Origin of the sequence: Larkinella soli (genome assembly GCF_003703975.1) — a bacterium.
GTDB lineage: Bacteria > Bacteroidota > Bacteroidia > Cytophagales > Spirosomataceae > Larkinella > Larkinella soli.
In genome coordinates this window covers 401033-445889 of sequence record NZ_QTJY01000004.1, presented here as the reverse complement: position 1 = coordinate 445889, position 44857 = coordinate 401033, and the positions used below count along the sequence as shown (strand labels likewise).

The 44857-nt window shown below is 58.1% G+C and carries 37 protein-coding genes (1 of these 37 only partly in view); 18 read left to right on the top strand and 19 right to left on the bottom strand.

Features of this window, described 5'->3' with window-relative positions:
- Positions 1-34: 34 nt before the first annotated feature.
- From DX909_RS13685 to DX909_RS13675, 3 genes are all read right to left on the bottom strand, one after another.
- Positions 35-2434, bottom strand: coding sequence for a carboxypeptidase regulatory-like domain-containing protein (locus DX909_RS13685; protein ID WP_164851278.1), 2400 nt, complete (start codon positions 2432-2434; stop codon positions 35-37).
- 250 nt (positions 2435-2684) lie between these two features.
- Positions 2685-2990 carry a CPBP family glutamic-type intramembrane protease gene (locus DX909_RS30095; RefSeq protein WP_128545735.1) on the bottom strand — a complete coding sequence of 102 codons (306 nt, stop codon included), beginning with the start codon at positions 2988-2990 and terminating at the stop codon, positions 2685-2687.
- A 363-nt stretch (positions 2991-3353) separates the two neighbouring features.
- Entirely contained in the window at positions 3354-3842 is a 489-nt protein-coding gene (locus DX909_RS13675; RefSeq protein ID WP_128545734.1) for a CPBP family glutamic-type intramembrane protease, read from the bottom strand.
- Positions 3843-4372: 530 nt separating this feature from the next.
- On the opposite strand from DX909_RS13675, the gene DX909_RS13670 reads away from it, so the two are divergent.
- Entirely contained in the window at positions 4373-4582 is a 210-nt protein-coding gene (locus DX909_RS13670) for a helix-turn-helix domain-containing protein (RefSeq protein ID WP_164851277.1), read from the top strand.
- 91 nt (positions 4583-4673) lie between these two features.
- Here DX909_RS13670 and DX909_RS13665 read toward each other — a convergent pair whose 3' ends face one another.
- Together DX909_RS13665 and DX909_RS13660 are read right to left on the bottom strand one after the other, a co-directional pair.
- Positions 4674-5390 carry a hypothetical protein gene (locus tag DX909_RS13665; protein WP_128545732.1) on the bottom strand — a complete coding sequence of 239 codons (717 nt, stop codon included), beginning with the start codon at positions 5388-5390 and terminating at the stop codon, positions 4674-4676.
- A gap of 89 nt (positions 5391-5479) precedes the next feature.
- Positions 5480-7372: a YfbK domain-containing protein gene (locus DX909_RS13660; RefSeq protein ID WP_128545731.1), complete on the bottom strand. Its 1893-nt coding sequence runs from the start codon at positions 7370-7372 to the stop codon at positions 5480-5482.
- A gap of 112 nt (positions 7373-7484) precedes the next feature.
- Between DX909_RS13660 and DX909_RS13655 the strand changes: the two genes are divergently transcribed.
- From DX909_RS13655 to DX909_RS13645, 3 genes are all read left to right on the top strand, one after another.
- Complete coding sequence (locus tag DX909_RS13655; protein WP_128545730.1) at positions 7485-8063, top strand: RNA polymerase sigma factor; 579 nt, start codon at positions 7485-7487, stop codon at positions 8061-8063.
- Positions 8056-9255: a TonB family protein gene (locus DX909_RS13650; RefSeq protein WP_128545729.1), complete on the top strand. Its 1200-nt coding sequence runs from the start codon at positions 8056-8058 to the stop codon at positions 9253-9255. The genes DX909_RS13655 and DX909_RS13650 overlap by 8 nt, the downstream gene beginning before the upstream one ends.
- 144 nt (positions 9256-9399) lie before the next feature.
- Entirely contained in the window at positions 9400-10041 is a 642-nt protein-coding gene (locus DX909_RS13645; protein WP_128545728.1) for a porin family protein, read from the top strand.
- Between the two features lie 42 nt (positions 10042-10083).
- On the opposite strand, the gene DX909_RS13640 is transcribed toward DX909_RS13645, so the two are convergent.
- From DX909_RS13640 to DX909_RS13610, 7 genes are all read right to left on the bottom strand, one after another.
- The gene (locus DX909_RS13640) at positions 10084-11580 is read right to left on the bottom strand and encodes a M20/M25/M40 family metallo-hydrolase (protein ID WP_128545727.1); all 1497 of its coding nucleotides are present in this window, start codon (positions 11578-11580) and stop codon (positions 10084-10086) included.
- 5 nt (positions 11581-11585) lie between these two features.
- Positions 11586-13751, bottom strand: a complete 2166-nt coding sequence (locus DX909_RS13635) for a 3-hydroxyacyl-CoA dehydrogenase NAD-binding domain-containing protein (protein ID WP_128545726.1) — start codon at positions 13749-13751, stop codon at positions 11586-11588.
- 12 nt (positions 13752-13763) lie between these two features.
- Positions 13764-14972 (bottom strand): acetyl-CoA C-acetyltransferase, encoded by a 1209-nt coding sequence (locus DX909_RS13630; RefSeq protein WP_128545725.1) that lies wholly within the window; start codon positions 14970-14972, stop codon positions 13764-13766.
- 71 nt (positions 14973-15043) lie between these two features.
- A complete protein-coding gene (locus tag DX909_RS13625; RefSeq protein WP_128545724.1) occupies positions 15044-16966 on the bottom strand; it encodes a polysaccharide biosynthesis protein in 1923 nt (640 codons plus the stop codon).
- A gap of 94 nt (positions 16967-17060) precedes the next feature.
- Positions 17061-17972 carry a TIGR01777 family oxidoreductase gene (locus tag DX909_RS13620; protein ID WP_128545723.1) on the bottom strand — a complete coding sequence of 304 codons (912 nt, stop codon included), beginning with the start codon at positions 17970-17972 and terminating at the stop codon, positions 17061-17063.
- 74 nt (positions 17973-18046) lie between these two features.
- Positions 18047-18310: a hypothetical protein gene (locus tag DX909_RS13615; RefSeq protein WP_128545722.1), complete on the bottom strand. Its 264-nt coding sequence runs from the start codon at positions 18308-18310 to the stop codon at positions 18047-18049.
- A gap of 111 nt (positions 18311-18421) precedes the next feature.
- Complete coding sequence (locus DX909_RS13610) at positions 18422-22201, bottom strand: CotH kinase family protein (RefSeq protein ID WP_128545721.1); 3780 nt, start codon at positions 22199-22201, stop codon at positions 18422-18424.
- Between the two features lie 366 nt (positions 22202-22567).
- Between DX909_RS13610 and uvrB the strand changes: the two genes are divergently transcribed.
- Together uvrB and DX909_RS13600 are read left to right on the top strand one after the other, a co-directional pair.
- A complete protein-coding gene (gene uvrB / locus DX909_RS13605; protein ID WP_128545720.1) occupies positions 22568-24592 on the top strand; it encodes an excinuclease ABC subunit UvrB in 2025 nt (674 codons plus the stop codon).
- A gap of 51 nt (positions 24593-24643) precedes the next feature.
- Positions 24644-25171 carry a DUF2911 domain-containing protein gene (locus DX909_RS13600; protein WP_128545719.1) on the top strand — a complete coding sequence of 176 codons (528 nt, stop codon included), beginning with the start codon at positions 24644-24646 and terminating at the stop codon, positions 25169-25171.
- Between the two features lie 50 nt (positions 25172-25221).
- On the opposite strand, the gene DX909_RS13595 is transcribed toward DX909_RS13600, so the two are convergent.
- Both DX909_RS13595 and DX909_RS13590 read right to left on the bottom strand, forming a co-directional pair.
- Complete coding sequence (locus DX909_RS13595) at positions 25222-25701, bottom strand: group I truncated hemoglobin (RefSeq protein ID WP_128545718.1); 480 nt, start codon at positions 25699-25701, stop codon at positions 25222-25224.
- 46 nt (positions 25702-25747) lie between these two features.
- The gene (locus DX909_RS13590; protein ID WP_128545717.1) at positions 25748-26170 is read right to left on the bottom strand and encodes a heavy-metal-associated domain-containing protein; all 423 of its coding nucleotides are present in this window, start codon (positions 26168-26170) and stop codon (positions 25748-25750) included.
- A gap of 132 nt (positions 26171-26302) precedes the next feature.
- Between DX909_RS13590 and DX909_RS13585 the strand changes: the two genes are divergently transcribed.
- The 6 genes from DX909_RS13585 to DX909_RS13560 all read left to right on the top strand — a co-directional run bounded on the left by DX909_RS13585 (position 26303) and on the right by DX909_RS13560 (position 33608).
- Positions 26303-28279 (top strand): M1 family metallopeptidase, encoded by a 1977-nt coding sequence (locus tag DX909_RS13585; RefSeq protein WP_128545716.1) that lies wholly within the window; start codon positions 26303-26305, stop codon positions 28277-28279.
- A gap of 7 nt (positions 28280-28286) precedes the next feature.
- A complete protein-coding gene (locus DX909_RS13580) occupies positions 28287-29195 on the top strand; it encodes a hypothetical protein (protein WP_128545715.1) in 909 nt (302 codons plus the stop codon).
- Between the two features lie 61 nt (positions 29196-29256).
- A complete protein-coding gene (locus tag DX909_RS13575; protein WP_128545714.1) occupies positions 29257-30522 on the top strand; it encodes an MFS transporter in 1266 nt (421 codons plus the stop codon).
- 8 nt (positions 30523-30530) lie between these two features.
- Positions 30531-31775 carry an MFS transporter gene (locus DX909_RS13570; RefSeq protein ID WP_128545713.1) on the top strand — a complete coding sequence of 415 codons (1245 nt, stop codon included), beginning with the start codon at positions 30531-30533 and terminating at the stop codon, positions 31773-31775.
- A 12-nt stretch (positions 31776-31787) separates the two neighbouring features.
- A complete protein-coding gene (locus tag DX909_RS13565) occupies positions 31788-33026 on the top strand; it encodes an MFS transporter (RefSeq protein ID WP_128545712.1) in 1239 nt (412 codons plus the stop codon).
- Between the two features lie 156 nt (positions 33027-33182).
- A complete protein-coding gene (locus tag DX909_RS13560; protein WP_128545711.1) occupies positions 33183-33608 on the top strand; it encodes a hypothetical protein in 426 nt (141 codons plus the stop codon).
- 46 nt (positions 33609-33654) lie between these two features.
- On the opposite strand, the gene DX909_RS13555 is transcribed toward DX909_RS13560, so the two are convergent.
- The 3 genes from DX909_RS13555 to DX909_RS13545 all read right to left on the bottom strand — a co-directional run bounded on the left by DX909_RS13555 (position 33655) and on the right by DX909_RS13545 (position 35655).
- Positions 33655-34428, bottom strand: coding sequence for a hypothetical protein (locus tag DX909_RS13555; protein WP_128545710.1), 774 nt, complete (start codon positions 34426-34428; stop codon positions 33655-33657).
- A gap of 109 nt (positions 34429-34537) precedes the next feature.
- Positions 34538-35080, bottom strand: coding sequence for an RNA polymerase sigma-70 factor (locus tag DX909_RS13550; protein WP_128545709.1), 543 nt, complete (start codon positions 35078-35080; stop codon positions 34538-34540).
- Positions 35081-35154: 74 nt separating this feature from the next.
- Positions 35155-35655: a DUF2127 domain-containing protein gene (locus tag DX909_RS13545; protein WP_128545708.1), complete on the bottom strand. Its 501-nt coding sequence runs from the start codon at positions 35653-35655 to the stop codon at positions 35155-35157.
- 145 nt (positions 35656-35800) lie between these two features.
- Between DX909_RS13545 and DX909_RS13540 the strand changes: the two genes are divergently transcribed.
- The 3 genes from DX909_RS13540 (at position 35801) to DX909_RS13530 (ending at position 39689) form a co-directional block, all read left to right on the top strand.
- Complete coding sequence (locus DX909_RS13540) at positions 35801-36097, top strand: SCP2 sterol-binding domain-containing protein (protein ID WP_128545707.1); 297 nt, start codon at positions 35801-35803, stop codon at positions 36095-36097.
- A gap of 117 nt (positions 36098-36214) precedes the next feature.
- Positions 36215-37648 (top strand): Gfo/Idh/MocA family protein, encoded by a 1434-nt coding sequence (locus tag DX909_RS13535; protein ID WP_128545706.1) that lies wholly within the window; start codon positions 36215-36217, stop codon positions 37646-37648.
- Between the two features lie 88 nt (positions 37649-37736).
- A complete protein-coding gene (locus DX909_RS13530) occupies positions 37737-39689 on the top strand; it encodes a sensor histidine kinase (protein WP_128545705.1) in 1953 nt (650 codons plus the stop codon).
- Between the two features lie 6 nt (positions 39690-39695).
- On the opposite strand, the gene DX909_RS13525 is transcribed toward DX909_RS13530, so the two are convergent.
- Both DX909_RS13525 and DX909_RS13520 read right to left on the bottom strand, forming a co-directional pair.
- Positions 39696-41051, bottom strand: a complete 1356-nt coding sequence (locus DX909_RS13525; RefSeq protein ID WP_128545704.1) for an NAD-dependent succinate-semialdehyde dehydrogenase — start codon at positions 41049-41051, stop codon at positions 39696-39698.
- Between the two features lie 105 nt (positions 41052-41156).
- Positions 41157-41591 carry a MarR family winged helix-turn-helix transcriptional regulator gene (locus DX909_RS13520; protein WP_229311040.1) on the bottom strand — a complete coding sequence of 145 codons (435 nt, stop codon included), beginning with the start codon at positions 41589-41591 and terminating at the stop codon, positions 41157-41159.
- Between the two features lie 354 nt (positions 41592-41945).
- Between DX909_RS13520 and DX909_RS13515 the strand changes: the two genes are divergently transcribed.
- The 3 genes in view from DX909_RS13515 to DX909_RS13505 are tightly spaced (at most 24 nt apart) and all read left to right on the top strand, a layout consistent with a single transcriptional unit that may run on beyond the window.
- The gene (locus DX909_RS13515) at positions 41946-43007 is read left to right on the top strand and encodes an HlyD family secretion protein (protein WP_229311039.1); all 1062 of its coding nucleotides are present in this window, start codon (positions 41946-41948) and stop codon (positions 43005-43007) included.
- Between the two features lie 24 nt (positions 43008-43031).
- A complete protein-coding gene (locus DX909_RS13510; protein ID WP_128545701.1) occupies positions 43032-44606 on the top strand; it encodes a DHA2 family efflux MFS transporter permease subunit in 1575 nt (524 codons plus the stop codon).
- 19 nt (positions 44607-44625) lie between these two features.
- Positions 44626-44857, top strand: partial view of a TolC family protein gene (locus DX909_RS13505; protein ID WP_128545700.1) — the beginning only. Its footprint extends 1067 nt past the window's final position; the window shows 232 of its 1299 coding nt (coding positions 1-232); the start codon lies at positions 44626-44628; its stop codon lies beyond the right edge, outside the window.

The window sequence follows — 44857 nt, the reverse complement described above, 5'->3', positions numbered from 1 at the left end:
AGACTTCCCGGCGGCTTCTGATTTTTATGAACCGTTACCGGATCGTAAGTACTTTAAACTCGGTCCGGCGGTTACGCTGGTGTTCGGCTTCCGTACAGTTCACGTTATCGGCGCAGTTGTTGGTCAGCAGTGATTCACCATAGCCGGCGGCAATCATCCTCTTTCGGGAAATGCCTTTGGAAGCCAGATAGCTCACGACCGAATTGGCCCGGCGTGCCGACAAATACCGGTTGTAGGCGGCATCCCCCCGGCTGTCGGTATGTGACCGGATTTCGACCGTCAGTGAAAGGTATTTCTGCAGGGTAGCGACCAGCCGGTCGAGTTCGCGGTAGGCATCCGGCCTTATGGTCCACTGGTCCAGATCATGATAAATATTATCCAGCCGGACGATATCCCCCACCCGCAGCATTTTCAAATCGGCCGAAAGCACCCGGGCGCTCGATTTCCGGGAGAGCTTCCTGATCCGGTTCGTGTTGGTGCCGTAACGGTCTTTGTAGGCACTAAGGGTATAATCGCAACCTTCCGTTAGTTCAAAATCATACCGTCCGTCGCTGCCCGTAATGACTTCCTGTGAAGCGCCGTCGCAGTCGTTTTTCAGCTTCACCGTCACGCCTTCGATGGGCCGCCGATCTCTTTCACTCAAAACGGTGCCCCGGATGCGGGACTTTCTGGAATCAATCATTCCCCAGCCGTCATCGACCGGAGCAGACTCAGCCTGAACCGTATCGATGACTTTCGGCGGAGGGCGAAGCGCAATTTCAAGCCGTGTCGGCCGGTCGTCGGTAAGCAGAGTCGTTGAAAATCCCACGGTGGCGGTCGTATAGCCGTCTTTCGAAGCCCGGAACGTGAAATCATTGCTGATCTCCAGGCACAACTGGGCCTGTCCGTCTGTTCGGGTAATGATCGTCCGGTCTTTGCGGCCTTCTCCCCTGGCGCGCACATCGACCACCACACTGTCGAGCGGCAGCTTCGAGTGGTCGTCATAGATACGGACGGTCAGATTCCGGCAGCCTGAAAGGGCGCTTTCCCGGACAAACCGGAAGAGGTCGTCGTTTCCCGCCTGCCGGTTCGTGCTGAAATAACCGCCGGTCCGGCTGCCGTCCGTGATGATAGCGAAGTCATCCTGGCCGGAGTTGATGGGTGCATCGAGATGTTCGACGGAACCGGTAGCCAGGCCGTTGATGAGCGGAGCGAAATAAATATCCAGCCCCCCGAGGCCACCCCGTCCGTCGGAAGCGAAATACAGGCTGCCGTTCTCGTCGATAAATGGAAACAGTTCATTGCCCTTCGTGTTGATCCGGCTTCCGAGGTTGGCGGCTTTCGACCAGGTCCCATTCTCGAACCGCGACACGTAGAGGTCGGTGCCGCCGAATCCGCCGGGCATGTCGGAGGCAAAAAACAGCAGCCGATCGTCGCGGCTCAGGGCCGGGTGGCCGACGGAATAGTCGTTGCTGTTAAGGGGCAGTTCCCGGATGTCGGTCCAGCCGCCGTTCTGCTGCACCGCGGTGTAAAGCTTAAGATTCGTGACGCCCTCGGCGCTTTGCCGCACCCGCCGGCCGTCGTAGTTATTGCGGGTGAAGATAATGCGGTATCCGTCGCTGAAGAAAGCCGCCGGTCCTTCGTGATAACGGGTGTTGAGGTCCCGGCTGAACGGTTGGGGCGACCGGGCGGTTCCGGCCCACAGGCTCCCGGAAATGCTGACACTGCCGCCATAATTGCCGACGGTCCGGGTATCGTTCGGCGAAAGCCGCGTGGAAGGACCCGTCCGGGCTGTTTCTGCCGCCCGCCCCCGTTCACGCACCGGCTTTTCGACGGAGCCGTCGGGCCGGATCACCCGGCTTATTTTCAGTTGGTGCCGGTCTTCGACATAATACAAATCGAGGTAGCCGCTTCCTCCCCCGCGCCCGGAGGTTTCAAGGGTGGCGCTGCCTTTCTTGCCGGAGACAAACACCAGGCCGTCCCGATAATACTGGGGGCTGAACTCGGCGTTGGAAGTGTTGAGGGCCAGCACCTCCAGCCGGTAGCGCACCGGCGGCTTCCGGGCACCGGGAACGGGCTGAGCCGTCGGCGGTGCGGGGTTCCGCCCGGAGGCTTCTTTCTTCAGGCGGTCGTACTTTTCGTGGATGGATTGAGCTTCCTGATATTTTCCATTTGCGGCCAGCGTCTGAGAAAAATTAAGATAAACTTCCGGTCGTCCGGCGCCGGGTTCGTGCTTCGAGAGCAGTTCCCGGTAGGCCTGCTCCGCCTGCTGCAAATTTCCGCTCATTTTATAGGCATAGGCCCGGTCGGCCAGGGCCGGCATTTGCTGGTCGGCCGGAAGACTACCGGACAAAGCCTGGGTGTATAATTCAATGGCCCGGGCATAGGCTTTGAGCCTCAGCTGCCGGTCGGCCTGAAGGAGCAGCGTATCGGTCTGCGCCCGGCAGAGACCCATTCCAAAACCGTATATTGCAGCTACAAGCAAATATTTGTAAACGTATTTCATGAGATAAGACACAAAATGACGAAACCGGTCAGGGGCAATTGCCGGTCAGGGTCATTCCCTGCTCCCTCCAAAACATCATATATTGTGCCAGTGAAAGCCGTTTAGCCGAAAGTGGAGAAATAAATTTGCTTGCTCCTGCAAATATATGTTCTGAATGCAAGGCTTTTACTGGTTTGCCTGGGTAAGTCGGCGGATAGGGCTATCTGTCCGAACCTGTTAAATAGACCAGGGTGACAAACAGGTTGTAAATGCTATGAATGAGCGTTACACTCCCGAAAGGACACCATTTTCTTCTTTCTGAGAACTCGTATGAAAAATTGAAAACGTAACCTAAAAACAGGGAGAGAATCATGTGCTTCAGCGAATAAGCATGATTTACGGAAAACAGAAGTGAAGCGACTATAAACTTTAATTTGACATTGAAATTTCTGAGTAACCACAGCACAAAGGTTTGAAATACCAATGTCTCCAGGAGGGGAGCAGCCACCCCCGTAACCAGTATCATTTCGACGGTTCTATATCTTACGATCGAATATTTTGAAAACGGATCGCTATCGTCGAATGATAGTCAGGATTACCCCTAAAGTAATGGAGATGAATATAGTACTAACAGAGGCAAGTGAGAGATAACCGAAATAATTCAGCTTTAGCAGGAATTTTAAACACCTGATTTTGAACACAATTCAATAGTTACCAGTCGGCTTCTTTGAATCTTATAAAACGTCCGGCGCATTCTTTATGCGCCGGACTTGAATTTCATTTAGTGAAGCATAGTATGCATTAGCTTCGAACCGAAACTCTGTCCGTATGTGGAATACGCTTTCTGGTTAAATATATTACTTTAATGCTTATGATATCAATATCAGATTTAAAGTAAACAGGAAATTCCCGACATAAACAGGTTAAAAATTGAGTGAATTATTGTTACGAGGCCATAAGCAAAATAACCTTTCTTTTTTGCAACTAAGTAGCACATGGCCAAAATAAAACCTAATAAAAAAGATTTACCGATATAGATCATACTATAGGAATGCAGGACTGCAAAAAGAATACTGGCAAAGAGAACTGAAGTAAACGCCCTCTTACGCACTTTGAGCGATAATATAACCTCCATTGGGATTAACTGTAATAGTAAAGTTTCAATAAGGGGAACAATCAGTGACCCAATTAATAGCTTTTCCAGGAATGCACGTGAATGGAGTGAGGGTTGATTCACTTCAAAGTGAAGAGTAAACATCTCGACAAGAATAAATTGCAGAAGAGCAATTATTAAAGCAACAACCAACATGGCACCCAATCCATACAAAATTAGTTTTGCCCTTGAAAAAGATAGTAAAATTTTATAAAATACTCTCATTTTAATCTTCCTTTTAATTGGGAACGGAATAAACTTTTCCCGTTCCCAATCAGATTAGCTTCTTTTAATACCCATAGTGCCGATAAGCAGCACTATAAGCTCCTGGGGCAGCACTAGGCTGGTAATTTTTAGCCCACTCGATATACGAATCAAGGAATCTTTCAGCTCCATATTGTATTAAAAATTCGCCTACTTTCCGCCAAGGGCTTCCACCGTCTATAGTGGTCATGTCGGCAAGAGTCAGCTCTTTACATCCAGAAATTTCAAAATTAAAAGTTTGCATTGCCTTTTAACGATTTAAGTTTCTCAGCGTTCTCCGTCATCCACACTCCCCGGGCTGGTGAATGACAGGTGCCGATTACTGCAAACATAAAACAGTGTCTGAAAAAGCCTTACCACCCTCAGTTGCAGAATTGCCACTCGGAGTGGCAATTCTCATGCAAACGTTCCGGACGCCTGTCTGAAAACCGTTTGGGCCGATGCGTGACTTTTGGGGAAATCCCGCGTCTTATGACAAAAATTTCCTGTCTATGGAACCGGATATCGACATTGCCGTCCTTCTGCGGAAAATCCGTACCCGGCATGGGTACAGCCTGGAAAGCGTCGCAACAGCCCTTGGAAAAAGCACGGAAGGCTACCGGAAATACGAGGCCGGCAAAACCGACCCTACCTTCAATACCCTGAAGCAGTTAGCCGGCTTTTACGGGGTCTCGGTCCTTCAATTGCTCGCTTTCGATTGAGACCGGGTGCCGATCGGCCCGACCGGAACCGCTGAAAACAGAAAAGCCGCCGGTACAACACCCCGGCGGCTTTTTCATCTGTTCTTTGTACTCAGTTCTGCAAGGTGGCCACTGCTTTGATGCGGTTATAATACAGGGTTGTCAGCCCCTCGAAGCCGGAATCCGTTCCGACAATCAGCCAGGCTTCCCCGCTGTCGTTCGTCTTCAGCGTTACCGGCTGCGACTGGTTGCTCCGCTGAATCAGCTTATACTGCGTCACGTTTTCTCCCGCGCCGACCGTACCCAGTACCGGCACCTGCGCGCTGCCCGTCGCCTGGTTGCCCTTGTCGATGTTCAGGCGGTATTCGGTTCCCTCCTTCACTTTCTTCGGCTCGGTCGTCGTGACGCCGGCTTTCAGATAAACGCTGCCGCCCGGCGAGCCGCCGATGCCCACGCTGTTGTCACCGTATTGCGAAGCGAGTTCGACGTCGACCAGCACCCTGTAGGTCTGGTTCGGCTTCAGACCGCTCACCTTCTTTTTAATGAACATGAACATGTCGTCGCTGCGGTTGTGGCCCGAGACCATCAGCGATTTTTTGCTGACGTCCAGCGGGGCGGGCAGGGCGGTATGCGCCGTTTTAAACTCCATGATGCTGTCCTGCGAGGTAGCATAGTCGGTATAATCGGCCGACCAGCCGTCGAGGTTAGCGCGAAAATCGGTGTCGGTCAGTGTAATCCGGTTATCCGGCGTCACATCGGAATCCGTGTCCTGACAGGCTGCGCCGACGAACAGGCACAAGGCGGCCACAGCCCATTTTACTTGTTTCATAATGGTCGTTTTATGTTGAAATGCGAACGATGGTGTGGTAGCTACCGAAAGCATGACCCTGATGAAACGGACACGGTTGGAACCCTGATCTACTTTTCACCGGATTTTTTGGCGACCTCCGCTCCTTCCGACAGCGACCGGGCCCGCTTCACCAGTTGGATAAATTCCTTCCGATATCCTTCCGGATCTCGGCCCAGCGCCTGGCGGGCCAGCGCTTCCACCTGCGTATAGGTCGCTTCACCCCTGAAGTCCGACTCCCGCAGCAGCAGGCCGAACTCAGCCACCGAAGCCGCAAACCGGAAGTCGACGGACGTCTTCTCCCAGGGCCGCGGCTGAAACCCGACCACGTGGCTCATCAGCCGGCTGGTTTCGCTGTCGGGCAGTTTGTAGCGCAGCTTCAGGGTCAGCAGCTCGTTCTGCGTCGCACCGGATGACAACACCGGCGGCCGCTGGTATTTCAGTGAATCGGTTTTAGCCAGATAGGCGCTTTCCACGCCGACCGGCACGATTTCATACAGGGCCGTCACGGTATGTCCGGAACCCATTTCCCCCGCATCCTTCCGGTCGTCGTGGAAATCCTCATTGTTGAGCATCCGGTTTTCGTAGCCGATCAGGCGGTATGCGCGCACCCGCGCCGGGTTGAACTCCAGTTGCAGCTTCACATCCTTCGCCACCGTAAACAGCGTGCCGCCGAACTCCTTGCCGAATACTTTCGAGGCTTCCTGCCGGTTGTCGATGTAGGCATAATTGCCGTTGCCTTTGTCGGCCAGCGTCTCCAGCTTGTTATCCTTGTAATTCCCCATTCCGAAACCGAACACACTCAGGAAAACGCCCGTCTTCCGCTGTTCCTCGATCAGCCGCTGGAGATCGGCATCGCTCGAAACGCCTACGTTGAAATCGCCGTCGGTCGCCAGGATGACGCGGTTGTTGCCCTCCTTTCGGAAATGCTCCTGCGCGATGCGATAGGCCAGCCGGATGCCTTCCCCGCCGGCGGTGGAGCCGCCCGCCTTAAGCCGGCTGACGGCGTCTTTGATCTTCTGCCGCTCATGACCCGGCGTCGACGGCAGCACGACCCCGGCGGCCCCGGCATACACCACCATCGCCACGCGGTCCTGCGGGCGAAGCTGATCGATCAGCAGATCCAGGGTGGTTTTCACCAGCGGCAGTCTGTTCTCCGCTTCCATGGAGCCGGAGACGTCGATCAGAAACACTAGGTTCGACGCGGGCAGGTGATCGCTCGGGATGGTGCGGGCCTGAAGGCCGATGCGGAGCAGCTTCAGCCCCGGATTCCAGGGCGAATCGGTTAGTTCGCTCGTAACCGCTACAGGGTCGTTGCCTTTGGGCCGGGCGTCGTCATATTCGAAGTAGTTGACCATTTCCTCGATCCGGACGGCGTCTTTGGGCGGCAGTTCTCCCCCATTCAGATACCGGCGGATATTGCCGTAGGAGGCCCGGTCGACATCTACCGAAAACGTCGTCACCGGCTGGCTCTGCGCGTTTCGGAAACCGGTTTCATTGACGGCACTGTAATCTTCCGTGTTAAAAGCCGGGGCCATCTGCACCGTGGACATGATCGGAACCGCATACGGGGCCGGGGCGCCGGCCATCCGGGCGCCCGTTCCCAGCCGCTTCGTCTGTTCGTACACCTGAACGAGTTTTTCGCCCAGGGTCCGACCGTTCGGGATCAGGGGATTGGACCGCAGCCGCACCCGGACCTCGGCCTGGGTTTCGATCTTCACCTCCTCATCGAGATAGCCGAACCCGCTGAAAACAAGGGTTTGCGGGCCGGAAGGTACCGTCAGGGTAAACCGCCCGGCCGTATCGGTGGCCGTACGGGTCAGGGTGCCTTTCAGCGCGACATGAACACCGGCGAGGGGTTGCCGGCCCGTCGAGTCGGAAACGAAGCCGCTGACGGTTCGCGTGGGCCGCATGGTCGCCGTCGACAGCAGGCCGAGAAACAGAAAGAAAAAAATGGTGCGCATGAGGTTATGGAATGGAAGTGACTTTTTTATCCATTGGATGCAGGCCCCGTCCGGATTCCATAAAGCCGCACGCATTTTTTTGTAGTTTAGCGAGGCAGCCGCGCATAAACGTATGTTTTTCAAACGATTCCGCAAACCTAAACCCGTCACCGACGCCGAATACGTGGCGGAATACAAGGCCACGGGCGACCTGGAACTGTTGGGGGAATTGTATGAACGGTATATGGATCTGGTCTACGCGGTCTGTTTCAATTTTCTGAAGGATGAGGACGAGAGCAAGGATGCCGTGATGCAGTTGTTCGAACAGCTGATTACCGACCTGCGGCAGTATGAGGTCCGGAACTTCAAAAGCTGGCTGCATTCGACGGCCCGGAATTATTGCCTGATGCTCCTGCGGAAGCGGAAAATGGTGACTTCCGGGAATGAAACCGAAACGGAAGGGATCGCCCTGCCGCCGGCGGTCTGGCCGGAAACCGACGACTTCGACCTGGAAACCCGGCTGAGCCGGATGGACGACTGCCTGAAAACCCTGTCCGATGAACAGCGGACGAGCATTTCGCTGTTTTACCTGAACCAGAAAACCTATGCCGACATTGCCGCTCTGACCGGCTACGATCCCAAACAGGTGAAAACCTACCTTCAGAACGGCCGTCGAAACCTGAAAATCTGCATGGAAAAGCGTCATGAATGACCCGAACCGACATAGCGACTCCCTGACCGCCGATGACCTGCGCCGGTATCGGGCCGGAGAACTCTCCCCGGCCGAACAACACCGGGTCGAACGGCTGCTGCTGGAAAACCCGCTGTATGCCGACGCGCTCGAAGGGCTTGACCAGATGGAGCGGCAGGCGGTTTCGCCGGATAGGGTCAGGGATGATCTGCGCCAACGATTGAAAAACCGGGTGGAACGCACTCCGACCAGACGCCTGCCCCTATGGCTCCCGGCTGCGGCCGCTTCCGTGGTGCTGGCCCTGAGCATCGGGCTGTATCTGCGTTTACAGACACAACCTGAAAAAGCGGCCGGCCAGAACCTGCGGCTTTCCGAACGCCCGAACCCCACGACCGCGCCGGCCCCTGATCCGGCCGTTCCGTCTCGCCCCACCCTCCCCGACGACCGGGTGATGGCCCGTCGGACCCCTTCGAAACCTCAGCCGGAACGCCCCGGCCGACACCGCGACGAAGCAGCCTCCGAGGCTCCGTTTCCGCCCGCCACCGCACCGCTGCCGGCCCTGCCTGCTCCGGCTTCGGCCGCTCCGGAAAGTACCGGGCCGAGGCTGGTGTCGATCAGCGGACGGGTGGTCGGGCCGGACCTGAAGCCGCTGGCGGGAGCGGTCGTCTCCAGCCGTGACGGCCGGCGAATTGTGACGACCGATACGGCAGGACGGTTTCAGTTCAACCTCGTCCCGGCGACCGATACGCTGCAATTCCGGTATTTGGGGTATCAAAGTGAAAGCCGACCGGCGGGGCAGGTGCCGGCGGGCGATATCCGGCTGCTGCCGGATCTGAAGGGGTTGCAGGAGTCTCTTGCGGGGGTCGCCCGGACCAGGGTGCAGCAGTTACAGGTGGCCATTCCGGCCAGAACCGCATCCGCCCGGCCCCAGGGAGCGACGGCTCCGCCGGATTATGCCGATTACCTGAGCAAAAACCGGAAGGTGCCGGCCGGAGAGCAGGGGAAAAGTATATCGGGAACCGTGAGAGTGCGCTTTCTGGTAAATCCGGACGGTTCGCTCAGCCGGTTTTCCGTCGTTCGTTCGCTTGCTCCGGCTTACGATGAGGAGGCCGTCCGGCTGATCCGGGAAGGCCCGCGCTGGCGGCCGGCGCTGGAAAACGGCCGGCCCTCGGCCCAGTTTGCGGAACAGGATGTCCCGTTTGAAGCCCCTTAAATGACGTTTTTTTTAATAGGCATCCCCATTAGCCTTTCTATCTTTGCGCCCTTCGGAGCCGGATAAACAATTCCCGGGGATAACCGTTTTTAATCAATGTCAAACAAACCCCATTTTAAGAGTATGACTCAACCACATTGCATCATGAAAAGAGGAATTGTTTATGGATTAATCTTTCTGTTCGCTATCACAACTTCAGGGATGGCCCAGCAGCGCTGGAGCGCCGGACCCCGTCTGGGATTGAATCTGTCGACCTTTGTCGGCGACGTCGATAACAATAAACTGCTTCCGGGCGTCACGGCGGGCGGGTTTATCATGTACAGCGACATCAATCACTTCGGCGTCTCGGCTGACCTCCTGTTTTCACAGCGGGGAAGCAGGTACAAAATCAGCGATCCCACCCGTGAGTTCAAGTTTACGCAGCGTATCAACTATCTGGAGGTTCCCGTTCTGTTCCGTTATTTCCTGAATCTGAGCGGCAATTTCCGTCCCAACCTGTTTCTGGGTCCCAATCTGGGCATTAAACTGAACGCCACACGGACTGATCCGGACCGGAAATACGACAACGGCAACATTTTCCGGCCCGCCGACCTCGGCGCCACGGTGGGCTTAAGCCTGAACTTCCGGGTAAAAGAGGCCCAGCGTCTGCATCTCGACGCCCGCTATACGCTGGGACTGTCGGACATTACGGACCCGGCCAAGGCCCCGACGCCTGACGGCAACGTCCGCAACTCGACCATCAGTTTTCTGGTGGGTTACGGGTTCGGCATCGGCCGCCGGTATTGATTTTTTACCCCCAAACCCTCGTCGGGGGGTTTGGGGGTCGCTTCACATCCCATACAGCGCCTTCGCGGCCGCTTCGTATTTATCACCGGCACTCCACTTCGGCCGGTCGGGTTTATCGGCGATCAGCCGGCCCGCATGACAGAATGCCTGACAGAATTTGAGGAGATACCGGAAGTCGACGGTATCGGGATTATCCGTTACCTGGTGGTACACCTTGAACAACTCCCCGTCGAACTTGGTGAAACCGGCCGAGAACGTCGGAGCCGGAACGCCCTTCACCGCCAGACTCACATTATCCGACCGGTCGAACAGGTTCTGTTCCGGGGCCGGCTCAGCAAATACCCCCAACCCGAAGGCTTTGGCACCCGCTTCAATTTCGGCCCGCGCCCCGGTCCGCTCCAGCCCGACCACCGATACGATCGTCGTGTCGTTATAACCGGCCCCGTCGCTGTTCAGGTTGAAAATCGTTTGTTTCAGCGGCACCAGCGGATGTTCGGCGTAGTATTTACTTCCCAGCATTCCCAGTTCCTCGCCGGTCAGGGCCACGATCAGCACCGACCGTTTGGGCCGCTGGGCCTGAAGCGCCCGCGCGGATGCCAGCAGGGCTACCGTCCCGAAGGCGTTGTCGCGGGCTCCGTTGAAGATGCTGTCGGCCGGCGTATACGGCTGCCCGCCCTGTTTCCCGACGCCCACATGATCGAAATGCGCCGACAGCATGACGTATTCATTCTTCAGCCGGGGGTCCGACCCCTCCACGATCCCGGCCACATTGACGGCGCGGATCGGGCGCATGACCCGCCCGGACGTGCGGACGGTGATGCTCTTCCCGGCTTCTTTCAGAGCCGCGAGCTGGTTCTTTCCGTTATCGACCCAGAGGTGCGGCAGCGAAGAGGGTTCGCCGGGGGGCAGCATCGTTATCTGCTCATTCTGAAACGCCTTCGTGACAATGGGCCAGGGATACGCGCCACCGGCATACAGTTCGATGAGGGCCACCGCGCCCTTGTCGGCGGCCAGTTTCCTTTTTAACTGGGAGGCCGCCAGCATGCCGCTGATCGTGGTAGCCTCCGGCGACCCGACCTGAACCACCACGATCTTACCGCGCACGTCGCGGCCGTTATACCCGTCCGGCCCGTCGTTCAGGCCGTAGCCGACGTAAACGGTTTCGGCCCTGAGGTCCGTCTGCTTCCCGTTCAGTACGGCAATCTGGTTGCCCAGCTTCAGCGAGTCGGAGCCGATCAGAACGGTGGCGGAAGCCGCCGGTTTGACCTGAAGCAGAGGCACTTCCTGAAAGTAGCTGGTTGGGTTCCCGGCCGGTTTCAGCCCCAGGAGCCGGAACTGCTCGGCGATGTATCGGGCAGCCGTAAAATTGCCGGGCTCACCGGTTCGGCGGCCCTGAAGTTCGTCGGAAGCCAGAAACCGCAGGTGGGCTTCGGTTTCCTTCAGACTTATTTTCGATTCGGGAAGCTGGTTGACGGGTTGTGCGGCCAGCAGTCCGGAGAAGAGAAGGCCGACGGCCGTCAGTGAAAAAGATCGGTTCATGGTGGTCAGGTTTGGGGTAAAAATACGAAAGTTTCGCCCTGAACCGCCATTTCCCGCAGCCTTTGGGTAGGCCGGAAACGATCTCCGTGTGCATCGGCCAGCCGGTCGCAGGTCGCCACGAAGTTTTTCAGCCCGACAAAATCGATAAATGAAAGCGTTCCTCCAGTATAGGACGGAAAGCCCCAGGCCAGAATGGAGCCGAGGTCGGCATCGAGCTTCGTCCGGATGACGCCTTCTTCCTGACACCGCACCGTTTCCAGCGCCTGCCGGAACAAAAGCCGCTCCTTCACCTCCTCGATTGAAGGCTGCCGGGCCGCTGGAGGAAACCACTCCTTCAGGCCCGGCCAGAGGGATTTGGTCGCTCCTTCAGGGTATTCGTAAAAACCGGCTTTCCCTTTCTTACCCGGCCGGCCGAATTCGACGAACCGCTTGGACAGCTGATAGGCCGTGTCGTCTTCGGTCAGGCTGCCGTCGCGGATGCCCTGGGCGGAAATGTGATAGACCAGGTCCAGTGACACCTCGTCCGTGACGGCCAGCGGCCCGAGGGGCATTCCGGCCAGCCGCCCGGCGTTCTCGATCAGGACCGGATCGACGCCGTCCCGGAGCAGTTCCATGCCCTCGGAGGAATACGTGCTGAACACCCGCGGGGTGTAGAAGCCGCGCGAATCGTTGACCACGATGGGCGTCTTCCGAATTTTCCGGACAAAATCGATTGCCACGGCGAGGGTATATTCGGAGGTTTCGCGGCCGCAGATGATTTCAACCAGCTGCATCCTGTCGACCGGCGAGAAGAAGTGCAGGCCGATGAACCGGTCGGGGCGCGTCAGCCCCTGGGCCAGGCCGGTAATCGGCAGGGTGGAAGTGTTGGAGGCCAACACCCCGGCTTCCGTCAGCAGGGCTTCGGCCTCGCGGCTGACGGTGGCTTTCAGTTCGCGGTCTTCAAAAACGGCTTCAATAATCAGGTCGCAGCCGGCCAGATCGCTCATGCGATCGGTAGGCCGGATGCGGTCCAGCACGGCCTGGGCCTTGTCCGGCGTGGTCTGGCTGCGTTCGATACTCTTGTCGAGGACTTTCCGGGAATAGGCTTTTCCGCGTTCGGCGGCTTCCGGTGAAACGTCTTTCAATACGACATCAAGCCCGGCCGAAGCCGCCACACAGGCAATGCCCGAGCCCATCATCCCCGCTCCCAGAATACCGAGTTTCCTGACCTCCGTCGGAGGAATGGGTTTCGGTCTGGCGGCTCCTTTATTGGCCTCGTTCATTCCCAGAAAGGTCGTCTGAATGAGGTTTTTCGCCACTTTGGAGCGGGCTACCTTTACGAAATGCCGGGCTTCGATCTCCAGCCCCTGGTCCATCCCGACCTGCAACCCTTCGTACACGCAGTCGAGAATCGCGAGCGGAGCGGGGTAATTGCCGTGTGTTTTTTCCATAACCCGGGCCGTTGCCGCCGGAAACAGCCGCGCTCCGGCCGGACTCTGCACATCCCCGCCCGGAACCCTGAAATTTTCCCGACCGACGATGCGGCCGGTCTTCGGATCACGCTCGTCCCAGGGCTGGAGCGGGTTCGGATTTTCGGACAGCCAGCGCCGGGCCTTTTCCATCAGTTCCTCCCGGCTCCCGGCCAATTCGTCGACCATGCCCAGCCCGTGGGCCTCCTTCGGCGACACCCGACGGCCTTCCAGCAGGAGCGGCAAAGCCGCTTCGATGCCCAGCATCCGGGGCAGCCGCTGTGTGCCGCCGGCGCCGGGCAGCAGCCCCAGCGTCACCTCGGGCAGTCCGATGACGGCTTTCGGCTGGTCGAGCGCGATGCGGTGGTGGCAGGCCAGACAGATTTCGTAGCCCCCGCCCAGGGCCGTCCCGTTGATGGCGGCCACCGTCGGTTTGCCGGAGGTTTCGATGGCGCGAAAAACCCGGTTTAGCCCGGCCGAAATCTTCAGCATCTCCACCGGGTCGGTATCGTTGTTACGAAGAATCTGTTTCAGGTCCGCTCCGGCCACGAACTCGTTCCTGGCGGAAGTGATGAGGAGACCCTTCACCTCCGGGTCGTCCCAGGCCCGCCGGAGGGCAGCCTCGAATGCCGGAAGCGAGTCGTCGTTCAGAACGTTCATCGGAGCCGTGGTCATGTTCCAGATCAGAACCGCCACCCCGCCCTCAGCGTTGTAATCGATCATTGGAGAAGCTCTTTAGTGAATTCTTTCAAATATTGTGGCGACGCCCATACCGCCCCCGACGCAGAGGGTGGCCAGGCCCAGTGGTTTGCCGGAGCGTTCCAGTTCGTCGAGCAGGATGGCCGAGATGACGGCCCCGGTGGCTCCCAGCGGATGGCCCATGGCGATGCCTCCGCCGTTGACGTTCAGGCGGCCGTGGTCGATGCCCAGTTGTTCCATATAAAGCAGGGGAACTACCGCGAACGCTTCGTTGACTTCAAAGAGGTCGATGTCCCCGATTTGCAAACCGGCTTTTCCAAGCACTTTACGGGTCGCCGGCACGGGGCCGGTGAGCATTTCGGTCGGGTCGGAGCCGACGGCCGCAAACGCCCGGATGCGGGCGCGGGGTTTCAAACCCGCTTTCTCACCAAAAGCGCGGCTGCCGACCAGCAAACCGGCGGCCCCATCGACAATTTGGGAGGAATTTCCGGCGTGGTGAATGTGGTTGATCTGAGCTATTTCCGGAAATTTCAGCAGTGCCAGCGCATCCAGTCCTTTCCGGCCGAGGCCCTCGAAGGCCGGCTTCAGTTTCGACAGGCTTTCCACCGTCGAGTCGGGCCGGATGCCTTCGTCGCGGTCCAGCACCGGATGGCCGAGCCGATCCCTGACCGGCATAACGGAACCGGTGAACCGGCCCTCCTGCCAGGCCGTCCAGGCCCGCCGGTGAGATTCGGCGGCATAGATATCGGCATCTGTCCGGCTAAAACCGTAGCGCGTAGCCAGAAGGTCGGCGGAGATACCCTGGGGAACGATCCGGTGTCGGGCAACGATTTCCGGACTCGTCCAGAGCGCCCCGCCGTCGGCCCCCATCGGCACGCGCGACATCGACTCGATACCGCCGGCGATGACGGCATCGACCTGACCGGCCATGACGCAGGCGGCCGCCAGATTGACGGCTTCCAGCCCCGACGAGCAAAACCGGTTGAGCTGCACTCCAGCCACCGAGACGGGATAGCCGGCCTCCAGGACCGCCGTACGGGCAATATCGGCACCCTGCTCACCGATGGGAGTGACGCAGCCCATCATGACGTCGTCGATCAGGGTGGTATCGAGCCGGTTACGGTCGCGGAGTTCACGGAGAACGAGGGCCAGCAGCTGAACGGGCTGCACGGTATGGAGGGCGCCGTCGGCTTTGCCCCGGCCCCGGGGCGTCCGGACGGCGTCGTAAATGAATGCTTCAGCCATGGGGTAAACTTACCCTTAAGGCGCACAGACCGCAAGCGGTGGGAGAAAAAGTTGACGACGGGCCGCCGGTTTCAGTGATCGAGCGATGCGAAAACGGAGTTTTGGCTGATGTATTCGGGAATCAGCTGTTTGATGGTCTTCACCAGCCGGGTGGCGTCGCCTTCGATCAGCAGAAGCTGCAGGATATTCAGCGCTTCTTTCATGGATTCGGGTTCGGGGGCCACGACCTGGGCAATCATGATCTTGGGATGGTGGGTCGGCAGGGTCTGTTCGTTGTCGTTCAGAAGCTCTTCGTACAGCTTTTCGCCGGGCCGCAGGCCGGTATAGACAATCTGAATATCCTTCCCGGCGGTGTATCCGGAAAGGTAGATCATCTTCCGCGCCAGCTCGGCGATCCGGACGGGTTCTCCCATATCGAAGACGAAGACCTCCCCTCCCCGACCCATGGCACCGGCTTCCAGCACCAGCTGACAGGCTTCCGGAACGGTCATGAAATACCGGATGATGTCGGGATGCGTCACCGTGACGGGGCCTCCGGCCTGAATCTGTTTACGGAATACCGTCACGACGGACCCGTTGGACCCCAGGACATTCCCGAACCGGGTGACGATGAAGCGGCTTTGCCGAAGGGCTTTATCCGGCTGATTGAGGCTCTGGACATACATCTCGGCCAGCCGCTTGGTAGCTCCCATGACGTTGGTCGGGTTGACGGCCTTGTCGGTGGAGATCATCACGAACGTCCGGACGCCGTGCCGAACCGAGAGGTCGGCGACGATCCGGGTTCCGATTACGTTGACCCGAACGGCTTCGTAGGGATGCTGCTCCATCAAAGGAACGTGCTTATAGGCGGCTGCATGAAAAACGAAAGCCGGCCGGACTTCCCGGAAGATATGGCCCATCCGGTTCTCGTCGGCGACATCGGCAATTTTCAACACCAGCCGGGTGCGGGTCGGTGCAGGCGGATGTTCACGGTTCAGCTGAAATTCCAGATCGAAAAGGGCGGACTCGGCCTGATCCAGCAGGACGATCGTCTGCGGCCGGTGGCGGAGCACCTGCCTGACGAGTTCACTGCCGATCGAGCCGGCCGCTCCGGTTACGAGCACGACCTGTCCGCAAAGCTGCTCGCCGACCAGCCGGTTGTTCAGATCGATCGGGTCCCTTTCCAGCAGGTCTTCGATCCGGACGTCGCGGATCTGGGCCGAATTCAGTTTACCACCGATCCATTGTTCGATGGTCGGGATGGTTTTGACGTGAACCTGATGCTGAAGAAAGAATTCCGTGATTTCGTTTTTCTGCGGGAGGCCCACCCGGCCCATGGCCAGGATGACCTGCGGCCGAACGGGCTGATTGCGGATATAACGCGCATAGGCATCCTGTCTCGAAAGCACTTTCAGCCCCTGAATGACTTTCTGAATTTTGTAGGGATTATCGTCGATAAAGGCCAGAATAGTGTACCGGTTTACGGTATCCTGAGCGAGGGCTTTGCGGGTCAGCAGACCGGTCAGCCCGGCACCGTAGATCAGCACCCGCTGCCGGCTGCCTTCGTCCGTTGCGACCAGCGACCAGTAGAACGCCTTGACGATCAGACGGCTGAGCGCCAGCGCCACCAGACAGCAGAAATAATCGATGAGCAGAATGGATACCGGGACGTAAAAGCTGACCCAGCCGGTGCATTGCCAGAGCAGCCAGGAACTGAGGGAGATTCCTACGGCGCTGGTGGTTACGGCATAGACCAGCAACTGGACATCTTCGAGGCTGGTATGGCGAATGATGCCCTGGTGTGACCTGAACAACAGAAAGAACAGAAATCGGATCGCCACCGTGACGCTCAGGCAATACAGAAAATCATGCGGCACGATGGCTTCGGTTTCAAAGTTGAACCGCAGAAGATAGGCAGCACTGAAAGCGCCTGCGCTGATTATCACATCGGCGATCAGGACCAGGTAGCTGGCAACGAAGCGATTTGAATGCCCTTTAAAAAATCTTTCGATCATTGCTGTTCCGGTCCGTTCAAAGTCTTCTTTTTATTGATACGCCAAACAAATAAAATTTGAATAAATTTTTCTCCTCGGTTCTGCAAGTGTCCGGCTAAAGAAGCAGGTCTTTCAGCGCCGGAAGCAAATCGGGAAATTGATACCGAAAGGAAGTTTCTTCCCGTATCCGCTTGTTCAACACGTAGTTACCGCCCAGCACGGCACTGGCCAGTTCGCCAAACACCAGTCGGATGGCGAAGCCCGGCACCTTCGGCAGGATGAGCGGTTTGTGAAGCACGGTAGCTATTTGACGTGTCAACGCCTGATTAGTCACAGGTTCGGGGCCGACGGCGTTAAAAATTCCCTGCCAGCTTTCATCGGTAGCGGCCTGAAGGTAGATGCGGCACAGGTCGTCGATGTGAATCCAGGAGACATACTGCTGCCCCGTGCCGAGGGGCGCTCCGGCTCCCAGCCGAACCGGCTGCACCAGTTTCGGCAGGGCTCCTCCTTCCATCGTCAGCACGATGCCGGTCCGGAGTTTCACGGTTCGGATGCCCTGCTCCGCAATTTCGTCGGCGGCCCGTTCCCAGACCCTAACCACCTGGGCCAGAAAGTCGTTGCCGGCCGGACTGGTTTCCGTCAGCGGGCGGTCGCCGGTATCGCCCCCGTAAAAGCCGATGCCGGAGGAAGAAACAAATGATTTCACGTGATGGCGGTTGGAGCGCAGCGCGTCGGCCAGCAAAGACGCCGACCGGGTGCGGCTGTCCATGATTTCCTGCTTCCGCTCGTCGGTCCAGCGTTCGTCGGCAATACCGGCCCCGGCCAGATGGAGGATATAGTCGGCGGTCAGGATGGCCTGCGGGTCGATATGCCCCCGCTCAATGTTCCACTGATAGACCGTTACGTTGGGGATGGTTTTCTTCGAGCGACTGAGGATGGATACCTGATGACCCTGCTGGAGAAGAAGGCGGGTCAGCCGGCGGCCGATGGTACCGGAGCCGCCCGAAATCAGAAAGGTTGCTGCCATGACGGAGGGGTTCTTGTTCATGGCAAACCAGCGGTGGAACGAAAATGTTGCATCGCTCCACCGCCCGCCCGGACTTATTCTTTCTTTTTTGCCCGCATTTCAGGCAGCGTCTGGCCGGTGGCCGTATCGCCCGGTGCCGCTACCGGACCGTCGAGGTCGTTGGTGGTCGTATCGCCCTGGATACCCATCACGCTCGTATCGCTTCCGGCCTCCGCCGAGGCACCGCCGGATTCCTGACTGCCTTCCTGTTTGCCGCCACAGCTCATGCACACTACCGACAGTGAAAAACAAAAGGCGGTCAGCAGGGTCCGGCCCTGTTTACTAAGGTCCATTTTCATAATTTTTAACGTTGAGTGATATGGTTAGTAACCGAAGCCGGCTGGAGTTGTTCGGAGAAAATAATCCAAACACCCCGCCGGCTTCGGCTCCCCCAGTGCGGCAACCGCTTCTTACGGTCTGAGAACTTTGAGCGTAACGGCCTGACTTCCGGCTTCAACCCGCAGCAGATAAAGCCCGGCGGCCTGCCCTCCCAGAGATACCGACTGCCGGTGGCTCGGCTCGGCTACCTCCACCGTCCGGCCGGAGAGCAGCTTGCCGCCGGCGGTCATCAGCTGGAACTGTACGGCCCTCCCCTGAGCGCCCTGTACTTCCACGATCACCTCGTCCCGGAGCGCCGGGTTACCCAGCAAAAACGCCCGGAGTTGTGAACCGGCCTCTTCGGCATCGGCCGACAGGCGGGCTGCCGGCGCGCACTTCAGGGCTTTCGGCGATCCTTTGAGCGTGTAGTTGCTGTTCAGCACTTTCACGCTGATCTGGTGCGTAAGATTATCCTTGAGGGCAGCCGGTGTCGTAAAGATGTAGCCGTGAATCCCGTTGCCTTTCCCGGCCGTTTTCAGATCCTGGCGGAAGATATTGGCCGAAATTGTTCCGACCGAAACACCGTCGGAGAGAATCTCCACGGTCAGGGCCGTATTGGGCTGCTTGCTGTCCCAGACCCAGCCCCGAATGGACGTACACTCCGCCTTGTCGAGGTACCCCTCGAAGTTCCCCGTTACCACCGTTCCCGAACCGACCGTGAGCGAGACGGTGGTGTTCGTGGATGCCTGCCCGTCATTGGCTGTATAAGTCAGGCTGAAGGGCCCTGTCACGGTGGGCGTGCCGCTCAGCACCCGCGTGGTGGCGTTAAAGGTCAGCCCGGCCGGCGGGGTGCTTAGGGCATAGGTCAGCGCATCCCCGTTGGGATCGGTAAAGGCCGCCAGCGTCGTGGAGAACGGCGTGTTGACGGTAGCGGTCAGCGGTGCGATCGTAGGCGCTGAGGGCGGCTGGTTGGCCGGTGGGACTTCCGGGTTGACCGTCAGCGAGACGGTGGTGTTCGTGGACGCCTGCCCGTCATTGGCTGTATAAGTCAAACTGAAGGGCCCTGTCACGGTGGGCGTGCCGCTCAGTACGCGGGAGGTCGCGTTGAAGGTCAGCCCCGCAGGGGGAGTACTCAGCGTGTAGGTCAGCGCATCGCCGTTCGGGTCGGTGAACGCGGGCAGCGTGGTCGAGTAGGCGGTATTGACGGTAGCGGTCAGCTCCGGAATGGTAGGAGCCGTCGGCGGCTGGTTGGCCGGTGGGACTTCCGGGTTGACCGTCAGCGAGACGGTGGTGTTCGTGGACGCCTGCCCGTCATTGGCCGTGTAGGTCAGACTGAAGGTGCCCGTTGCCGTCGGCGTGCCGCTCAGCACCCGCGTGGTCGCGTTGAAGCCGACCCCCGAAGGTAAAGTACCGGTCAGACTATACGTTAGCGGATTGTTGTCGGGATCGGTAAAGGCTGCCAGCGTTGTCGAGTAAGGCTGGTTGACCGTCCCCGTGGGTACCGACACGGTGGGTGCCACCGGCGGCTGATTGGAGGGGGGAGGGGTACTCCCGGCGCAGGTGATCGACTTCGGCGAGTTCTTCAGGATGTAACTGCTGCCCTGAACCCGAACCGAGATATTGTGCGGTTTATTATCCTTGAATTTATCCGGCAGCGCCAGGCTATAGCCGTGAATCCCGTTGCCTTTCCCGGCCGTTTTCAGATCCTGGCGGTAAATGTCGGCAATGGCCATCGCGGCCACGTTCTGCCCGTCCAGAATTTCGACCACCACAAAAGCTTTGGGTCGTTTACTGTCCCAGGCCCAGCCGGAGATGACGCTGCAACTGGCGGTATTCAGATAGCCTTCATACGCCGTAACCGGGTTGACCTTCACGGTAACGGCATTGGACGGGATGCTTTCGCACCCCACCGCCTGACGGCACCGGGCGGTATACGTCGTTGTAGTCGCCGGGCTGACGGTCAGTGGCGAGCCGGTCTGATTCGTACTCCACAAAACCGTACCGGCGCATCCGGTAGCCGACAGTACGGTACTCTGTCCGGCATTGATGGTCAGGAGGCTGGCGCTGACGGTGGGCGCGGCCGGGGGGGTCGGGCAGCCGCCGATCAGCACTTCGCTGCTGTATTTAAAGAGGTCGTAGATGTTGATCATCTTCAGCCGGTAGTAGGCAATGGCCGAGGCATCGGTGTGAGCGAAGCTGTAGCTGCGCGGAGACGTGCTGTTTCCGGTGGCCGCCACTTCCCCTGCCTTGCTGAAATTCAGCCCGTCCGTACTGAACTCGACCTCGAACCGTTTGGCATTCTTTTCGGAACTGGTTGTCCAGCTCAGCAGTTTATCACCGCCCGAAATTTCGCCTTTAAACTCCTGGAGCGTGATCTGAACGCCCTGCGGGTCCTGGTCGGGGAACTCGCCGAAATACTGATCGAGGAACGCCATCCGGCTGTCGATCCAGCTGATGATGGCGCTCTGCTCGTCGAGCCGCAGGGTGCCGGGCCAGCGGAGCTGTTCCCGCTTATAGGCACCGTCGTTGTTCAGAACCGTGATGTTGTCGGTCAGGTTCTTCTTGAAGGCGGCATTCTGAAGTTCGCCCTGCCGCAGGGCGAACCACCGCTTTTTCATCCGGCTTTTAAAGCCGACCGGATTCTGGGTCATCAGGCGGTAATACAGGCCGTTGGTCCGGATGTATTCGGCAATGTTGTCCATCTTTCCGTTGACGTTCCCGAAGGTGACGTCAAAATCCCAGGGCATGAGCATGTAGGGTTCGTTCTCCTTATACCGGCCGATAAACTGGTTGTTGCCCATATTGTCCTCGGTGGCGCCGATGGCATTCAGGAACAGGAAGTTATCGATTACCCCATCCAGGTACAGCCGGTCGGCGATCTGGGCTTTGAAATCGTCGTCGGTGGATTTCACGAACAGCTGGATCAGGCCGGACAGGCTGTTCCAGAACGGGTCTTTCGGGTAGTCGATCTCGTAACCGGCCCAGGTCGGCGACGAATTGTCAAACGGGGGCAGCTCGTTTCCGTTGAAAACACTCAGGAAAGCCGTGGCATCCGTCCGGCTGTCGGCTTTGTACAACTCACCCCGGATGCCGCCGTCGTCCCGGGTTTTCTTCAGTTTGAGCTGCTTCCGGTCCAGGTCTTCGGTGATGGCATACACGCCGTTGTAGCTGTTGTTGATGAAGACGTCGCAGTAGCGCATCCGGATCCCGGACTGGGCGTCGGGTTCCTGCGCCAGGTAGTAAAGTTTGTGCATCTTCCGCCAGATGGCCCAGGAAGCCATGTTGTTGACCCGAAGCGGCTCGTTATAGAGAGCCAGAAAAAGCCATTTACTGTCGGAGCGCATCCCCAGCAGCGACGTTTCCAGTTCCGTGGCCCCGCTGGGGTCGGTCCAGAGCTGCATATTGTACGACTTCTTCGGGTACAGCCGGGAGGTGTTGCCCCGGACCCGGACGCCCATGCTGGAGGTGAACAGGCTTCCCGCCGGGTCGGATAAACTGACGCTGCCCCCCGTACGGTCGTCGGTTTCACTGATGGCGGCCCCGCCGGTAGTGATATGAACGATCGGGAAACCCGTGAAATACAGCAGGTAATTCGTGCCGTTCAGACTGAGTTTATACTCCCTGCCCACTTCGAAGGCCGAAATGGATTCCGTGAAGGTGTACACCTCATCGAACTGGATGGTAACCGGCCCGGCGCCGGACGGGAAAGCGGGTACTTTATTACAGACGATCAGCTTCAGGGTTTTATCCACCTGAAACGTTCCGGCATCGGCCGTTACGGACTGCGCCCGGACGGTAACCGACAAAAAGAAAAGGAGCAGCCCGATCAGCAAACCGGGAGCGGAGTTACGGAAACATAAGACAGAGTTCATAAGGGTAAATTTTTCTTCATGTACGGGACGGATGGTTGAAGTGCGAAAAGACCCGGCCCGGTATCGGGGGCCGGTAAGCGGTGGCCGGAAACAAGCCAGGAAGTAGGAGCGCCAAAAAATTACTTAAGTATATGTTCTTATTATTTTATTGGTTAAATGAAGTTGATTTTATTATTACAGACATTATTTGATTAACTTCTATGTAATTTAAAAATATAAACGCAAAAAAAATTAACACATTTATTAGACACTACGAAATCGCCGATTTGTTATTATTCGGTTAATTTCCGGGGCCACTGCCTCGTCGGTCAGGTATTTTCGGAACCGCCTTGCTCCTGCGGCCGTTTTTTCGTAACTTGGCTCGTTATGAATTTCAAGCTGACTTCAGAATTTAAACCCACCGGCGACCAGCCTCAGGCCATCTCGAAACTGGTCAACGGCCTCAGGGAAGGCGAGCCGGCGCAGGTCCTGCTCGGGGTTACCGGAAGCGGGAAAACCTTTACGGTCGCCAACGTCATTGCCGAACTCAACCGCCCGACCCTCGTTCTGAGCCACAACAAAACGCTGGCGGCTCAGCTCTACGGAGAATTCAAGCAGTTCTTCCCGGAAAATTCGGTCGAGTACTTCATCTCCTACTACGACTACTACCAGCCGGAAGCCTACATCGCCACGACCAACACCTACATTGAAAAAGACCTTGCCATCAACGAGGAGATCGACAAGCTGCGGCTGTCGGCGGTGTCGGCCCTGATGAGCGGCCGGCGGGATGTGGTGGTGGTGGCGTCGGTGTCGTGCATCTACGGCGCCGGTAACCCGGTAGAATACCAGAAAAGCATCGTGCGGATCGGCGTGGGCGAGGTCATCAGCCGCAACCAGTTTCTTTACAGGCTGGTGGAGATTCTTTATAACCGGACGGAAGTCGAGTTCACGCGGGGGTCGTTCCGGGTCAAGGGCGATACCGTGGACATCTTCCCGGGCTACGCCGACTTTGCCTACCGGATCATCTTCTTCGGCGACGAAATCGAAGCCATCCAGCGCATCGACCCGGCCTCGGGTAAAAAGCTTTCCGACGAGCGGCTCATCGCCATCTTCCCGGCCAACCTGTTCGTGACGGGCCGCGATACGCTGAACATGGCCATCGGCGAGATTCAGGCCGATATGGTGGCCCAGGTTCGCTATTTTGAGTCGGAATTCCGGCACCAGGAGGCCGAGCGAATCAAGGAACGCACCGAGTTCGACATAGAAATGATGCGCGAACTGGGCTACTGTTCCGGGATCGAAAACTACTCCCGGTATTTCGACCGCCGGCAGCCGGGGCAGCGTCCGTTCTGCCTGCTCGACTACTTTCCGGATGATTTCCTGATGGTGGTCGACGAAAGCCACGTGACCATGCCGCAGATCCGGGCCATGTGGGGCGGTGACCGCTCCCGCAAGGAGTCGCTGGTCGATTACGGGTTCCGGCTGCCTTCCGCCCTCGACAACCGTCCGCTGACCTTTCAGGAATTTGAGGAAATGGCGCCCCAGATCGTCTTCGTCAGCGCCACCCCGTCCGACTACGAACTCCGCAAAAGCGAGGGGGTGGTGGTCGAACAGCTCATCCGCCCGACGGGCCTGCTCGACCCCGAAATCGAGGTGCGGCCCAGTCTCAACCAGATCGACGACCTGCTCGAAGAGATCGACGACCGCATCAAAAGCGGGGAGCGGGTGCTGGTGACGACCCTGACGAAACGGATGGCGGAAGAACTGAGCAAATACCTGGAGCGCGTGGGCGTCAAGGGCCGGTATATCCACTCGGAAGTCAAGGCCCTCGACCGGGTCGAGATTCTGCGGGAACTGCGGCTGGGCGTGTTCGACGTGCTGGTGGGCGTCAACCTGCTGCGCGAGGGCCTCGACCTGCCCGAAGTGTCGCTGGTGGCGATTATGGATGCCGATAAGGAAGGTTTCCTGCGTGACATCCGCTCGCTGATCCAGACCATCGGCCGGGCGGCCCGGAACGCCAACGGAAAGGTGCTGATGTATGCCGACACCATTACCGGCTCGATGCGGAAAGCCATCGACGAGACGAACCGGCGTCGGGAAATCCAGATGGCCTACAACCTGGAACACGGCATTACGCCGACCACCGTGCTGAAATCCCGCGAGGCCATTCTGGAACAGACCAAAGTGGCGGATTCGCGGCCGGCCAACCGCGGCTACTACATCGAGCCGGAAGAAATCAAAATTGCGGCCGACCCGGTAGTGCGGTACATGGGCAAGAGCGATCTCGAAAAAATTATTGGCGAAACACAGTCGAAAATGGAGAAAGCCGCCCGGGAACTCGACTTCCTAGAAGCCGCCCGTCTGCGCGACGAACTGTTTCAGTTACGAGAACGGCTGAAGGTGGAGCAGTAGCCTGAACAAATTTTGATAACTTGCCGGCCGGCAGCACCAAATCATCTGTTCATGAAAAAAGTACTCTGGATCATCGGTATTATTCTGGTAGCGGTCGTGGCCATCTTTATCGGCTTTCGATCGTATACCAAATCGTTCAGCCCGTCGGCCACGGCGGAAATCGACCAGAACGGCCTTAGCGTCAAGGTCGATTACAGCCAGCCCTCGAAAAAGGGCCGGAAGGTTTTCGGCAGTCTGGTTCCCTACGGCGAAGTCTGGCGGACGGGTGCCAACGAAGCGACCATCATCGATTTCGACCAGAACGTGGTCGTGGCCGGCCAGCCGCTGGATGAGGGAGAATATTCCCTCTGGACCATCCCGTCGGAAGGCAACTGGATCGTAATCTTCAACCGGGAAACCGGTCAGTGGGGTACGCAGTACGACCAGACCAAGGACGTCCTGCGGGTGCCGGTCATGGCCCGGGCCAGGAAACCGGCCCAGGAGCAGTTCTTCATCAGCTTTGCTCCCCAGACGGGCGGAACGGATATGCTGCTAACCTGGGATGAAACGGAGGTAGTCGTCCCGATCCGGAAACGCTGATACAATACAAAACCGCTCCCTGAACCAGGGAGCGGTTTTTCTTTATCCTCTTACTGGCCCACGATATCGCCCTTCAGACCTGCCAGGGCCGTCAGCAGTTCCGTTTTCTCCGCCGTGGGCACCTTGAATTTATCGAGTGATTTCGTCAGGTCGGCCACCAGCGAGTTGAACTCGGTGTCGGTGATCTTCATTCCCTTGTGGGCTTCCTTCATGGATTTGCCCTTATACATTTCCGGGCCGCCGGTAGCCTGCCCGATCTGGTCGATCAGGTTATTGCGCAGGCTCGTCACGCGGGCGGTATTTCCCTTGGCCACATCTTCGAGCAGCGGCTGAAAGGTCCGCTTCATGTTGGGATCGGCGGCTACGTTGGTGATGAAATCATCGACCACGGCCGAAATCGCGGTTTTTCCGCCCAAGCGCTCGTACAGGGTCTTGGGCGCAGCGGCCATATCGTCGTCGTCATCCTTGCAGGCGGTAAAACTCAGCGAGAAAGCCAGTAACGCCAAAACGGCAAACACATTCCTTTTCATGATGAAAAACAGGATTTAATTGAACGATTGGTTGAAATAAAAAGGCTTATCGGAACGAAAGGGCGTATTTGAACCGCTCCAGCCGAAGGAGATATTCGGCCGGCACCGGGCACTGCGGCCCCGACGGTTCGACCGATTCGAACGAGGGAGTTTCAACCCGCCCGAAACGCATCACCTGCTGCTTTAGTTGGGCTTCACTGATTTTATCTTCGTGGTAGGTGACCGCAATCAGGCGGCTTTCCGGGTTGGCCGCGCAGGCCGTCACGCCCGGCAGCTTCGCCATCTGCTCGCGGACGCGGGCGGCTGCGGTTTCGGTCTTCAGATCATCGACCTGAAACAGCGTCATGCGGATCGGCTCGATTTTGGCGTGAAGCGGTTTCGGCTCCCAGTTGGCCCAGATCAGGAGCGCCAGAAAACCGAGGAACAGTGCGGAGCCGGTTACTTTCAGGAGAATTGTCCATGTTTTCATAGGATGGGCTGAATCAGTCTACGCAAAAACATACGGACCATCCCACCCGGTCAGATTCTTTTCAAGCGAAGGTTTTTTTCACTAACATTACCCAACTGCACGGAATCAAGAGGATAAGATGCTTTCATACCCATGAAAAACCGGCTCATTCTGATGAGCTGGCTGCTCATCGTGCCGGTTTTTCTGCCGGCTTTTTCCCGGCCGGGACCACAGCCGGCCCGACCGGCGTCCACCCGGCCGCTGAGTCCGCGAATTGCCAGCTACCGGATTCAGGTCCGGCTCGACCCTGACACCCGCCGGCTGACGGGCCGACAGACGCTGGTCTGGAAAAATCCTTCCGGCGATCTCATCCGCGAGTTGCAGTTTCACCTCTACCTGAACGCTTTCCGCAACGAGGAATCGACCTTCATGCGGGAATCGGGCGGGCAGCTGCGGGGGGAATACATCGACCGCGACGACCGCGATGCTTTCGGCTCGATCGACCTGCTGTCCATGACCACCCGCGACCCGGCCTCGGGCCGAACCGAGAACCTGACCGGCCGCATCGAGTTTATCCAGCCCGACGACGCCAACCCGGCCGACCGCACCGTTATCCGGGTGCCGCTGAGCCGGCCCGTCGGTCCGGGCGAAAGCATCACACTCGATATGGCCTTTCGGGCCAAACTGCCCCGGATCTTTGCCCGCACCGGTTTCAGCCGGGATTTCTATCTGGTCGGCCAGTGGTTCCCGAAGATCGGGGTTTACGAATCCGCCGGAACCCGCTATGCTACCCAGGGCCGGTGGAACTGCCACCAGTTTCACGCCCACTCCGAGTTTTACGCCGACTTCGGGGTCTATGAAGTCGACATCACCACTCCGAAAGCCTACTGGGTAGAAGCGACCGGCGTCATGCAGGGCGAAACGATGAACCGCGACGGCACGAAGACGCTGCACTATCGGGCGGAAGACGTGATCGACTTTGCCTGGACGGCCTCCCCTCACTTTCAGGAGTTTACCGACCGCTGGCGGCACGTGACCGTTCGCGCCCTGATGCAGCCCGAACACGCGGCCCAGGCCCGGCGCCACCTCGATGCGGCCAAAGCGGCTCTGGCTTATCTGGACAAATACGTCGGCCGGTACCCGTACCCGGTTCTGACAGTGGTCGATCCGTCGATTCATGCCATGGGAGCGGCCGGGATGGAATATCCGACCTTCATCACTGCCGGGACGAGCTGGGGCATGCCGGCCGGCATCCGGCTTCCCGAGCAGGTGACCATCCACGAGTTCGCGCACCAGTATTTCATGCAGATGCTGGCCACGAACGAGTTTGAGGAAGCCTGGATGGACGAAGGGTTCACGCAGTATTACGAGGGCCGCATCATGGACGATACCTACGGCCGCAACACGTCCGTAGCCGACTGGCTGGGCCTCCGGGTCGGCGACACCGAGCTTTCCCGCAGCTTCTACGCCCACCTCGACCATCCGGCCGTCGCCCCCACCTTCGGCAACGTCTGGCAGCTTCCCGACGCCTATTACGGCGAACTGATCTATTTCAAACCCGCCACCTGGCTCCGGACACTGGAGGGAATGCTTGGCCGGCCCGTGTTCGACGAAGTCATGCGCACGTATTTCGAGCGCTGGAAGTTCAAACATCCCAATGCGGTGAACTTCATCGCCGTGGTCAACGAGGTGGTTGGCCGGCGGCCCGGAAACCGCTTCGGGCCGAACCTGAACTGGTTTTTCGATCAGTTCCTCTACGGCGATGCGGTCTGTGATTATGAACTGCATTCGGTGGCCAATCAGCGGCAGGGTACCGGCTACCGCTCGACGATCACGGTGTACCGGCGCGGGGACGCCGTCGTGCCGGTGGAGGTGCTGGTCAGCGACGAGGACGGCCGCGAGACGCTGCTGCACTGGGACGGCAAGGCCCGCAGCCGGACGTTCACACTCAGCCGCCCCGCCCGCATCCGCTCGGCCCGGGTAGACCCGCAGCGGAAGATCTACCTGGACGTGAACCTGAATAACAACAGCTACGCGGTCAGTCCGCCCACCGCTCCGGCGGCTAAATACGCGGCCCGGCTGATGTTCTGGGCGCAGAACTGGATGCAGTGGCTTTCCGCCTTAGTCTGAACCTACGATGATGCTGCTCACCGCCTTCCGCCTGACCCGCCGATCCTGGCCGATGATCCTCCGGCTGTACGGGGTCAATTTCCTGCTGGGCCTGATGGTGCTTTTTCCGGCCTATGCCACCCTGAAAAGCGCGGCCGGGCATTCACTCGAATTTGAGAAACTGCGGAACGGTTTCGATTTCACGGTTTTTACGGATTTCATGCATACCCAATCCCAGGCCGTCGGCCCCCTGCTTTCGACCGGGCGGTGGCTGGGTTTGATTTATCTGCTGGCCGGTCTGTTCTTCTCGGGCGGTATTTTCCTCCAGCTCACCAACGCCGGCGGCCCCCGACCCGCCCTTCCGTTCCGGCTGGATTCGTTTCTGGCTGCCTGCGTCGGGTATGTGGGCCGGTTTTCACGGCTGTTTCTGATTGTGTTAACTTTTCTGCTGATCTGGGGTCTGATCTGCCTTGTCATTGGGGTTGCCGTCGGAATGGGCTTCGCCGATACCCTCGACGAGCGGGCGCTGTTTTTCGTTTTTCTGGGCTGTTTTCTGCTCTTTGCCTTTCCGCTGACGCTGGTCCTCTGCGCCGGAGACTACGCCAAAGCCCTCCTTTTCCAGACCGACGGCAACCGGGCCTTGGCGGCTTTCGGGCAGTCGCTGCGATTTGTGCTGAACAACTTCGGGACGGCATACGGGCTGTATCTGGTCTTGCTGCTGATCGGTACGCTCTGCTTCGCGCTGTACTTCCTGGCCGAATCGGCGGTGGTTACCAACGGATGGATCGGCATCGGATTGCTCTTTCTGTTCCAGCAGGCACTGATTCTGGCCCGGATCTTTCTGAGAGTCTGGATGCTGGCTTCGTCGGCAGTGGTTTTGTCGGAACGGGATAAACTGCGGCTTCGGCTGATAAGAGACAGGCATTCGCTTGGCTGAATGTCGCCAAATCGATAACTTGCCGACGATTATTTCCTGAAAGTAATTTTTAACCGAACGAATGCAGCCTACCGTTACTTCACCGCCGAAACCTTCTTATAAATCCCTGTTCGGATTACCGGTCATCGTAGCCGCCCTGGGTTATTTCGTCGACATCTACGATCTGCTGCTGTTCGGCATCGTGCGGGTTCCGAGCCTGAAAGATCTGGGGCTAAACGACGAGCAGATTTCCCGCGTCGGGGCCAACATCATCAACTGGCAAATGGGCGGGCTGCTCATCGGCGGCATCATCTGGGGCGTTCTGGGCGACAAGCGAGGGCGGCTGTCGGTGCTCTTCGGGTCCATCATCACCTATTCCCTGGCCAACATCGCCTGCGGTTTCATCGACCGGGTCACGTTCATGAATCCAACCGACTACTACGCCTTCATGCGGTTCATTGCGGGCATCGGGCTGGCGGGTGAGCTGGGCGCCGGCATCACGCTGGTGTCGGAAGTGCTGCCGAAAGAACTGCGCGCCATCGGCACCTCGCTGGTGGCCGGCATCGGGCTGTTCGGGGCGGTCGTGGCTTATTTCACCGTCGAGTTGTTCAACTGGCAGAACGCCTTTCTGATCGGCGGCCTGATGGGCATCGGCCTGCTGCTGCTGCGGGTAGGGGTGATCGAGTCCGGCATGTTCAAGGAAGTGGCCGGGCAGAAGCACGTCGAGAAAGGAAATTTTCTGGCCTTTTTCAATAACCGCAGCCGGTTTTCGCGCTATATGAAATGCATCGGCATCGGCCTCCCGACCTGGTTCGTGATCGGGATTCTGGCGACGTTCAGCAACGAGTTCGGTCAGGCGATGGGCATTACCGAACCCGTCAAGCCGGGTCTGGCGATCATGTGGTGTTACGTGGGTCTGGCCCTCGGCGACCTGAGCAGCGGTTTCATCAGCCAGTGGCTGCAATCCCGCAAGAAAGCCGTGGCGCTTCTGATGACTTTTACCCTGATTTTCACGCTGATTTATCTTTTTATCGGCTTTAAAACCGTTACGGGCCTGTATATGTGCTGTCTGGCGCTGGGCTTCGGCATCGGCTACTGGGCCATGTTCGTCACGATCGGGGCCGAGCAGTTCGGCACCAACCTCCGCGCGACGGCCGCCACCACGGTGCCCAACATGGTGCGGGGAACGGTCATTCTGATGACGAGTCTGTATACCGGCCTGAAACCGTCGATCGAAGTCATCGGGGCCGGAGCGGTCGTCGGGGTGCTCAGTTTTGCCATCGGTTTCTATTCGACCCTCAGCATTCCTGAAACGCACGGAAAAGACCTCAATTACCTGGAGGAGTGAGCCGGATTATGGAACAAACCGTTACGCCCGCTCCCCGCATCTCCTACCGCCCGCTCTTTTCATTACCGGTCATCGTGTCGGCGCTGGGCTTTTTCGTCGATGTGTATGACCTCCTGATTTTCAGCATCGTTCGGGTCCCGAGTCTCCAATCCTTCGGATTTTCGGAAGCGGAAGTATCCGGCGCGGGTACGTTTATCCTGAACTGCCAGCAGGCGGGTCTGCTGCTGGGCGGTATTCTGTGGGGGGTTCTGGGCGACAAGCGGGGCCGGCTGTCGGTGCTCTTCGGGTCCATCATCACTTATTCTCTCGCCAACATCGCCTGCGGCTTCGTGCAGGACGTCAATACTTACGCCCTGCTGCGATTCGTGGCCGGTCTGGGCCTTTCCGGTGAGATCGGGGCTGCCATGACGCTCGTGGCCGAAATCCTGCCGAAGGAAATCCGGGGCTACGGCACCTCCATCGTGGCCGGCATCGGCTATCTGGGCGCCGGGGCGGCTTACCTGACCGCCGAGTGGTTCGACTGGCGGACGGCTTTCCTCACGGGCGGGGGCATGGGTCTGGTGCTGCTGCTCCTGCGCGTGTCGGTCTTCGAGTCGAAGCTGTTCGAGCAGGTGCGTCATCAAACCCACGACCGGGGCAACTTCTGGTCGCTCTTCACCAGTTCCCGGCGACTGATCAAGTACCTCCGCTGCGTCGCCGTCGGCATTCCGACTTGGTTCGTCGTCGGGATTCTCGGTACGTTCGGCAATGAATTCGGCAAGGCGCTCGGCATCGTCGAAACCGTCCGGCCGGGCCAGTGCGTGATGCTCATCTACATGGGATTTGCCGCCGGCGATCTGCTTTCCGGCCCCTTCAGCCAGTGGCTGCGTTCGCGCCGGAAAGCCATCGGAAGCCTGCTGATCGCCAGCGCCCTCCTGAGTCTGGTCTATCTGTTCGGCGGTATTCAAACCGCCGGAACGTTATACGGCATCTGCCTGCTGCTCGGTTTCTGTACAGGGTATATCGCCCTCTACCTGACGACGATTGCCGAGCAGTACGGTACGAACCTCCGGGCCACGGCCACCACCTCCGCGCCGAGCGTCGTGCGGGGTACGGTTATTCTGATGACGCTTTCATTCCAGGCCCTGAAGCCGTCGATCGGTGCCGTTTCGACGGGTCTGCTGCTGGGTGTCCTCTGCTACGGGGTGGCCCTCTGGTCGCTCAGCCGCATGGAGGACACTTACGGCAGGAATATGGATTATCTGGAAGAGTAACCACCTTCGACCATGACCACCAACCCCACGCCTTCGTCCACCTCGCTCCGTCCGCTGTTTACGCTTCCGGTCATCGTGGCGGCTTTGGGTTACTTTGTGGATGTCTATGACCTGCTGCTGTTCAACATCGTGCGGGTGCCGAGCCTGAAAGACCTCGGTCTGGACGAGAAGCAGGTGTCGGTCGTCGGCGGGTCGATTCTGAACTGGCAGCAGGCAGGTCTGCTGCTGGGCGGTATTCTGTGGGGGGTTCTGGGCGACAAGCGGGGGCGGCTGTCGGTGCTCTTCGGGTCCATCATCACCTATTCCCTCGCCAACATCGCCTGTAGTTTCGTGCAGGACCCGCAGATGTATGCCCTGCTCCGCTTCGTGGCCGGTCTGGGTCTGGCCGGAGAGCTGGGCGCCGGCATCACGCTGGTGTCGGAAATTCTGCCGAAGGAACTGCGGGGCTACGGTACGTCTCTGATCGCGGGTGTCGGGCTGTTCGGGGCGGTCGTGGCCTACTTCACCGTCGTGCTGTTCGACTGGCGAACCACTTACCTAATCGGCGGGGGGCTGGGTCTGGTGCTACTGCTCCTGCGCGTGTCGGTTTTCGAGTCGGGTATGTTTCTGAAGATCAGGGAGCAGACTGTCGAGCGCGGCAATTTCTGGTCGCTGTTTACCAACGGCAGACGTTTAATGACCTACGTGCGTTGCATGGGGCTGGCCGTACCGACCTATTTCGTGATCGGTATCCTGGCGACGTTCAGCAACGAATTCGGCCAGGCGCTCGGGCTCGGCGAACCGGTGGTGCCCGGCCGGGCGGTCATGTTTACTTACATCGGCATGGCCATCGGCGACCTGGTCAGCGGGCCGATCAGTCAGTGGTTCCGGTCCCGGCGGAAAGCCATCGGGGCGCTGATGGCCCTGAATGTGCTGTTTGTGGGGATTTATCTGTTTGCCGGTATCCGATCTTTGTCCCTGTTCTACGCCGTCTGTGTCGGGCTGGGCTTTTCCATCGGGTACATCGCCCTGTTCCTGACCGTCTCGGCCGAACACTTCGGCACCAATCTGCGGGCAACGGCCACTACTTCCATCGCCAACAACGTCCGGGCGACGACCCTGCTCACCATTCCCGTCTTCCAGGCGCTCAAGCCTTCGCTGGGCGTCGTCGGTTCGGCGACCGGAGTCGGGCTGCTCTGTTTCCTGATCAGCTTCTGGTCCCTGGCTACGCTGGGAGAGACCTACGGGAAAGACCTGAATTACGTCGAGTAACCAGGCGTTCCGTCGCTCAGCGCATTACCTGCCGTCTACCGATTCCCGCCATTCATCCCCTTATTGCACCACTTCTCCCAACCTGCCGCGCCGGGCGGGGCGAGCACCTCTCTTTTCGTCAATTCTGAACAGTAAACAACAAACCTGTTAAGCACCATGAAAACGATTGTTCGCACTGCAAGCGCGCTGCTGCTGGGTTCCCTGCTGATGATCAGCGCTCCTTCTTTTGCTCAGGCCACTCTCGAAACCAAACCGTTCGCCGTGGCAACCTATCCGTCCGCAGACCCGCTGAAACTGTGGATGGCCATTCAGAAGAACGACGCCGAAAGCAAGCTCTTCGTCCAGCTGGTCGATCAGGAGAACCGGGTTCTGTACTCGGAATACCTGCCCAAAAAAATGAAGATTTACCGGCAGCGATTCGATATGGCGGGCCTGGAAGACGGCATTTACACGTTGCGAATTTCGAATGGCAGCGAAATGGTTGAGAAATCGTTCCGGATGAAAACCCCGGGCATTCAGGAACGGCTCCCCCAGCGGCTGCTGACGGTCGTTCCGGGCGACAAGGCTCCGGCGGGGATGTGATCGGTTTCGGGGCCGGGACGTTGATCCGAATCAGTGTCCCGGCTTTTCAATGGCCGGTTACCCGGGAAAGGTAATGGGCCGGGTTCACTTGGCGTTTGGCGAGCTGCTCGTTGCTCTCATTGTAATCGGCCATATCTCCGGGTTTCAGCCGCAGCCGCTGGATGTCGCTCATCGTCAGGTACTGCACAATAAAATTGGCTTTACCTTTCTGGACAACGGCCTGAATCCGGCCGTCTTTCCGGCTGACGAAGAGGGTGGCGCCCCGGGTTTCCAGCAGCACCTGGTCGGTAATATGAATGAGCATCTGGTAGCCGGCCGGCTGAGGATTGACGGTTATGAGGCCCTCGCCATCCAGCCAGACGTTCCGATTAGGGCCGGCCCAGTCGGAAGACACCCGCAACACGGAATTTTTATTGAGAATGGCAGTGGCTCCGGTCAGTTCGACGGTCATGCTGCGTTCTTCGCCCGACTGATAAATTATGTCGGGCGGCAGCTGCGACTGGCGGAGAACGCGAATTCCCAGGCCGAGGGCGATGATGCAGCTGATCCAGATGGCAATCCGGACGACCTGCTGCCAGACGGTGCGATAGATGGAGGGTTCGGTTTCGGCGGGCAGGTCTTTGGTCTGCCGGGCCACCCCCACCCACATACGCTGCCAATCGGGCGCATCCCCTGCCAGATTCGGCGGAGCGTTCCACTGCTTGCGCATAAGACTTCGGAGCTGCGATTCATTGGCCGGGTTCTGCAACCAGCCGATGACCCACTGCCGCTCTTCTTCGCTGCATTCGTTCCGCACGTATTTCGCCAAAAGCTCGTCCAAGGGAGAATTGTCAAATTGTTGAGTGATTGAATGATTGAATGTGCGTTGCCAATTTCAGCACCGCGTAGCCCATTCAGTCATTCAACAATTCTATCATTCAATCATTTAGTCAATAGGAATGTTGCTGGAAATAGGCGCTCAGGGCGTCCAGGGCCCGGGATAGATTCTCTTCAACGGTCGCGTCGGGAAGATGCATCCGGTCGGCGATCTGGCGGGTGGTAAACCCTTCATGACGGCTGAGCAGGTAAATCTCCCGGCGACGCGGGGGCAACTGGGCGACCGCTTTCTGATAGAGCAGTTCCAGTTCCTGATAGAGAACCTGTTCTTCGGTATCGGTTCCGGACTGCGTGGTCAGGCGCTGAAAGATTTCCTGCGGATGACACTGGCTGTGCTGCTCCCGAAAGGCCGAAAGCATCAGGCTGTAGGTCATCGTGAAGAGGTATCCATTGAGAGGGACATCCTCATCCAGCGTATTCCGTCTTTCCCAGAGGGAGGCAAACACGTTGCGAACCACCTGTTCGGCGGCTTCCGGCGACTTAAGAAACCCTAAGGCAAAGGCATACACCCGCTGAACGTAACGATCATAGACGCGCCGGAATGCGGTCGGGTCGGCATTACGAAGTTGTCGAAGAAGGATTTGTTCAGCTTGCATACCACGCACGTTTAACAAGACAATGATTCCGCGGAAGTGAGTCTTCACCACTAACCCGGCCGGTCACTGTCCATCTATCTCATATACTTCAGGTTCAAAGCATACAATACCACAAATATAGCACTAATAAAGGCAGTTCCCGCAAAGGACAACGCACTCATAAAGCCTTCATAGACAAGAAATGGGGTAACTACCGCTACCAGAACCCCGGCGACGTACACGTAAAATCCGACTTTGCGGAGGTTCCACATCAGGACGGCGCCGATAAGTGTGAGCAAATTAAAGACCAGATTTCCGATGGCCCCTTTCCGCAGGCGGTCCGCCGTTAAATTGTCGGACACCGAGCCGAGCAGTTCATCGACGGCATTCGATCCGCCTTCCTCCTGAACCCGTTCGCGTGCCTGTTCCAGCGCTTCCTGGCTGGTCGTCGAGGCAAAGTTCGCTCCGGAGTAGGTAGATACCGAATTGAATATCCCCCCTGCACAGCTTAAAAAGGTCAAAATGCACAGAATGGTCAGAAAGGTGGGTCGCTGATGGGAAGAAAGATGGGCAGGCCGGGCTGAATCGGGTTCCATAAGTACAGAGAATTACGGAATAGTTTAGGCGGTAAGAAACGGGTTACAACTTACTAATTTTTTCGGTATTGCGTATACTAATACCGAAATTAACCCATAGTTTTATCGGAATTTATCCTATTTGCGTATTAAATTAACCCAACAAATGAATTTACAGGAGTTCACCGACGAAATTCGAAGCCGGATCGGTACCGACAGCGGTCTGAACGCTACAATTAAACTGGCAACCGATCAGGGCATCGTCTACATCGACGGCAAACAGGTTCCGAATGTCGTATCCAATGAAGATAAACCGGCCGAGTGCACGCTTCAGGTATCCCTCAACGACCTGAAAAAGATGGGGACGGGCGAACTGAACCCCATGGCCGCATTCATGCTGGGCAAACTGAAAGTGCAGGGCGACATGAGCGTAGCCCTCAAAATCGGACAGAAACTGAGCTGAAGTGGAGGAGTTTTGGAGTTAGGGGATGGAGGAGTCACCGCTTCGGGGGCGACTCGAAGACCGGCCCTGTTCAACTCCTAAACTCCCCAACCCCTAAACTCCTTAACCCTTCTCCTCATGGCTTCAACGAGAAGAAAATTTCTTCAGGGCAGTGCGCTGGCGGCTGCCGGTTTTATGATCGTTCCCCGGCACGTGCTGGGCGGGAAAGGCTTCATTGCCCCTTCCGATAAACTGAACATGGCCGCCGTAGGATGTGGCGGCAAGGCGGACGTCAACATCCGGCTGGCCTACAACAACGGCTCCGACAATTTCGTGGCCCTCTGCGACGTCGACGACCGGCAGGCCAAAAAATACCGGGCCCTGTTCGATAAGGCGCCGTACTTCCGGGATTACCGGCAGATGTTCGACAAAGAAGCCAAAAACTTCGACGCCGTCATCATCTCGACGCCCGACCATATGCACGCGCCGATTGCCATGGCCGCCATGCAGCTCGGCAAGCACGTCTACTGCGAAAAACCGCTGACTCACGATATCTACGAGGCCCGGATGCTGACCGAAGCCGCCCGCAAATACAAGGTGGTCACGCAGATGGGCAACCAGGGCAGCAGTGGAGACGATACGCGTAAAATTGAAACCTGGATTCAGAAGGGCGTCATCGGACCCGTCCACACGATCAACTGCTGGACCAACCGGCCGGTCTGGCCGCAGGGGGTTCGGTCGCCGAAAGACCGGGGCGAATCGCAGCCGGTGCCGCCGGAGGTCGACTGGGAGCTATGGCTCGGTACGGCCCCTTACCGGGACTATCACGAAGCCTATATGCCGACCCGCTGGCGGGGCTACTGGGATTTCGGTACCGGTGCGCTGGGTGATATGGGCTGTCACTTCATGGACGTGCCGTTCCGGGCGCTGAAACTGAAATATCCCACCTCGGTCGAATGCAGCGTCGGCTCGGTGTATTCCGACTTCTTCAGGGAAGCCTTTTACGACGATGTCTGCCCGCCCTCCTCAGCCATTCACCTGACGTTCCCGTCCGACGAGCGGAAAGTGAAGGAAATCCGGTTTTCGTGGTATGACGGCGGTATCCGGCCGCAGGTGCCGGAGGGCATTCCCTACGAGAAAGTGTTCACCAGCGTCGACGGGGGCATGATGTTCATCGGGAGCAAAGGCATCCTGGTGGCGGAACTGTTCGGCAACAACCCCCGCCTGTTTCCGGAAGAAAAATTCGCGGATAAAAAGCTGCCCCAACCCGAAAAACCGCTGGTCGAAGGCAAAACCGAAGGGCACCAGCAGCAGTGGGTCAAAGCCTGCAAACAGGGGTACGGCGCCTACACCAGCTCGTCGTTCGACGAAGCCGGCCCGCTGACCGAAACCGTGCTGATGGGCAACCTCGCCACCCGGAGCTATATGTACCGCGAAGCCAGAAATGGAGGAGGTGCCAGCTTCCCGGGCCGGAAAAAACTCTTCTGGGACGGCGAGAATATGAAAATTACCAACTTCGATTACGCCAACCAGTTTGTCAGGAGGCAGTACCGGGGCAGCTATACGTTGTAAGATAACCGCTGAAAATGAAAGCGTTCCGGGCCACCCGGAACGCTTTTTGTTTACTTTTCCTTATCTTTGGAATCCAACCGTCTACGGTATGGCTCCTCTTTACCGCCTTATCTTCCTTTTGTGGCTTCTGGCTCCGGTGACCGCGCTGGCTGCGCAACCCGTCATCCCGGTCCCGACAGAGAACCGGGCGGTGGTTCTCGACCATAATGTGTGGATTCATCAGGATACGACCCACCGGCTGACCATCGCTTCGCTGCTGCGTCCGGAGGGAGCCGCCCTTTTTCAGCCCAGCCCTTCGCCGTTTCCAAATTTCGGGTATACCAGCGGTAATCAGCACGCCCATCCGGTCTGGGTCCGGTTTCAGCTCCGCAACGGGTCGGACCAGCCTCAGGCCCTGTTCTGTGAAGTCGATTTCTGGGCGTTCGACGAGCTTCAGCTTTTCATTGCCGACTCGTCGGGAGTGGTCTATACCTCTCCGATATACGGCTGGAAAACCCCTGTCGGCCAGAAGTATGTCTACCACCGGAATTACTTCTTTCCCTTCACCCTGCCCGGCGGAAAGGAAGTGACCTGCTACCTGCGGGCGCTCAAACGGCGCGGAGTTCAGGTGATTCCGATCACCATTCGCCCGCAGGGCACGCTGGATACCTATGTCCTTCGCGACTACGGCTTCTGGGGCGGCATCTTCTCGATCTTCCTGTTTGTGATCGTCATCAGCTTTTTTTTCTACCTCACTACGTTCGACCGGATTTACTGGAAATACATTCTCTGCGTGCTGGGGCTGGCGGGTTATTTTTTCATCAACGACGGCTTTCTGTACCAGTTCTTTTTCGACAGCCAGTTCCGGATGCCAAACCGAAACGTCTATTTCCTGTTCCCGTTGCTGCTGTTCTTCTTCCAACTGCTGTTCGTGCGTTCGTTCTTATCGCTGGAAAACACGCCGAGCCGGCTCTGGCACCGGGTCGGAACGGTGGCGCTGGTCGGAGGGGCCTTCTGTCTGTCTTCCCTGTTGCTGGAACGGCTTTTTCCCTTTTCCTCGACGGTCGAAACCTGGCTGATGCGGCTTTTCATCGTCTTCTACTGGCTGCCCATGCCGCTGATCTGGACGTTCATCATCGTCAATCTGGTCCGGCGGTATCGGGTGCAGGAAGCCTGGCTGTACCTGGTGGCCGTCACCCCGTTCTATGCCCTGAACTTTCTGGTGATCTTCTGCAATTTCGGGCTGCTGCCCACCTACCCGTTCCTGGAAAGCTACGAGAACTTCGCCCTGGCGGCCCTTTTCGAGGTGGTGGTGCTGACGTTCGGGCTGGCCTATCGTTACAAGCTCACCCGCGACCGTAACGAACAGCTCAACGAGGAGCGCAACCAGCAGCAGCGCGTGATTTTCGAGGCCGAACTCCAGGCGCTTCAACTCCGGAACGAATCGCTCCAGGAGAAGGAACGGATCGCCCGTGACCTGCATGATAACGTGGGCGCTCAGCTTTCCTTCATCGTTACGAGCCTTCAGCAGATTGCCCGGCAGGCCGAGAAACAGCCGGTGACCAACAGCCGGCAGTGGTCCACGCAGCTGCGGGCCATCGTCGATTATACCCGGGAAGCCATCAAGATGCTCCGCGAAACCATCTGGGCCATCCACCAGGAAAGTTTCACGCTGGAAGAATTCGAAGACCGGATCAATCATTACGTCAGCCGGTATTTCCAGCAGATGGAGCAGCTTCAGATTCTCATCCGGGCCGAGGGCCAACTGGCGCAGCCGCTCACGTCGGTGCAGGCGCTGAATATGTTCCGGATCGTGCAGGAAGCGCTGCACAACGTCGTCAAACATGCGCGGGCCACGGAGGTCCGGGTACTGCTCCGCGCCGATCCCGACGGGCCGTTTCACCTCAGCATCAGCGACAACGGGCACGGCCTTGCCTGGAACCCCGACGACGGCACCGACCACCATTACGGTCTGCAGAACATGAAGAAACGGGCCGAAGAACTCGGCGGCCGGTTCCGGATCTATTCCGATCACGGCACCGTGGTGGAAGTGGCCGTTTAGACGGTTTTACTCCATCCACACGGTTTTGATGTTCAGAAACTCCTTCATCCCGACCTCCGACAGCTCCCGCCCGAAGCCGGACAGCTTCAACCCGCCGAAAGGAACGCGCGGGTCCGACCGCATCAGTGAATTGACGAAGACCGACCCCGCCTGAATCTGCCGCGCCAGCCGGTCGGCCCGGTCGAGGTCACGGGTCCAGAGCGCCGAGCCCAGTCCGTAATTGGACTGATTGGCCAGCCGGACGGCCGTCTGCTCGTCTTTGGCCTCGATGATCACGGCCAGCGGTCCGAAGGTTTCTTCCTCGAAAGCCGTCATGCCCGGTTTGACCCGGTCGAGCAGAATCGGCTCCACATTGCAGCCGTTGCGGGTGCCGCCGTGCAGGATGCGGGCGCCCTGCCCCACCGTTTCGGCGCACTGCCGTTCGATGGTTTCGGCCAGATCAATCCGGGCGACCGGCCCCATGGTGGTTTCGTCCACCGTCGGGTTGCCCTGCCGGATTTCCCGGATGTGTTCCAGAACGCGCTCGGTAAACTCCGGTTTGACGGACTTCTCGACGATGAACCGCTTGGCCGCAATACAGCTCTGCCCGGCGTTCTGCATCCGCGACTGCACCGCCACTTTGGCGGCCTGGTCCAGATCGGCATCGGCCAGCACGATCAGGGCGTCGCTGCCGCCGAGTTCCATCACCGATTTCTTGATCTGGCTTCCGGCGATGGAAGCGACGGAGGCCCCGGCTTTTTCACTTCCCGTCAGGGTAACGGCCTTCACGCGCGGGTCTTTCAGGACGCTGCCGACGGCCTTCGATTCAATCAGGAGCGACTGAAAAACGCCCTCCGGAAAACCGCTTTCCCGAAAAATCTCCTCGATGGCAAGTGAGCAGCCGCTGACGTTGGCCGCGTGCTTCAGCAACCCGACGTTGCCCGCGATCAGGGAAGGAACGGCAAACCGGAATACCTGCCAGAACGGAAAGTTCCAGGGCATTACGGCCAGAATTACACCCAGCGGCTGGTAGGCGATGAAACTCTTCTTTGCTTCGGTCGGAACGGCCAGGTCGGCCAGGAACTTCGGTGCGTTTTCGATGTAATAATCACACCCGACGGCGCACTTCTCGATCTCGGCTGCCGATTCTTTCAGCGTCTTGCCCATTTCGGCCGTCATCAGGGCGGCATAGCGCTGTTTTTCACGGCGGAGGTAAGCCGCCAGTTTCCGGAAATAACCGATCCGTTCGCCGAGCGACAGTTCCGACCAGTCCGTGAAAACCCGGTTGGCCAGACTGATCTTCCGGTCGAGCGACTGCGGACTCAGCATCGGGTATTTCTTCAGTTTTTTCTGCGAAAAAGGGTTGACGGAGGTAAAGGCCATGGTTCGACAGGTTTTGTGGTTTCGGTTGCGTCTCTACCCCTACAACCAAAAACTGCCCCAACCGTTTGCGACCGTTGGGGCAGTTCAGGATATGGATCGGTATTTCTATTCTTCCGGGCAGACCGGAATCGGCAGCGGGATTTCACCGGACTCCTTTTCCAGCTCCCGGACCAGCAGCACCATCGTATCGAGCATGGCTCCGACGCGGTCATGGCCGGCGATGTCGTCGAACTTCCGGCGCAGGTCCTGCATGCAGTTGAAAACAGCTTTCAGCAGCTGTTTGCCCCGGTCATTGATGAAAATCCGGCTGGAGCGGGAATCCTTCTCATCCTTGACCGAATAGATATAGCCTTCGTCTTCCAGCAGCCGCACCACCTTGCTCATGGCCTGCTTGGTGACCCCGGCGCGCCGGGCCAGTTCATTGTTGGTAATGCCGCCCTCGTCGAGATTGGCCAGAAAAGCGATATAGCTGATCTTGAAGTCAGTAAAACCGGCTTCAATCAGGCGCTGCTCGGCATATCGCCCCAGAAACCGCTTCATTTTCGATAAGACACGACCCAGGGATCGCTCTCTTTCCGAATAAAAAAACTGAAAGTCAAATGGCTCTTCAGCCGTTAACGATTCCGTATTCATAATTTCTAAGCTGTCACGTCAGGCGGTTCAGGCAAGTTACCAATTTTTCACTTTTCAGCGACAAAATTGCACTCAAATCCTACTTCTACCCTACTCCGCCTGCACCAAATTAAGATTCCCTTAAAATGAGCAAAATGTAGTCAACTTGCTTGACTAAATAGTCAACCAGGTTTACCTTTGAGCAAAGATAGTCAACTAAGTTTACCAACCAATAGCCCGTTCAATATTTCCTTTCCTATGGCAAGAGAGCAAACAAATCCGGTGAAAAAGAATCTGCCCCGGTTCATTTTAGGGGTGGCCGTGATTGCGGCCGCGTTTTACGGCTTTCAGTCCTACCGGTACAATCAGGTTTACGAGACGACGGATAACGCCCAGATCGAAGGGAATACGGCTCCGGTTCTGGCCCGGGTCGCCGGTTATGTTCAGCAGGTGAACGTGGAAGACTATGCCACCGTTCGGCGCGGACAGCCGGTTCTGACGATCGATCCGCAGGAGTATGACGTGGCCCTGCAGCAGGCCGAAGCCGATTATCAGCAGTCGCTGGCCGACCTGCAAACCGCCCGCGCCGACCTGCAAAGCACGCAGGCCAACCTCCGGAACGCCCGGCAGAACCTGCGTGTCGTTCAGTCGAATGCCGACGTCCAGGCCGTACGGGTCAGCAAGGCCCGCCAGGATCTCAAACGCGACGAGGGCCTTTTCCAGGGCCAGTCACTGACCCGGAAACAGCTGGAAGACACCCGCAACAACGCGGAAGTCCAGTCCCGGCAATTTGAGACGAGCGTTCAGCAGGTGGCGCTTGCCAAAACCGCCGAGGGCGTCGCGCAATCCGGTATCGCCAAAGCGCAGGCCGCTATCCGGAAGATGGAAGCGGTTCTGAAAGTCAAGCAGGCCGCCATCGAGAATGCCAGACTTCGCCTGGGCTACGCCCGGATGGCGGCCCCGATCTCCGGCAAGATCGGCAGGAAAAACGTCGTCGTCGGCCAGTATGTCCAGCCGGGGCAGACGCTGTTCACCATCGTGAACGATTCAACGTTCTGGGTCGTCGCGAATTTCAAGGAAACGCAGCTGGAAAAAATGCGGGTCGGCCAGCCGGTTGAAGTGAAACTGGATGCTTACCCGGACCTGAAGGTCGAGGGAAGGGTGGTTTCGCTGTCGGAGGCCACGGGCGCCCGGTTTGCCCTCCTGCCGCCGGATAATGCCTCCGGTAACTTCGTCAAGGTGACGCAGCGCGTTCCGGTCAAGATCGAAATCGAACATCCCGAAAAATACAAGGAACTGCTCCGGGCCGGTCTAAGCACGGAAGTGGCGGTAAAAGTACAATAGCCCTGACCACGCAGGTCGCATCTTATGGCAACAACGGGTTTTAGAAAGTGGATCGTCGTCATCACCACGGTGTCGGCCGCCATTCTGGAGCTGATCGACACGTCCATCGTGAATGTCGGTCTGACCCAGATGGCCGGTAACCTTGGTGTCACGATTGAAGATATTTCGTGGGTCGTCACGGCCTACGCCATCGCCAACGTGGTCATCATCCCGATGACAGGCTTTCTGCAGGGTTTTTTCGGCCGGAAAAACTATTACATCGGCTCGATCATCCTGTTTACGATAGCCTCCTACTTCTGCGGGACGGCCGACGACCTCTGGACGCTGGTCGCGTTCCGGTTCCTCCAGGGCATCGGCGGGGGGGCGCTGCTGTCGACCTCGCAGGGGATCATGTACGACGCCTTCCCGGTATCGCAACGGCCGATTGCCTCGGCGGTATTCGGGATGGGGATCGTGATGGGGCCGACGCTCGGGCCGACGCTCGGCGGCTACATCATCGACAACTACCACTGGAGCTGGATGTTCTACATCAACGTCCCGATCGGTATTCTGGCCTTGTATCTGAGTTCGACTTTCATCGAAAAGCAGCCGAACGAATTCGATATCGACCGCAGGAAAATCCGGATCGACCACATCGGTATACTCCTGCTGGCGGTCGGGGTCGGCAGTCTTCAGTACGTACTGGAACGCGGAGAGGCCGACGACTGGTTCGACTCCCGGCCCATCCTGATCCTGACGATTCTGGCGACCATTTCGCTCCCGCTCTTCATCTGGTGGGAACTGAAAACGAAGAGTCCAGTCATGAACCTGCGGGTCCTCAAGAACCGCAATCTGACGATCGGGTCGCTGCTGGCCTTCATCATCGGGTACGGCATGTTCACGTCCATTCTGCTGTTCCCGCTGTTTGCCCAGCGGATCGTCGGCTATACCGCCACCAAGACCGGCAATATCCTGATTCCGGGCGGGGCCATCGCCATCCTGATTTTTCCGATCGTGGGGCGGTCGCTCGCCAACGGCGTGTCCCCCCGGATTTTCGTGACGATCGGGTATCTGGCGTTCACGAGCTTCTGTTTCATCATGGCCGGCTACAATGCCGACGTCAGCGAAAACGACTTTATCTGGGCGCTGCTAATCCGCGGGGTCGGGATGGCGATGATCAACGCACCGCTCATCAACCAGTCCATCTCCACGCTCCATCCGCAGGAGCTTCCGATGGGCATCGCCTTCACGAACATGGTGCGGCAGCTCGGCGGGGCGTTCGGGGTAGCGATCACGAACACCTACATCGCCCAGCGGACGGCGGTTCACCGCAGCGACCTGGTCTCGAACCTCCAGGCCGGCGACCCGCTGACTACCGACCGGCTCAACGCGATGGCGCAGGGGCTGGCGGCCAAAGGCTACGGCGCCCTCGACGCCATGCAGGGTGCCTACCGGAATCTCGACCTGATCATTACGAAGCAGGCGCTGATGATTTCCTATCTGGATACCTTCCGACTGGCGGGCCTGTTCTTTATCGTGACGTTCCCGCTCCTGTTTCTCCTGAAGAATAAGAAAATGGACCCGGCGGCCGCCAAAGCCGCAGCCGATGCCGCCCATTAACATGAACCTGTCAATTCCCATGAAACGCATCCTTTCATCCATACTCTTTATCACGACCGTCGGCTCTGCCGTCGCTCAGTCGGTTCCGAACGACCTCCGGAATCTGATCAACCAGGCCAACAGCTACTTTCCGCGTCTGAAGGAGCAGGAAAAGCAGCTCCAGGCCGGCCAGGTCCGGGTGGAGATCGCCCGCTCGGCCTACCAGCCCAACGTTTCCGGAACGGCGGCCTATCAGTACGTAAATCCGGTTG

Excerpts from the sequence above, each read along its gene's own strand:
- DX909_RS13685 (WP_164851278.1), bottom strand. The coding sequence starts at position 2,434 with ATGGGTCTCTGCCGGGCGCAGACCGATACGCTGCTCCTTCAGGCCGAC.
- DX909_RS30095 (WP_128545735.1), bottom strand. The coding sequence starts at position 2,990 with ATGATACTGGTTACGGGGGTGGCTGCTCCCCTCCTGGAGACATTGGTA.
- DX909_RS13675 (WP_128545734.1), bottom strand. The coding sequence starts at position 3,842 with ATGAGAGTATTTTATAAAATTTTACTATCTTTTTCAAGGGCAAAACTA.
- DX909_RS13670 (WP_164851277.1), top strand. The coding sequence starts at position 4,373 with ATGGAACCGGATATCGACATTGCCGTCCTTCTGCGGAAAATCCGTACC.
- DX909_RS13665 (WP_128545732.1), bottom strand. The coding sequence starts at position 5,390 with ATGAAACAAGTAAAATGGGCTGTGGCCGCCTTGTGCCTGTTCGTCGGC.
- DX909_RS13660 (WP_128545731.1), bottom strand. The coding sequence starts at position 7,372 with ATGCGCACCATTTTTTTCTTTCTGTTTCTCGGCCTGCTGTCGACGGCG.
- DX909_RS13655 (WP_128545730.1), top strand. The coding sequence starts at position 7,485 with ATGTTTTTCAAACGATTCCGCAAACCTAAACCCGTCACCGACGCCGAA.
- DX909_RS13650 (WP_128545729.1), top strand. The coding sequence starts at position 8,056 with ATGAATGACCCGAACCGACATAGCGACTCCCTGACCGCCGATGACCTG.
- DX909_RS13645 (WP_128545728.1), top strand. The coding sequence starts at position 9,400 with ATGAAAAGAGGAATTGTTTATGGATTAATCTTTCTGTTCGCTATCACA.
- DX909_RS13640 (WP_128545727.1), bottom strand. The coding sequence starts at position 11,580 with ATGAACCGATCTTTTTCACTGACGGCCGTCGGCCTTCTCTTCTCCGGA.
- DX909_RS13635 (WP_128545726.1), bottom strand. The coding sequence starts at position 13,751 with ATGATCGATTACAACGCTGAGGGCGGGGTGGCGGTTCTGATCTGGAAC.
- DX909_RS13630 (WP_128545725.1), bottom strand. The coding sequence starts at position 14,972 with ATGGCTGAAGCATTCATTTACGACGCCGTCCGGACGCCCCGGGGCCGG.
- DX909_RS13625 (WP_128545724.1), bottom strand. The coding sequence starts at position 16,966 with ATGATCGAAAGATTTTTTAAAGGGCATTCAAATCGCTTCGTTGCCAGC.
- DX909_RS13620 (WP_128545723.1), bottom strand. The coding sequence starts at position 17,972 with ATGGCAGCAACCTTTCTGATTTCGGGCGGCTCCGGTACCATCGGCCGC.
- DX909_RS13615 (WP_128545722.1), bottom strand. The coding sequence starts at position 18,310 with ATGAAAATGGACCTTAGTAAACAGGGCCGGACCCTGCTGACCGCCTTT.
- DX909_RS13610 (WP_128545721.1), bottom strand. The coding sequence starts at position 22,201 with ATGAACTCTGTCTTATGTTTCCGTAACTCCGCTCCCGGTTTGCTGATC.
- uvrB (WP_128545720.1), top strand. The coding sequence starts at position 22,568 with ATGAATTTCAAGCTGACTTCAGAATTTAAACCCACCGGCGACCAGCCT.
- DX909_RS13600 (WP_128545719.1), top strand. The coding sequence starts at position 24,644 with ATGAAAAAAGTACTCTGGATCATCGGTATTATTCTGGTAGCGGTCGTG.
- DX909_RS13595 (WP_128545718.1), bottom strand. The coding sequence starts at position 25,701 with ATGAAAAGGAATGTGTTTGCCGTTTTGGCGTTACTGGCTTTCTCGCTG.
- DX909_RS13590 (WP_128545717.1), bottom strand. The coding sequence starts at position 26,170 with ATGAAAACATGGACAATTCTCCTGAAAGTAACCGGCTCCGCACTGTTC.
- DX909_RS13585 (WP_128545716.1), top strand. The coding sequence starts at position 26,303 with ATGAAAAACCGGCTCATTCTGATGAGCTGGCTGCTCATCGTGCCGGTT.
- DX909_RS13580 (WP_128545715.1), top strand. The coding sequence starts at position 28,287 with ATGATGCTGCTCACCGCCTTCCGCCTGACCCGCCGATCCTGGCCGATG.
- DX909_RS13575 (WP_128545714.1), top strand. The coding sequence starts at position 29,257 with ATGCAGCCTACCGTTACTTCACCGCCGAAACCTTCTTATAAATCCCTG.
- DX909_RS13570 (WP_128545713.1), top strand. The coding sequence starts at position 30,531 with ATGGAACAAACCGTTACGCCCGCTCCCCGCATCTCCTACCGCCCGCTC.
- DX909_RS13565 (WP_128545712.1), top strand. The coding sequence starts at position 31,788 with ATGACCACCAACCCCACGCCTTCGTCCACCTCGCTCCGTCCGCTGTTT.
- DX909_RS13560 (WP_128545711.1), top strand. The coding sequence starts at position 33,183 with ATGAAAACGATTGTTCGCACTGCAAGCGCGCTGCTGCTGGGTTCCCTG.
- DX909_RS13550 (WP_128545709.1), bottom strand. The coding sequence starts at position 35,080 with ATGCAAGCTGAACAAATCCTTCTTCGACAACTTCGTAATGCCGACCCG.
- DX909_RS13545 (WP_128545708.1), bottom strand. The coding sequence starts at position 35,655 with ATGGAACCCGATTCAGCCCGGCCTGCCCATCTTTCTTCCCATCAGCGA.
- DX909_RS13540 (WP_128545707.1), top strand. The coding sequence starts at position 35,801 with ATGAATTTACAGGAGTTCACCGACGAAATTCGAAGCCGGATCGGTACC.
- DX909_RS13535 (WP_128545706.1), top strand. The coding sequence starts at position 36,215 with ATGGCTTCAACGAGAAGAAAATTTCTTCAGGGCAGTGCGCTGGCGGCT.
- DX909_RS13530 (WP_128545705.1), top strand. The coding sequence starts at position 37,737 with ATGGCTCCTCTTTACCGCCTTATCTTCCTTTTGTGGCTTCTGGCTCCG.
- DX909_RS13525 (WP_128545704.1), bottom strand. The coding sequence starts at position 41,051 with ATGGCCTTTACCTCCGTCAACCCTTTTTCGCAGAAAAAACTGAAGAAA.
- DX909_RS13520 (WP_229311040.1), bottom strand. The coding sequence starts at position 41,591 with ATGAAGCGGTTTCTGGGGCGATATGCCGAGCAGCGCCTGATTGAAGCC.
- DX909_RS13510 (WP_128545701.1), top strand. The coding sequence starts at position 43,032 with ATGGCAACAACGGGTTTTAGAAAGTGGATCGTCGTCATCACCACGGTG.